The sequence below is a fragment of the Lentzea sp. genome (assembly GCF_035525475.1).
Classification (GTDB): Bacteria; Actinomycetota; Actinomycetes; order Mycobacteriales; family Pseudonocardiaceae; genus Lentzea.
Genome location: NZ_DATLEC010000038.1, coordinates 1 through 47674, shown reverse-complemented (window position 1 = coordinate 47674; position 47674 = coordinate 1). Strand labels below are relative to the sequence as shown.

51 protein-coding genes are annotated in these 47674 nt (G+C 70.2%); 29 read left to right on the top strand and 22 right to left on the bottom strand.

Going from position 1 to position 47674, the window contains the following annotated elements:
• On the top strand, positions 1-1946 hold a 1946-nt coding region (locus VM306_RS06055; RefSeq protein ID WP_325511762.1), incomplete at its 5' end, for an AbfB domain-containing protein.
• 10 nt (positions 1947-1956) lie between these two features.
• The gene (locus VM306_RS06050; RefSeq protein WP_325511760.1) at positions 1957-3030 is read left to right on the top strand and encodes a S1 family peptidase; all 1074 of its coding nucleotides are present in this window, start codon (positions 1957-1959) and stop codon (positions 3028-3030) included.
• A gap of 54 nt (positions 3031-3084) precedes the next feature.
• Here VM306_RS06050 and VM306_RS06045 read toward each other — a convergent pair whose 3' ends face one another.
• Both VM306_RS06045 and VM306_RS06040 read right to left on the bottom strand, forming a co-directional pair.
• Positions 3085-4116 (bottom strand): NAD(P)/FAD-dependent oxidoreductase, encoded by a 1032-nt coding sequence (locus VM306_RS06045; protein WP_325511758.1) that lies wholly within the window; start codon positions 4114-4116, stop codon positions 3085-3087.
• A 51-nt stretch (positions 4117-4167) separates the two neighbouring features.
• Positions 4168-4809 (bottom strand): class I SAM-dependent methyltransferase, encoded by a 642-nt coding sequence (locus VM306_RS06040; protein WP_325511756.1) that lies wholly within the window; start codon positions 4807-4809, stop codon positions 4168-4170.
• Positions 4810-4886: 77 nt separating this feature from the next.
• Here VM306_RS06040 and VM306_RS06035 point away from each other — a divergent pair, with 77 nt between their 5' ends.
• Entirely contained in the window at positions 4887-5252 is a 366-nt protein-coding gene (locus VM306_RS06035) for an SPW repeat domain-containing protein (RefSeq protein ID WP_325511754.1), read from the top strand.
• Between the two features lie 41 nt (positions 5253-5293).
• Here the strand turns inward: VM306_RS06035 and VM306_RS06030 are convergent, their stop codons facing one another.
• Positions 5294-5713: a hypothetical protein gene (locus VM306_RS06030; protein ID WP_325511752.1), complete on the bottom strand. Its 420-nt coding sequence runs from the start codon at positions 5711-5713 to the stop codon at positions 5294-5296.
• 56 nt (positions 5714-5769) lie between these two features.
• Positions 5770-6159: a RidA family protein gene (locus VM306_RS06025; protein WP_325511750.1), complete on the bottom strand. Its 390-nt coding sequence runs from the start codon at positions 6157-6159 to the stop codon at positions 5770-5772.
• Positions 6160-6251: 92 nt separating this feature from the next.
• Between VM306_RS06025 and VM306_RS06020 the strand changes: the two genes are divergently transcribed.
• On the top strand, positions 6252-6614 hold the full coding sequence (locus VM306_RS06020; protein ID WP_325511748.1) for a helix-turn-helix domain-containing protein: 363 nt from the start codon (positions 6252-6254) through the stop codon (positions 6612-6614).
• A gap of 75 nt (positions 6615-6689) precedes the next feature.
• Here VM306_RS06020 and VM306_RS06015 read toward each other — a convergent pair whose 3' ends face one another.
• From VM306_RS06015 to VM306_RS05990, 6 genes are all read right to left on the bottom strand, one after another.
• Entirely contained in the window at positions 6690-7682 is a 993-nt protein-coding gene (locus tag VM306_RS06015) for a DUF4328 domain-containing protein (protein ID WP_325511746.1), read from the bottom strand.
• A gap of 96 nt (positions 7683-7778) precedes the next feature.
• Positions 7779-9014, bottom strand: coding sequence for a hypothetical protein (locus tag VM306_RS06010; protein WP_325511744.1), 1236 nt, complete (start codon positions 9012-9014; stop codon positions 7779-7781).
• Between the two features lie 98 nt (positions 9015-9112).
• The gene (locus tag VM306_RS06005; protein ID WP_325511743.1) at positions 9113-10021 is read right to left on the bottom strand and encodes an LLM class flavin-dependent oxidoreductase; all 909 of its coding nucleotides are present in this window, start codon (positions 10019-10021) and stop codon (positions 9113-9115) included.
• 72 nt (positions 10022-10093) lie between these two features.
• The gene (locus VM306_RS06000; protein ID WP_325511742.1) at positions 10094-10507 is read right to left on the bottom strand and encodes a hypothetical protein; all 414 of its coding nucleotides are present in this window, start codon (positions 10505-10507) and stop codon (positions 10094-10096) included.
• Between the two features lie 45 nt (positions 10508-10552).
• Positions 10553-10711 carry a muconolactone Delta-isomerase family protein gene (locus tag VM306_RS05995; protein ID WP_325511741.1) on the bottom strand — a complete coding sequence of 53 codons (159 nt, stop codon included), beginning with the start codon at positions 10709-10711 and terminating at the stop codon, positions 10553-10555.
• A 102-nt stretch (positions 10712-10813) separates the two neighbouring features.
• Positions 10814-11317: a DinB family protein gene (locus VM306_RS05990; RefSeq protein WP_325511739.1), complete on the bottom strand. Its 504-nt coding sequence runs from the start codon at positions 11315-11317 to the stop codon at positions 10814-10816.
• Positions 11318-11416: 99 nt separating this feature from the next.
• Here VM306_RS05990 and VM306_RS05985 point away from each other — a divergent pair, with 99 nt between their 5' ends.
• From VM306_RS05985 to VM306_RS05975, 3 genes are all read left to right on the top strand, one after another.
• Positions 11417-12280 (top strand): RNA polymerase sigma-70 factor, encoded by an 864-nt coding sequence (locus VM306_RS05985; protein WP_325511738.1) that lies wholly within the window; start codon positions 11417-11419, stop codon positions 12278-12280.
• A 78-nt stretch (positions 12281-12358) separates the two neighbouring features.
• Positions 12359-13105, top strand: a complete 747-nt coding sequence (locus tag VM306_RS05980) for an SDR family oxidoreductase (protein WP_325511736.1) — start codon at positions 12359-12361, stop codon at positions 13103-13105.
• A gap of 112 nt (positions 13106-13217) precedes the next feature.
• The gene (locus tag VM306_RS05975) at positions 13218-14237 is read left to right on the top strand and encodes a hypothetical protein (protein WP_325511734.1); all 1020 of its coding nucleotides are present in this window, start codon (positions 13218-13220) and stop codon (positions 14235-14237) included.
• Here the strand turns inward: VM306_RS05975 and VM306_RS05970 are convergent.
• Positions 14234-16903, bottom strand: coding sequence for a helix-turn-helix transcriptional regulator (locus VM306_RS05970; protein ID WP_325511732.1), 2670 nt, complete (start codon positions 16901-16903; stop codon positions 14234-14236). The genes VM306_RS05975 and VM306_RS05970 overlap by 4 nt on opposite strands.
• Before the next feature lie 104 nt (positions 16904-17007).
• Between VM306_RS05970 and VM306_RS05965 the strand changes: the two genes are divergently transcribed.
• From VM306_RS05965 to VM306_RS05940, 6 genes are all read left to right on the top strand, one after another.
• Positions 17008-17454: a VOC family protein gene (locus VM306_RS05965; RefSeq protein ID WP_325511730.1), complete on the top strand. Its 447-nt coding sequence runs from the start codon at positions 17008-17010 to the stop codon at positions 17452-17454.
• Complete coding sequence (locus VM306_RS05960; protein WP_325511728.1) at positions 17454-18794, top strand: NAD(P)/FAD-dependent oxidoreductase; 1341 nt, start codon at positions 17454-17456, stop codon at positions 18792-18794. Before VM306_RS05965 ends, VM306_RS05960 begins: the two co-directional genes overlap by 1 nt.
• On the top strand, positions 18791-19387 hold the full coding sequence (locus VM306_RS05955) for a VOC family protein (protein WP_325511726.1): 597 nt from the start codon (positions 18791-18793) through the stop codon (positions 19385-19387). Before VM306_RS05960 ends, VM306_RS05955 begins: the two co-directional genes overlap by 4 nt.
• A gap of 144 nt (positions 19388-19531) precedes the next feature.
• Positions 19532-20500 carry an NAD(P)-dependent alcohol dehydrogenase gene (locus tag VM306_RS05950; protein ID WP_325511724.1) on the top strand — a complete coding sequence of 323 codons (969 nt, stop codon included), beginning with the start codon at positions 19532-19534 and terminating at the stop codon, positions 20498-20500.
• Positions 20501-20548: 48 nt separating this feature from the next.
• The gene (locus VM306_RS05945) at positions 20549-22000 is read left to right on the top strand and encodes a carboxylesterase/lipase family protein (protein ID WP_325511722.1); all 1452 of its coding nucleotides are present in this window, start codon (positions 20549-20551) and stop codon (positions 21998-22000) included.
• Positions 22001-22042: 42 nt separating this feature from the next.
• Positions 22043-22456 carry a tetratricopeptide repeat protein gene (locus VM306_RS05940; RefSeq protein WP_325511720.1) on the top strand — a complete coding sequence of 138 codons (414 nt, stop codon included), beginning with the start codon at positions 22043-22045 and terminating at the stop codon, positions 22454-22456.
• A 32-nt stretch (positions 22457-22488) separates the two neighbouring features.
• On the opposite strand, the gene VM306_RS05935 is transcribed toward VM306_RS05940, so the two are convergent.
• Complete coding sequence (locus tag VM306_RS05935) at positions 22489-24102, bottom strand: SDR family oxidoreductase (protein WP_325511718.1); 1614 nt, start codon at positions 24100-24102, stop codon at positions 22489-22491.
• 166 nt (positions 24103-24268) lie between these two features.
• On the opposite strand from VM306_RS05935, the gene VM306_RS05930 reads away from it, so the two are divergent.
• Positions 24269-24880, top strand: a complete 612-nt coding sequence (locus VM306_RS05930) for a TetR/AcrR family transcriptional regulator (RefSeq protein ID WP_325511715.1) — start codon at positions 24269-24271, stop codon at positions 24878-24880.
• Between the two features lie 10 nt (positions 24881-24890).
• On the opposite strand, the gene VM306_RS05925 is transcribed toward VM306_RS05930, so the two are convergent.
• The 5 genes from VM306_RS05925 to VM306_RS05905 all read right to left on the bottom strand — a co-directional run bounded on the left by VM306_RS05925 (position 24891) and on the right by VM306_RS05905 (position 30260).
• Positions 24891-25841 (bottom strand): class I SAM-dependent methyltransferase, encoded by a 951-nt coding sequence (locus VM306_RS05925; RefSeq protein WP_325511713.1) that lies wholly within the window; start codon positions 25839-25841, stop codon positions 24891-24893.
• 157 nt (positions 25842-25998) lie between these two features.
• On the bottom strand, positions 25999-26838 hold the full coding sequence (locus VM306_RS05920; protein ID WP_325511711.1) for an SGNH/GDSL hydrolase family protein: 840 nt from the start codon (positions 26836-26838) through the stop codon (positions 25999-26001).
• 62 nt (positions 26839-26900) lie between these two features.
• Positions 26901-29102, bottom strand: coding sequence for a heavy metal translocating P-type ATPase (locus VM306_RS05915; RefSeq protein ID WP_325511709.1), 2202 nt, complete (start codon positions 29100-29102; stop codon positions 26901-26903).
• The gene (locus VM306_RS05910) at positions 29092-29961 is read right to left on the bottom strand and encodes a hypothetical protein (RefSeq protein WP_325511707.1); all 870 of its coding nucleotides are present in this window, start codon (positions 29959-29961) and stop codon (positions 29092-29094) included. Before VM306_RS05910 ends, VM306_RS05915 begins: the two co-directional genes overlap by 11 nt.
• Before the next feature lie 17 nt (positions 29962-29978).
• On the bottom strand, positions 29979-30260 hold the full coding sequence (locus tag VM306_RS05905) for a metal-sensitive transcriptional regulator (protein ID WP_325511705.1): 282 nt from the start codon (positions 30258-30260) through the stop codon (positions 29979-29981).
• Between the two features lie 396 nt (positions 30261-30656).
• On the opposite strand from VM306_RS05905, the gene VM306_RS05900 reads away from it, so the two are divergent.
• Positions 30657-32591, top strand: coding sequence for a potassium transporter Kup (locus VM306_RS05900; protein ID WP_325511703.1), 1935 nt, complete (start codon positions 30657-30659; stop codon positions 32589-32591).
• A gap of 346 nt (positions 32592-32937) precedes the next feature.
• Here VM306_RS05900 and VM306_RS05895 read toward each other — a convergent pair whose 3' ends face one another.
• The gene (locus VM306_RS05895; RefSeq protein WP_325511701.1) at positions 32938-33348 is read right to left on the bottom strand and encodes a ribonuclease domain-containing protein; all 411 of its coding nucleotides are present in this window, start codon (positions 33346-33348) and stop codon (positions 32938-32940) included.
• Between the two features lie 241 nt (positions 33349-33589).
• On the opposite strand from VM306_RS05895, the gene VM306_RS05890 reads away from it, so the two are divergent.
• Positions 33590-34402, top strand: a complete 813-nt coding sequence (locus tag VM306_RS05890; protein WP_325511699.1) for a cellulose binding domain-containing protein — start codon at positions 33590-33592, stop codon at positions 34400-34402.
• Here VM306_RS05890 and VM306_RS05885 read toward each other — a convergent pair.
• The 3 genes from VM306_RS05885 to glgA form a co-directional block, all read right to left on the bottom strand.
• Positions 34399-35211, bottom strand: coding sequence for an alpha/beta hydrolase (locus tag VM306_RS05885; protein ID WP_325511697.1), 813 nt, complete (start codon positions 35209-35211; stop codon positions 34399-34401). The genes VM306_RS05890 and VM306_RS05885 overlap by 4 nt on opposite strands.
• Before the next feature lie 226 nt (positions 35212-35437).
• Positions 35438-36682 carry a CehA/McbA family metallohydrolase gene (locus VM306_RS05880; RefSeq protein ID WP_325511695.1) on the bottom strand — a complete coding sequence of 415 codons (1245 nt, stop codon included), beginning with the start codon at positions 36680-36682 and terminating at the stop codon, positions 35438-35440.
• Positions 36679-37848: a glycogen synthase gene (gene glgA / locus VM306_RS05875; protein ID WP_325511693.1), complete on the bottom strand. Its 1170-nt coding sequence runs from the start codon at positions 37846-37848 to the stop codon at positions 36679-36681. The genes VM306_RS05880 and glgA overlap by 4 nt, the downstream gene beginning before the upstream one ends.
• Before the next feature lie 187 nt (positions 37849-38035).
• On the opposite strand from glgA, the gene VM306_RS05870 reads away from it, so the two are divergent.
• The 5 genes from VM306_RS05870 (at position 38036) to VM306_RS05850 (ending at position 42957) form a co-directional block, all read left to right on the top strand.
• On the top strand, positions 38036-38926 hold the full coding sequence (locus VM306_RS05870) for a Gfo/Idh/MocA family protein (protein ID WP_325511691.1): 891 nt from the start codon (positions 38036-38038) through the stop codon (positions 38924-38926).
• A 67-nt stretch (positions 38927-38993) separates the two neighbouring features.
• Complete coding sequence (locus VM306_RS05865; protein ID WP_325511689.1) at positions 38994-40019, top strand: SDR family oxidoreductase; 1026 nt, start codon at positions 38994-38996, stop codon at positions 40017-40019.
• Between the two features lie 28 nt (positions 40020-40047).
• A complete protein-coding gene (locus VM306_RS05860) occupies positions 40048-40500 on the top strand; it encodes a cupin domain-containing protein (protein ID WP_325511687.1) in 453 nt (150 codons plus the stop codon).
• Positions 40497-41738, top strand: coding sequence for a class I SAM-dependent methyltransferase (locus VM306_RS05855; RefSeq protein ID WP_325511685.1), 1242 nt, complete (start codon positions 40497-40499; stop codon positions 41736-41738). Before VM306_RS05860 ends, VM306_RS05855 begins: the two co-directional genes overlap by 4 nt.
• Positions 41739-41769: 31 nt before the next feature.
• Positions 41770-42957 (top strand): MFS transporter, encoded by a 1188-nt coding sequence (locus tag VM306_RS05850; RefSeq protein WP_325511683.1) that lies wholly within the window; start codon positions 41770-41772, stop codon positions 42955-42957.
• 138 nt (positions 42958-43095) lie between these two features.
• Here the strand turns inward: VM306_RS05850 and VM306_RS05845 are convergent, their stop codons facing one another.
• Positions 43096-43668, bottom strand: a complete 573-nt coding sequence (locus VM306_RS05845) for a TetR/AcrR family transcriptional regulator (protein WP_325511681.1) — start codon at positions 43666-43668, stop codon at positions 43096-43098.
• Positions 43669-43776: 108 nt separating this feature from the next.
• Between VM306_RS05845 and pcaH the strand changes: the two genes are divergently transcribed.
• The 8 genes from pcaH to VM306_RS05805 form a co-directional block, all read left to right on the top strand.
• The gene (pcaH, locus tag VM306_RS05840) at positions 43777-44514 is read left to right on the top strand and encodes a protocatechuate 3,4-dioxygenase subunit beta (protein WP_414672332.1); all 738 of its coding nucleotides are present in this window, start codon (positions 43777-43779) and stop codon (positions 44512-44514) included.
• A complete protein-coding gene (gene pcaG / locus VM306_RS05835; protein ID WP_325511679.1) occupies positions 44507-45001 on the top strand; it encodes a protocatechuate 3,4-dioxygenase subunit alpha in 495 nt (164 codons plus the stop codon). The genes pcaH and pcaG overlap by 8 nt, the downstream gene beginning before the upstream one ends.
• Positions 45002-45003: 2 nt before the next feature.
• Complete coding sequence (locus VM306_RS05830; protein ID WP_325511677.1) at positions 45004-46209, top strand: lyase family protein; 1206 nt, start codon at positions 45004-45006, stop codon at positions 46207-46209.
• Complete coding sequence (locus VM306_RS05825; protein ID WP_325511675.1) at positions 46199-46948, top strand: alpha/beta hydrolase; 750 nt, start codon at positions 46199-46201, stop codon at positions 46946-46948. The genes VM306_RS05830 and VM306_RS05825 overlap by 11 nt, the downstream gene beginning before the upstream one ends.
• Entirely contained in the window at positions 46945-47286 is a 342-nt protein-coding gene (gene pcaC / locus VM306_RS05820; protein WP_325511765.1) for a 4-carboxymuconolactone decarboxylase, read from the top strand. Before VM306_RS05825 ends, pcaC begins: the two co-directional genes overlap by 4 nt.
• A complete protein-coding gene (locus VM306_RS05815; protein ID WP_325511673.1) occupies positions 47283-47429 on the top strand; it encodes a CoA-transferase in 147 nt (48 codons plus the stop codon). The genes pcaC and VM306_RS05815 overlap by 4 nt, the downstream gene beginning before the upstream one ends.
• The gene (locus VM306_RS05810; RefSeq protein WP_325511671.1) at positions 47426-47587 is read left to right on the top strand and encodes a hypothetical protein; all 162 of its coding nucleotides are present in this window, start codon (positions 47426-47428) and stop codon (positions 47585-47587) included. The genes VM306_RS05815 and VM306_RS05810 overlap by 4 nt, the downstream gene beginning before the upstream one ends.
• Positions 47584-47674: FAD-dependent monooxygenase (locus VM306_RS05805; protein WP_325511763.1), on the top strand; the 91-nt coding region annotated here is incomplete at its 3' end. The genes VM306_RS05810 and VM306_RS05805, both read left to right, overlap by 4 nt.

Here is a 47674-nt window from a genome sequence, read left to right as displayed (position 1 = left end):
CCGGCACCGTCGGCGCCTCGCTGCGGGTGCCGGTCCCCAACGCCCGGCTCTGGACCCCCGACGACCCCTTCCTGTACGACCTGCGCGTCACGCTGGGCAGCGGTGACACCGTCGGCGGCTACTTCGGCATGCGCTCGCTCGGCAAGGCGATGCTCGGCGGCGTGCTGCGGCCGACGCTGAACGGCAAGTTCGTCTTCCAGCTGGGCACGCTCGACCAGGGCTACTGGCCGGACGGCATCTACACCGCGCCGACCGACACCGCGCTGGCCTTCGACCTGGAACAGCAGAAGGCCCTCGGCTTCAACATGGTCCGCAAGCACATCAAGGTCGAGAACGACCGCTGGTTCTACTGGGCGGACCGCCTCGGCCTGATGGTCTGGCAGGACATGCCGGCGCTGGCCAGCGGCCGGGAGCCGTCGCAGGCCGGGCGGACCCGGTTCGAGAAGGAACTCAAGGAGATGATCGACGAGCACAAGGGCATCACGTCGATCGTGCAGTGGGTGCCGTTCAACGAGGGCTGGGGCGAGTACGACGCCGGCCGGATCGTCAACCTGGTCCGGTCGATCGACAACACCCGCCTGATCAACCACAACTCCGGTTCCAACTGCTGCGTCTCGGATCCCGATCCCGGCAACGGCGACGTGATCGACGACCACCACTACCAGATCACGACGGCGACCCGCACACCCGACGCCAGCAGGGTCGCGATGCTCGGCGAGTTCGGCGGTCTGGGCCGCCGGGTCGTCGGCCACGAGTACCAGCCGGGCGCCGGATTCGCCTATGGCGCCCTGTACCCCGACGAGACGTCGTTGACCAAGAGGTACGAGGAGGTGGCGAAGCAGGTCGCGCGGATGATCCACACGCGCGGGTTGTCGGCGTCGGTCTACACCGAGCCGTACGACGTGGAGAACGAGGTCAACGGCTTCTACACCTACGACCGGCGCATCCTGAAGATGACCGAGTCGCGGGTGCGGGACGTCAACCTCAAGGTGCTCGCCATCGCGCGCGGCACGGCGGTGGGACCGGACGACGTGGTGTCGTTGCGCGTCACCACTTCCGGCTACACCGACCGCTACCTGCGGCACGCCGCCGGAACGGCCCGCACCGACGTGATCAACGACGACCTGGGCCGGTTGGACGCCACGTTCCTGGTGCGTCCCGGACTCGCCGACGCGGCCTGCCTGTCGTTCGAGTCGCGCAACTTCGCGGGCCAGTTCCTGCGGCACAGCAACTCCGTCATCCGCAAGGACGTGAACGACGGCAGCGCCCTGTTCCGCGCCGACGCCACGTTCTGCCCGCGGGAAGGCAGCGGCGGTACCGCGCTGGAGTCCTACAACGTGCGCGGTTCGTTCGTGCGGCACTACAACTCGAACGTCTACTTGGCACGGTCCGGCGGCACGAACCCCTGGGACACCGCGAACTCCTTCGCGGCGGACACGACGTGGGCGATCAGCGTCGCGTTGTGGCGCAGCGGCGCCGAGCTGCCGCTGGACCAGGCCCGGTCGTTCCGGGTGACCTCACCGGGCTTCTCGGACCGCTACCTGCGGCACCGCGACTCGCTGGCGCGCACGGACGTCGTGACGGCGTCGAGCGACAGCTTGACGAAGTCGGACGCCACGTTCGTCGTCCGGCGCGGGCTCGCCGACCCGACCTGCTACTCGCTCGAGTCCCGCAACCTCCCGAACCAGTACCTGCGGCACGCGGACTTCCGCGTCCGGCTCGGCACGAACGACAACACGGACCTCTTCCGGCGCGACGCGACGTTCTGCGCGCAACAGGGCAGCGGCGGCGTCCGGCTGGAGTCGTTCAACGAGCTCGGCACCAGCATCCGCCACTACTCGGAGGAGGTCTGGGTCGCCTCGAACGGCGGCGCGCACGTGTACGACAACCCTGCCTCGTACAACCAGGACGTGAGCTGGGCCGTCAGCTCACCTTGGGCACCGTAGGAGAGAAATCATGCTGCTACGCATAGTTTCCGTGTCCGCGATCGTGCTGAGCACGATCACAGTCCCCGCGGCGGCGGCTTCCACCGAAGTCGTCGAAGCCATGAGCCGCGACTTCGGGATCACCGCCGCGCAGGCGCTGACCAGGATCGCGCAGGAGAAGGTGGCGCTGAAGGTCGCGCCGGCCGCCGAGCAGGCCGCCGCCGAGGCGTTCGGCGGCAGCTGGTTCGCCGACGGCAAGCTCCAGGTCGCGGTGACCGACCCGGCGAAGGCCGACGCCGTGGAGGCCGCCGGAGCCCGGCCGGTGCTGCGGACGAAGACCCTCGCGTCCCTGAACGCGGTCAAGAACAACATCGACAGGCTGTCGAAGGCCGGGTCGCTGTCGAAGGACGTCGCCGGGTGGCGGGTCGACGTCCAGCGCGGCGCAGTCGTGGTCGACGCCCTGCCGGGAGCCGACCTCTCGGCGCTACCGAAGGACGTCGTCGTCAACACGGCAGGTGTCGAGCGACCGCAACCGTTCGCGGCCGGCACCGTCGGCGGCGACCCGTTCTACACGGGCAACGTCCGCTGCTCCATCGGCTTCTCGGTGCACGGCGGCTACGTCACCGCCGGGCACTGCAACGTCGGCGCGTGGAACGTCAACGGCTGGGACGGGTCGTGGCAGGGCGAGTTCGTCGGCTCTTCCTTCCCCACCAACGACTACGGCTGGGTGCGCACCGGCGGCGGCTGGTGGAACGTTCCGGTCGTGCTCGGCTGGGGCACGGTGAGCGACGCCCTGGTGCGCGGTTCGTGGGAGGCGCCGGTCGGTACCTCGGTGTGCCGCTCCGGTTCGACCACGCACTGGCACTGCGGTGTGGTGCAGGGCCGCAACGAGACCGTGAACTACCAGCAGGGCGCGGTCTACGAGATGGTCGGCACCAGCGTGTGCGCGGAGCCGGGCGACTCGGGTGGCTCTTTCATCACCGGTGACCAGGCGCAGGGCGTGACGTCCGGCGGCTACGGCAACTGCTCCAGCGGCGGCCGCACCTGGTTCCAGCCCATCAACGAGATCCTGCGCGTCTACGGGCTGACGCTCCTGACGGCCTGATCGGCAGAGGTCCGCCGGGGACGCGCACCTGTTCCCGGCGGACCTGCTCGTCGCCTAGCTGAACAGGATCCGCTTCGCCACGGCCTTTCCCGGCGCCGTGCGCAGTCCGGAGAACGCGAGCTCCGCCAGACCGGGCCCGCGCACGAGCGACAGCCCGCGCCGCAGTTGCGAGCGGAGGAGGTACCGGCGCCGCATCGCCGCGCCGTCGTAGTGCTCCAGCACGTACCTGTTGCCGCTGCGCAGGTAGTCGAACGTCACCGACGCCGCGAGCTCGGACATCCGCATGCACGGGTCGAGCCCGCCCGCCGTCAGCGGCGAGACCGCGCCCGCCGCGTCGCCGACGAGCAGGCCCTGCGGCGACACGATCCGGCGCAGCAGGCCACCGACCGGGATCGGGCCGCCGCGGCGCTTCACCGGTCCGGTGGGCGCGGGAGTCGGGAAGCTGTCGCGGAACCGTTGCAGCAGCTGGGGAAGTGGCGCGGTGAAGCGGTCGGCGCGGCCCGCCAGGCCCACGTGCGCGTGCTCGCCGTCGTCGATGACCCAGGCGATGTAGCCGGGGGCGAGGCGCGGGTCGACGATGCAGTGGAACGTCGGCGTGGAGCCGGTCCTGACCGGGTAGACCTCCTCGATGCCGGTGATCAGCTGCCGGTTCACGTCGAGGCCGAGCGTCTTGGCGACGGTGGAACGTGCGCCGTCCGCGCCGATCGTGAACCGCGCCTTCGTCGACTTGGCGGGGTAGCCGGCGTTCAGGGTGACCCTGGCGCCGGCGCGTTCGGCGTCCTCGACGGCCCGCGTGTAGATGCCGGCCATGTCGCCCACCCGGAACTCGTCGCGCGTGCTGACGAGTTCCACGGGGTCCTCGTGCGACGGCGGGTAGAGCAGCACGCGGCGGACCGCCGGGCCGAGGTGCGGCAGGTCGTAGTCGGTCAGGGTGCGCCTGACGAAGATGCCGGTCGTGCGGATGCCGGTCTCGAGGCTCGTCCTGCGTTCGCACACGGCCACGTCGAGGCCTGCTTCAGCGAGCAGGCGCGCGGTGGTGAGGCCGGCCAGCCCGGCTCCGACGACGAGCACGTCCACGGTGTCCATGCCCGACGGTAAAACCGTTCCGCGGGGAGGAAGTCGTTTCCCGCCGCACCTTCACGGGATCTGCACGGTATCTCCACGACCCTTGCGCACCAGCAGGTGCACGTGGTGGAACGGCCGCTCGCCCTCGTGGGGCTCGCGGCGCATTCTGGCGACCTCGGTGAAACCAGCCTGGCGCAACAGCGTCATGAGGGCGTCGGGCGACCAGCGGTAGGCGAGCGCGACCTTGTGGTCGAACGGCTCCGGCTCGGGATCGTCGCCGGCGAAGAAGCCGAGCACGACGTGTCCGCCGGGCATCAGGACGCGCCCGAACTCGGCGAAGATCACCGGCAGGTCCCGCGGCGGGGTGTGGATGAGGGAGTAGGACGAGAGGATCCCGCCCAGCGACGCGTCGGGGATGTCGAGCGCCGTCATCGTGCCCTCGTCGAACCGCAGGTCCGGGTGCGCCCGGCGGGCCAGGGCGATCATCTCGGGGGACAGGTCGACGCCGAAGACGTCCAGGCCCAGCGAACGCAGGTGAGCGGTCACGTGGCCGGGACCGCAGCCCAGGTCGGCGACGGGTCCCTCCACCAGCTCGGCGAACGCGGCCAGCACCGCGCGTTCCATCGGCAGGGTCTCGAGGACGTCGCTGAAGAGCTCGGCGTAAAGCCCCGCCACGGCGTCGTAGGCGGCCTTGGTGTCGGACTGTTCGATCATGCCAGAGACCCTAGAACCTGTACCGGGACGTGAATCAGGTGTTCCCTTTGGCCCGGCTGGAGGTGAAAATTGCTCGCGTGCGGGACCTTCACGGACGAACTGTCGAGAGCCGGGCCGGCGTCGCCGCCTTCCTGGCCGGCGTGTGGTTGATCGCCGCGCCACCGATCCTGCACTTCAGCGCCTCGTCGCACGCGTTCCGGCCGTACTGGGTGTCCATGGGCCTGGCCGTCGTCATCATGCTCCTCGGCATGGTGCGGGCGATGGCGCCGCTCGACGTGCCGTTGCTGAGGCAGATCACGATCGGCCTGGCGCTGTGGCTCGTGGTCGCGGCGCTGCTCCAAGGGGACGGCGGCAGTTCCATCGTCTGGCTCAACCAGCTCGTGGTGAGCGCTGCCATCGCATTGTCCGCCGGACTCGCGTTGGTCATCAGCATGCGCAAGTGAGCGCGTGCGCCCGGCAGGGTTCTGCCGGGCGCAATGCGGGATCAGCAGCGTTCGCCCGTCTTGGCGAACAGGAAGTAGCTGCTTCCGTCGACCTCGCCGTGCGCGCGCGTGCACTGGTCGAGCGTGTCCGCGGCACCGGACCACAGCTCACGCTGTCCCCGTGCACCGGTCTTGTAGCCGTGCGACAGGTTCGGGGGCGTCTGGATGTGCGTGCGGAGCGTGAAGTCCCTGCCGTGGCTGGAGATCCACGAGTCCCACACGTAGATGTAGGAGTAGTTCTTGCCGCAGCCCGCGTACTGCTTGACCGACGCGACGGTCGTGCTGTTGTTCTTCACGTACGCCGTCGACCCGATCTGGGTGGCGCCGGGGCAGGCGGGGTTCGTCTCGGCGTGGGCGGTGCCGGTGCCCAGCAGGCTCGCCGCCGCGGCTGCGACGGCACCCGCGGCCAGGATCTTGCGCATGGTGCTCCTCTCGTGTTTCAGAGGAGCCTGCGCCGCACCGGTTAGGCGCCGGTAAATCAGTCGAGCACGGCCACCGCCTCGATCTCGACCTGGTGCTCCGGCACGTCCAGCGCGGCGACGCCGATCAACGAGGCCGGCGGCTTCGCGAACTCGCCGACCCTGGCCCTGGCGTTGTCCAGACCCTTGAGCAGCTCCGGCATCTTGTCCGGCGTCCAGTCCACGACGAAGACCCTGATCTTGACCAGGTCATTGAACGACGCCCCGGCGGCCTTGAGCGCGGTGTGCACGTTCACATACGCGTTCTCGACCTGGGTGGCGAGGTCCGGCGCGCCGCTCCAGTCGACCTGGCCGGCGAGGTAGACGGTCTTCGACCCGGTGGCCACGGCCACGTGGTGGTAGACGTCGAGCTCCGGGAGGCCCTCGGCGTTGATGAGGGTGACGGCCATGAGTTTGTCCTCTCTTGCGGTTACTCAGTCACCGTAGGAGAGTGAAGCCCGACCTGGAAGAACGCACTTTTTCGTGAGTGGGGAACCCAAAGGTGAGCAAGCAGCTCAGCGGTGATTTGGCGCGTGCGGACTCGTTGGCGCGCGAGATCTTCTCGGACATAGCGAACAAGTGGGCGCTGCTGATCGTCGAGACCATCGGCGACTCCACCAAGCGCTTCACCGAGCTGAAGACCGAGGTCGACGGCATCAGCCACAAGATGCTGACCCAGAACCTGCGCCTGCTGGAGCGCAACGGCCTGGTGGACCGCGTCGTGCACCCGACGGTGCCGCCGCGCGTCGACTACACGCTGACCGAGCCGGGGCAGGCGCTGCGGGCCACCGTGGACGCGATGTGCAACTGGACCACGCGGTACCTGACGGAGATCGAGGCGGCGCGGAGCCGCTTCGACGGGTAGGGGGCGTGACCGGCGAGCAGGGCGGCGCGGCTGCTCGTGACCCGCCGCGCCGCCGGTCCGAAGAGGACGGACGAGTCAGGCCACCGGTGGCGGAGCGCTCTGGAACTCCGAGATCCTCCGCACCAGCTGGGCGGTGAGAACGGCGGCGATGATCCCGGCGAGCGCGGAGATGGTCGAGAGGACGGCGGCGTTGAGGAACGAGTCCGTCGTCCACGACCCGTCTGCGTTGTAGCCGCGCAGGTAGCTGTTGCCGAAGATCCACATCACGAGGAACGGGGCCCACCACCGGGTGGTCAGCCGGTCCTGCGCCCGTTGCCGCAAAGGCACGTCCTGCTGTCGCGGGTCGCTGGCGCGCCAGACGTCGTCGACGACCTGTTTCGGGTACCAGAGGTTCACGACCGGGACGAACCAGCCCAGCCAGACCCACAGGCGGCTGCGGCGGTGCTCGGTCGCGGGAGTCACGAGCTCGGCGTTGATGCGCGCGTTGTACAGCCAGCTGATGAACACGACGCCCGCCAGGAGCGTCAGCAGCGACGATCCCGCGCTCGCCGCGACGGTGAACTTGTCGGCGGCGCTCACACCGGCCGCCGTGCCCGCGCCGGCGCGGTAGTCGCGGACGGTGGTGTAGGTGAGCCAGTCGGCCGCGGTGGCGGCGACGTTGCCGACGGCGGCGAGCCCGACGAGTGCGGTCGCGGCTCTGCCGAGACCACCGACGGGTCTGAAGTGCTCCATGCTTTCCCCCAAGACGTGAGCCTGTGACAACAAGACGCTGCCGGGGGCCGGGATGTTGAGCGGCCCGCCGCGTCGTGGCGGGCCGCCCGGAACCACGTCAGCCCTGCGGTTCGCACAGGCTGAACGGCGTGCCTGGTCGTCCGCGCAGTGCGCGATGCGGCCGACGTCGGGCACGGACTGGACGTCGTCACCCTCGCCGCCGAACTCCACGACCTTGCGCACGGACGCGTCGATGTCCGTGGTGTGGAAGTAGATCCGCGGCTGGGTGAGCTGCGCGTCCCTGACGGCGATCGCGCCGGCCGCGCCGTTGGTGACGAAGTGGTAGTCCTCGCCCATCTGGCTGGTCTCCCAGCCGAGGACGCCCGCGTAGGACGCCCCCGCCTTCTCGGTGTCCCCGGCGGCGAACTCGAACCAGTTGGCCGGCCCTGGACATCACGTCCGGGCCGGGTGCCAGGCTCCTGTGTCGGCGATCCAGGCGCCGGTGGGTGCCAGCGTGGCCCGGTCGAGGACGCGGTAGCTGGTGGTCTCCCTGTCCCACTGGGCGAACAACGGGAACAGGTCGGCCGCCGCGTGCTGCCGGTAGACGATCACAACCTCGTTGACCAGCGCCTTGGCGTCGCCGCTGAGGATCGTGCTGTGCTCCAGCGCGTCGGTGCGGCGCTTGGCCAGCATGGTCTCGTCGAGAGGGACGATGGTGCCGCCGGGAAGCAGGACCCGGCCGTTGACGCCGTAGCGGGCGCGCAGTTCGGCCTTCGGGTCCGTGTTGTCGTCAACGAAGACCGCGCCCATGTCACTGCTTTGCGCCAAGCGCAGGCGGGTGAACTTGCTGCGGTACTCGCGCAGCTTGTCGGTGTCGGGCTCTTCGAGGGAGGAGATGGCCGCGAAGACCTGGGAGTCGGACTCGGTGGGCGCGGGCATGAACACGACCACGGCCTCGTCGTAGGGCTTGAGCTGCTTGAAGACAGGGCGGGCCGAGGTCAGCAGGGTGCCGCTGAGGTCGTGCAGGCCCAACTCGTCCTTGCGGTTGGCGCCGGCCGGGCCGGGGAAGAAGTTGGCCGGGGTGGTGCGGGCGAGAATGCCGCCCAGACCGCGGTCGAGGTAGATCTCCCGCTCCTTCGCGGGGTCCTTGCGGTCGTGCCGGTTCACGATGTCGAACTTCCCACCGCGGCCCTTGGCGTTGACCTGACGAGCGGTCATCCGGTTGCCGGTGAACACCTTCTCCCAGTTCTCCGCTGCTTCCCGCTGCTTGACCCCGTTCCACCACGCGCCGATCTGGGACGCACGCGCTGCCCACGTCGTCCCGGAGCCGCCGAGGGAGTGCAGCCCCGCCTGCAGCAGCCGCTGCTCGGTCGCGGCCTGCGCCTGCCTGCGCTGTTCGGCCAGCCGGGCCTGCTCGAGCTGCCACTGCTTGTCGGTGCGCCGCTTGAAGTCGGTTTCGACCTTGTCGTAGTCGGCCTTGGGCAGCCGCTGCGGGTTTGCGTGGCTCAACATGGCCAAGACTTGGCGGAAGTCCTCTTCCGGCAGCTCGTCGGTGTATTCGCGGTAGACGGGGTTGATCCGGTTCTCCACCGTGTCGAAGGCGACTCCTCCGGCTTCGAGCAACTTGAGCAGCGTGGGAGCGGCGTCCTCGCCCACAGCCAGGACCCACTTGCGCCGTTCGATCTTCATGAACCGTCTCCTGCCCGTCGGACAAACCATGGACAAGATCTCCTCGGCTTGATCGACCGTTACCGTCGGCGTCGGCGGGCCGCGGTCCACCCGAGATGTCACAGCCCCGCTGTACCGGCGGGCGTCAACGACTCGCCGATCGACGCGACCAGTTCGTAGCTGCGGCGGCGGTCCGCGTGGTGGTGGAGGGGCGAGGTGATCATCAGCTCCGGCGCCGCGGTCTCGTCGAGCACCGCCTGGAGCTTGCGCGCGATGGTCTCCGGCCCGCCCACCAGCACGCGGCCGTCGTCGTCGTGCGCGGTCGCGTCCTCCGGGCTGGGCAGGAGGATCCGCCTGCCCTCCGCGCGGCTGCGCACCTTCGTCCTGATCGGCCCGGCCAGCCACTCGGCCCGGTCGTCGTCGTCCGCCGCGATCACCGAGACGCTGACCAGATCGGCCCGAGCGGTCTCGGCGGGGTTGAGGTGGCGCGCGAACGCGAAGGGGATTCCGAGCTCGGCCGCGAGCAGGGACGTGCCGGGGGAGGAGCCGAGCAGCCACAGCTCCGGCGCGGTGCCGCCCTGCACCGGTACGGCGGGGGTGTCGCCTGGGTTCAGCAGGCCTTGCAGCTCCTCGAGCTGCTCGCGGTACGGCCGGTCCGTCCGGCGCAGCCTCGACACCACGGACGCGGGGCCGCCCGGCGCTCGCCCGACGCCGAGGTCGATCCGGCCGGGGTGCAGGGCGGACAGGGTGCCGAACTGCTCGGCCACCACGAGCGGCGGGTGGTTCGGCAGCAGCACGCCACCCGAGCCGACCCTGATGCGGCCGGTGATCGCCGCCAGGTGTGCGACGAGCACGGCCGGCGCGGAGCTGGCGACGCCGCGCATTCCGTGGTGCTCCGGCACCCAGTAGCGGTGGAACCCCAGCTCCTCCGCCAGCTCCACGAGGTCGGCGGTGTTGCGCAGCGCCTCCCGCGGCGTCGAACCCTGGACGACCGGAGACGTGTCGAGCACCGACAGGCGAATCCCCATGCCCTGCAAGCTAGGGCATGCCTCCGGAACTCTCGACCGCGACTCTCATCGAACGGACCCACGGGTCACGTCCTAGCAGCGTTCGTCGGTCTGTCCCCAGTAGACGTTGCCATCGCCCCACACCTCGCCGTAGGCGCGGGTGCACTCGCTGAGGGTGTTGGTGCCCTTGGACCAGACGTCCTGCTTGTTGCTGCCGTTGACGTTGCTGCTGTAGTCGCGGTCGCCGTTGACGACCATCGCGGCGCTGGAGTGAAAGGTGCCCGGCTTGGCGGCGTAGGAGTCCCACACGTAGGTGTAGGCCCAGTTCTTGCCGCAGCCCTTGAACTGCTTGACCGAGGCGATGATCTCGCCGTTCTTCTTGACGTACCCGGTGGACCCGATCTGCACGGTGCCGGAGCACGAGGGCGCGGACTCCGCCTGGGCCGTACCGGTCGAGGCGAGCGCGGCCAGCGCCACCGCGGGAAGGACCAACATGACTTTGCGCATGCCCCACCGTGACTTCCGGTGGTTAGGCGGCGGTAAATCGCCGCCTCACGGCTGCGCCGCCACGTCGGACGGGTGGGTCGACAGCGGAGTCACCTCGACCCGCGTGAACTCCCACAGCGGCAACGACGACAGGAACGCGTGCAGCTCGTCGTTGGAGGGCACGTCGAAGACGGTGATGGTGCTGTGCGTCCCGACGACGGTCACCTCCTGGTGCGGGGCCGCCGTCGTGGTGCGGCGCTGTGACTGGGAATACTCGCCACGCCGCGTTCGAAGCGAAGTTCGCACCAACGGTCCATTGTGGACTGATCAAGCGCCCGTGACGCCGTCGATGCCCTCGCGCAGGAAGTCGGCGTGACCGTTGTGCCGCGCGTACTCGTGGCACAGGTGGTGCATGACCAGCCGCAGCGACACGTCGGCGTCCCAGCGCGGCTGGTGGGCCGTCACGTCGAGAGACTCGGCCTCGCGCTCGATCCGCCGCGAGTGCTCGACCTCGGCCTGCCACGCCGCGAACGCCTCCGACCTGCTCGACCCCGAGGCGTCGTAGGCCACCTGGTAGTCGCCGGCGTCGGACCACACCAGCGGGAGGTCCTCGCCGTTGATCACCTTGCGGAACCAGGTGCGCTCCACCTCCGCCATGTGCCGGACCAGGCCGAGCAGCGTGAGCGTGGACGGCGGCATCGAGCGGCGGCGCAGGTCGTCGTCGGACAGGCCTTCGCACTTCATCGCGAGGGTGGCGCGGTGGTAGTCGAGGAACGCGCGGAGGGTCTCGCGCTCGCCGCCGGTCAGGGGTGGTTCGGGTCGGGTCGTCACGCCGCCAGTCTGGACGCCGAGTTGATCTCGTGCACCTGGAATTCGCCCATGAGCGGTGCCACACCGACGGGGTGTGCTGATCGGCGCTACCGTGGCGTCATGACCTCTCTCGACCAGGCCGAGTCGGTGTTCGCGGCGGCCAGGCCGAGGCTGTTCGGCATCGCCTACCGCATGACCGGCAGCGTGGCCGACGCCGAGGACCTGGTGCAGGAGGTCTGGCTGCGCTGGCAGCTCGCGGACCGCGACGCCGTGCGCAACCCCGAGGCGTACCTGGCGACGGCCATCACCCGGCTCGCGATCAACGAGTCGCAGACCGCCCGCGCGCGGCGCGAGACCTACGTCGGGCCGTGGCTGCCCGAGCCCGTGGACACCGCGGCGGACCCGCAGGTCGGGGCCGAGCGGGGCGCGGTGCTGGAGCTCGCGGTGCTGTTGCTGCTGGAGAAGCTGACGCCGACGGAACGGGCCGCGTACGTGCTGCGCGAGGCGTTCGACTACCCGTACAAGGAGATCGCCGAGATCGTCCAGACCTCCGAGGGCGCGACGCGGCAGCTGGTCAGCAGGGCGCGCAAGCACCTCGCGGACGAGCGACGCGTCCCCGTCGAACGCGCTGACCAGCGCAAACTGCTGGAGGCGTTCGTGGCGGCCGCGCAGGCGGGCGACCTGGCGGGACTCAAGGAGCTGTTCGCGCAGGACGTCGTGAGCTACTCCGACAGCAACGGCGCGGTGCGGGCGGCGGGCAGGCCGCTCTTCGGCGCGGCGACGCTGGCGAAGATCTTCGCGGCCTGGGCGCCGGGCTTCTGGGCGGGCGCGGAGGCGTCGTACGTCGAGGCGAACGGCCAGTGGGCGGTCCGGTTGCGCAAGGACGCCGGCACCTATGCCGTGATCACCGTGACGGCGTCCGACGACGGCATCGACCAGGTGATGTGGCTGGTCAACCCCGAGAAGCTCACCGCGTTCCAGTAGGCCTGTCACACCCTGCGGGGCTGTCCTGTCTTAGCTCGTGAACACCCGCGACGGGCGGGTTCACGAGAGGGACGGACCATGAGGATCGTTGTCATCGGCGGCACCGGCTTGATCGGCAGCCAGGTCGTGAAGCGGCTCGGCGAGCACGGCCACGACGCCGTGCCCGCGTCACCGAACAGCGGTGTCAACACGGTGACCGGCGAAGGCGTGAAGGAAGTCCTGCAGGGCGCCGACGTGCTCGTCGACGTGTCCAACTCGCCGTCGTTCGCCGACGACGACGTGATGAGCTTCTTCACCACCGCCACCACCAACCTGACCCAGGCCGCCGCGGAGGCCGGCGTCGGCCACTACGTCGCGCTGTCGATCGTCGGCACCGACGAGCTGCCCGAGTCCGGCTACCTGCGCGCGAAGGTGGCGCAGGAGAAGCTCCTCAGGGAGTCCGGCCTCACGTACTCGATCATCCGCGCCACCCAGTTCTTCGAGTTCGCGGGCGCCATCGCGAACTCGGCGACCGTCGACGGGACCGTGCGCCTCCCGCACGGCGGCGTGCAGCCGATCGCCGCCTCGGACGTCGCCGCGGTGGTCGCCCGCACCGCCGCCACGTCACCGGTCGGGGGCGTGCTGGAGATCGGAGGGCCGGAGGAGCTCACGATGGACGGGTGGATCCGGACCGTTCTCCGCCACCGCGAGGACGAGCGCGAGGTCGTCGGCGACCCGGAGGCCCAGTACTTCGGGACGTTGCTGACGGGCAAGCAGCTCGTGCCGAACGAGGGCGCGCAGCTGCAGCCGACGAGCCTGGAGCAGTGGCTGGCCGCGGGAAACTGATCCACGGGGGCGGGATGCGACCGGAGTTCCGCCCGACCCTTCCCCGCGCAGCTCCGACGGTCCGCGGTTAATCTTGCCGCGCTTGACTCGAAGGAACTCCTGGGGGATGCAGATGAGTCGAAAGCTGGGCTTTGCCCTGTCCGCGGCGCTGGTGGCGACCGTAGTCGTCACGACGCCGGCACACGCGTCCGTGACGATCACCGATCTTGGTGGTCTGCCGGGTAGCGCCTTCCACTCCGCGGCCTCGATCAACGACGCGGGAGTGGCGGTGGGCCGGTCCCGTTCCACCAGCCTGCCCGAACGCGCGGTCAGGTACGGCGGCTCCGCCGCGGAACTGGTGGGACCCGCCGGGGCGAGCACCAGCGTGACGTCGGTCAACAGCAGTGGCGCCGCCTCGGGCACCACGTTCGACCCCTTCGTCAGCGGCCGGGCGATCAGGTTCGACCCGGACGGCTCCCACCGGGTGCTGGACTCGTACCCCGGCTACGAGTTCGCCTCCGGGCAGGCGATCGACGACAGCGGCACCGTCTACGGCATCGTGCTGAACTCGAGCAGCTCACAGCTGCCGGTGAAGTGGGACCTGAACGGTGCGCTCACCCTCCTGGCCCTGCCCGACGGCATGACCTGGGCCGTGGTGACGGGCGCCTCGAACGGGTACGCGGTCGGCTACGTCACCGCCACCGGGCGCCACGTCCAGGCGATGCGCTGGAACCCCGCCGGCACCGTCACCCGGCTCGCGGGCCTGGCGAACCGCGCGGAGAGCTACGCGAGGGCGGTGAACCGGCACGGCGAGGTGGTCGGGGAGGCCTACACCGAGAACAACTTCGCGGTGGTCGGCGTGCGGTGGGACATCACCGGATCGGTGATCACCACCTATGGGGGCAACACCCATCCGCGCGGCATCAACGACCACGGCGTGGCGGTCGGCTTCACCACCGTCACCACCGCGGACAACGTCCCGATGCGCTGGAGTCCGAACGGTGACGCGTTCGAGCTCGGCCGTCCTGGCGGAGCCCGCAAGGCGGAGGCAGTGGACATCAACAACGAAGGCGTGATCGTGGGACACACCGGCGACGTCAGGGCACCGCTGACCGCGGTGAAGTGGACGGAGAGCCAGTTCGTCCTCGGCTAGAACTTCGCGTCGCGCAACTGCCGGCGCGAGGTCACGCCGACCTTCCCGAACACCTTGCGCAGGTGCCATTCCACCGTGCGCGGGCTGATGAACAGGCGCGTGCCGATCTCCGGGTTCGAGTAGCCCTCCCGCGCCAGCCGGGCGATCTGGTACTCCTGCGCCGTCAGTTCGTCGGTCGGTTCGGCGGTGCGCTTGCGGGCCGTCTCGCCGGTCGCCTGCAGCTCCCGCTGCGCGCGATCGGCGAAGGCCGCCATCCCGCACGACAGCAGCATGTCGTGTGCCGTGCGGAGGTGATCGCGGGCCTCGACCCGCCTGCCCTCGCGGCGCAGCCACTCGCCGTGCAGGAGGTGGGCGCGGGCCAGTTCGGGTTTCAGCGACGTCCGTTCGAAGCAGGCGATCGACTCGCGGAAGCCTTCCGGGTCGCCGTTCAACGCGCGCAGGCGGGCCTTGAGGCCGGACGACCAGTCGGTGTCGACCCACTCCGAGGAACGCTCCACCGCCTCCGCGACCAGAGCGGTCTCACCCGTGCGGGAGGCCGCCTCCGCCAGTTCCGGCGTGATCAGGCAGCTGTAGACCAGGGAATCGGACCTGAACACGCGCAACGCGGCCTCACGGGCCAGGTCGTGGCGGCCCTGTCCGTTGTGGAGGATCGCGGCGGTCCAGTCGCAGATCACGGCCAACCGCCCCTGGCCGGCCGCCAAGGCCGCGGACCGCGCCGCGGAGAAGACGTCCTCGCCCCGGTACGCGGCCCGCAGCAGCACCGCGTAGCCGACGGGCGGGGCACCGGTGACCTCGGAGATCCGCTCGTCCTCCTCGATCAGCGCCTGCGCGGCGGCCGGCTCGCCGGCGAGGAGCTCGTTGTCGGCCAGGAAGTTCAGGGCGAACTGCAGCTGCACCAGCGCGCCGGCGTCGCGGGACAGGCGGACCTGCTGCCGGGCGAAGTCGCGGCGCGTGCCGAAGTCCCACATCTCGCTCGCCACGATGCCGCCCGCGCGGTTGCCGAAGAGCCACGGCAGGCGGCTGACGTCCTCCGCCGCCACCTTCAGGGCGAGCACCTCGTCCAACGCGTGGCGCATGAGCGGGACGGCGGCCCCGTAGCCCGAGGTGATGCGGGTGGTCAGCGCCTCCAGGACCAGGTCCAGCGCGCACGGCGGGGTGCGGGGCGGGGGAGCGGTGCGGGCGGCGTCGGCCAGGGGCTCACCGGCCCAGATCGCGGCGGACAGGGCTTCCAGGTGCGTCTCGCGGGCCAGGTCGGCGTCGAACGGGGCCAGCCTGCGGGCCGCGCTGAAGAGCAGCGGTGCGGCGTCGGCGACCCGGCGCTGGTCGAAGGCGATGTGCCCGCGCAGGTGCTCGACCTCGGCGCTGCGGCGTTCGTCCGGCGGGCCCGCCTCGACGGCGTTCAGGAGCCGCAGCGACGCCTCCAACGCACCCGCGTCGCGCTTCGCCCGTGCGGCGGCCAGTTCGCGTGACGCACGGCGGCCGGGTGACGGGGTCAGCACCGCGGCCTGTTCGAGGAACGCTGCGGCGGCCAGCAGTCCGCCACGGGCCTGCGCGCGGGACGCCGTGTTCTCCAGCGCGGCCGCGACCTCCTCGTCCGGTGCGGCTGTGCCCTGGGCGCGGTGCCAGGCGCGGCGGTCCGGGTCGATGTCCACGTCCGTCACGTCGGCCAGCGCCTGGTGCACGCGCAGACGGTCCACAGTGGACGCCGAGCGGTAGGCGGCGGACCGCACCAGCGGGTGCCGGAACCGCACGCGGGCGCCGAACTCGATCAGGCCCGTCTCCAGGGCGGCGGCCGCGGGGTCGGCGCCCAGCCCGAGCAGCCCCGCCGCCTGCCACAGCAGGGTCGCGTCACCGAGCGGTTCGGCGGCGGCGGTGAGCATCAGCAGGCGCGTGTCGGCGGGCAGCGCCGCGATCTGGCGCACGAAGCCGGTCTCGATGCGGCTGGTCAGCGGCTCGGCGTCGAGCCCGTCCGCCAGTTCGGCGGCGGTCCACGCGCGGGGCAGCTCCAGCAGCGCGAGCGGGTTGCCGCGGGCCTCGGCGACGATCCTGTCGCGCACCCGGCCGTCGACCGGTCCCTTGATCACGGACTGGAGCAACGCGCGGGCGTCGGCGTCGTCCAGGCCGCGCACGAACAGCTCGGGCAGCCCGTCGAGGTGGTCGTTGCCCTCGCGCAGCACGAAGAGCAGCGCGATCCGTTCCGCGAGCAGCCTGCGGGCGACGAACCCGAGCACCGCGGACGACATCGGGTCGAGCCACTGCGCGTCGTCGACCAGGCACACCAGCGGCTGTTCGTCGGCGACCTCGGCGAGCAGCGTCAGCACCGCCAGGCCCACCATGAACCGCGTCGGCCGGGGTCCGGACGTCATGCCGAACGCCGTGCCGAGCGCCTCCCTCTGGGGCGCGGGCAACCGGTCCAGCCGGTCGAGGAACGGCACGCACAGCTGGTGCAGCCCCGCGTAGGGGAACGCGCTCTCGGACTCCACGCCCGCGGCCCGCGCGACCCGGAACCCGGACGCCCGCGACGACACGTGGTCGAGCAGCGCGGTCTTGCCGATCCCGGCCTCACCGCGCAGCACCAGCACCTGACCGGCGCCCGACCGCGCCCGCGTGAGCAACCGGTCCAGCGTCTCGCCCTCGGTGCGCCTGCCCAGGAGATCGTCCGACACGGGTCCGAGCGTACGGGCCAGGGGGTGACCAGGGTGTTCCACGGGTTCGAAGGGACCCCCGGCGGGAGCAGTCTCGTGTCATCGGCAAGAGGAGAGGAACGAAGATGGACTACAAGCTCGAGGTGGCCGTCATCCCGGTGAGCGACGTCGACCGGGCCGTGCACTTCTACAAGGCGCTCGGCTGGCGGTTCGACGCCGAGTTCGCCGACGACGAGGGCTACCGCCTCGTGCAGCTCACCCCGCCCGGATCGCCCGCGTCGATCATCTTCGGCACCGGCGTGACGACCGCGGCGCCCGGCAGCACCGAGGGCCTGCACCTGGTCGTCGACGACATCGTGGCCGCCCGCGAGGACCTGGTCGGCCGTGGCGTGCAGGTCAGCGAGATCTTCCACGACAAGACCGGCGTCTTCCACCACGCGGGGACCGAGGCGCGGGTGGACGGGCCGGCGCCCGACCGTTCCAGCTACGGCTCGTTCGCGTCGTTCAGCGACCCGGACGGCAACGGCTGGGTGCTGCAGGAAGTCACGACGCGCCTTCCGGGACGTGTGTGATGGCGCAGTACGACGTCATCGTCATCGGCGGCGGTTCGCCCGGCGAGCACTTCGCCGCGGCCGTCGCCGAGGGCGGCCTGCGCGTGGCGCTGGTCGAACGCGAGTTGCTCGGCGGGGAGTGCACCTTCTGGGCGTGCATCCCGTCCAAGACGCTGCTGCGCGCCGGTGAGGCCGTGGCCGCGGCCCGCGAAGTCCCCGGTGCGCGTGAGGCGGTGACCGGTGGGGTCGACGCCGGGGCCGTGCTCGGGTGGCGTGACTTCATGGTCTCGTCCTACGACGACGCGGGTGCCGAGAAATGGGCCCGTGACGCCGGAATCGACGTGCTGCGCGGCGACGGCAGGATCGCCGGCCCCGGAACCGTGGCTGTCGGCGACCAGACCTACACGGCCGACCACGTCGTGATCGCCACCGGCTCCGAGGCGTTCATCCCGCCGATCCCCGGGCTGCGCGACCTGGACTTGTGGACGAACCGCGAGGCCACGGGCGTCAAGGAGATCCCGAGGCGGCTGCTGGTCCTCGGCGGCGGACCGACCGGCGTCGAGATGGCCCAGGCGTTCACGCGCCTCGGCTCCTCGGTCGCGCTGGTCGACGGTGCCGACCGGGTGCTGCCCCGCGAACCCGAGGCGGTCGGCCGCGCGCTCGGTGAGGCGCTGACCGCGGGCGGCGTCGAGCTGCACCTAGGCGCGCACGCCACCGCCGCGTCGTTCGAGAACGGTGAGTACGTGCTCGACCTCCCGGACGGCACCCGGCTGCGTGGCGACAAGCTCCTCGTCGCCACCGGCAGGCGCCCGCGCGTCGACGGCATCGGGCTCGAAACCGTTGGTGTCGAACCGAATCCGCGCGGGCTCGTGACCGACGAGCGGATGAACGTGACCGACGGCGTCTGGGCGGTCGGCGACGTCACGGGCCAGTGGAACCTGACCCACGTCGGCAAGTACCAGGGCCGCGTCGCCGCCGCGAACATCCTCGGCACTCCTGCCGAGGTCGACTACAGCGCCGTCCCGCGGGTCGTGTTCACCGACCCGCAGGTCGCCGCAGTCGGTGCAGCGGAAGGGAAGTACACCGCGACCGTCCACCTGTCCGGTGTCGCACGCACGGCGACCTACACCCGCGAGTACGACACGCGACCCGGCTTCCTGACCCTCGTGTCCGACGGCGAGGTGCTCACCGGCGCCCACGCCATCGGCCCCGAGGCGGGCGAGTGGTTGCAGCAGGCCACCGTCGCGATCCGCGCGAAGGTCCCGCTGCCCGTGCTGCTCGACGTCATCCAGCCGTTCCCCACCTTCTCCGAGGCCTTCCTCACCGGCCTCCGCGACCTCGCAAAGGAAGTAGCGAAGTGAAGAAGCTCGACCAGATCGACATGAAGCTCGAGGTCACCGTCATCCCCGTGACCGACGTGGAGCGCGCCACGGAGTTCTACACCCGCCTCGGCTGGCGCCAGGACGTCACCCCGTCCTCGGTCGCGCAGTTCACCCCGCACGGCTCGAACGCGTCCGTCCACTTCGGACCAGACGTGACCACCGCCGAACCCGGTTCGGCCCGGCACTTCCTCGTCGTCTCGGACGTCGTGGAGACGCACGAGGCGTTGCTGGCGGCCGGGATCGAGGTCGGCCCGCTCTTCCACGGCGGCCCCGACGGCCCCGTCGAGGGCCCCGACCCCGAACGCCGCAGCTACGTGACCCGCGCCGAGCTCACCGACCCGGACGGCAACACGTGGGTGCTGCAGGAGGTCACGACCCGCCTGCCCGGCCGGGTCGACGCCGACGACACGTCCTACGCGTCGATCTCCGACCTGGCGGCGGCGTTGCGCAGGGCCGCGTCGGCCCACGGCGAGCACGAGAAGCGCAACGGCGGCGAGTTCGACGAGAACTGGCCCGACTGGTACGCCGAGTACCTGGTCAAGGAGCAGACGGGCGAGCAGCTGCCGCAGTAGGTCGCCGGAAGACAGAGCACTGCGCGGAACGCCGAACACCGTGGCGTTCCGCGCTCTTCGCGTTTCAGAGGACCCTAGGGAACGTCCCTGATGTGCCGGGGCGTTGGCACGGCCTAACTTCCTCCCCAAGCGAAGGAGGCCTCGATGAAGGCGATCGTCCAGGACAGATACGGCTCCGCGGACGTGTTGGAGCTCAGGGAGGTCGACCGGCCCGTGCCCGCGACGGACGAGGTGCTGGTCCGGGTGCGGGCGTCATCGGTGAACGCCGCCGACTGGCACATCATGCGCGGCGACCCGTACTTCGCGCGCCTGGTCCTGGGGTGGAAGGGGCCGAAGAAGCGGATCAGGGGGATGGACTTCGCGGGCGTCATCGAGGCCGTCGGGCCCGGTGTCAGCGGGGTGCTGCGGGTGGGGGACGAGGTGTTCGGCGAGGTCGAGGGGTCCTTCGCCGAGTACGTGTGCGTGCCCGTGCACCTGGTGCAGCACAAGCCGTCGAACCTGACGTTCGAGCAGACGGCGACGCTGCCGCTGGCGGGCAACACGGCGTGGATGGGGCTGCGGGACCTGCAGGCGGGGCAGAAGGTGCTGATCAACGGCGCGTCCGGCGGTGTCGGGTTGATGGCGGTGCAGATCGCCAAGGCGCGCAGGGCTTTCGTGACCGCGGTCTGCAGCACGCGCAACGTCGAGCAGGTGCGCGCGGTGGGCGCGGACGTGGTGATCGACTACAGGACTGATGACTTCGCCCGCGGCGGGGAACGCTACGACGTCGTCTTCGACCTGGTGGGCAACCGGACGATGAGCGAGCTGCGCGGCGTGCTCACCCCGGACGGCGTGCTGGTGCTGTCCGGCGGCGGCAGCTTCACGGGCGGGGTGCTGTTCGGCCCGTACCGGTTGATCATCCAGGGCAAGCTGATCGGGTCGTTCACGCGGCAGCGGCTCGTGGTGCTGGAGGCCAAGCCCAGCAAAGACAACCTGGCCGCGCTGCGGGACCTCGCCGAGTCGGGTCAGCTCGTGCCGGTGATCGAGCGCACCTACCCGCTCACCGACGTGCCGGACGCGATCCGGCACGTCGAGTCCCAGCACGCGCGGGCGAAGGTCGTCGTCACGGCCTGAGCGGAAAATGCCTGGCGTTCTCGACACCGGGAGGACGAGCATCCGCGCATGGTCGAAGCGCGGCTCGGTGCCGGAACGGTTCGCGGTGGGGTGGAATCGGGTGTGGCGGTCTTCCGCGGCATCCCGTTCGCCGCGCCTCCTGTCGGCGAGCTGCGGTTCGCCGCGCCCCGGCCGGTGCCCTCGTGGGACGGCGTCCGGGAGGCCACGGCGTTCGGCCCACCGCCACCGCAGCCCGCGGTGTTCGGCATGGACGGGATCGGCGTCGCGGGCGACGACTGGCTGACCGTGAACGTCTGGTCGCCCGACCTCGCCGGCGACCTGCCGGTCATGGTGTGGATCCAGGGCGGCGCCTACACGATCGGCATGTCCGGGCTGCCCGAGTACGACGGCACGCGGCTCGCGCTGGACGATGCCGTCGTGGTCACGTTCAACTACCGCGTGGGCCTGGAGGGCTTCGCGCTGATCGAGGGCGCTCCCGCCAACCGCGGCCTGCTCGACCAGGTCGCTGCGCTGGAGTGGGTCCGCGACGAGATCCGCGCGTTCGGCGGCGATCCCGGCCGGGTGACCGTCTTCGGGCAGTCGGCGGGTGGTGGTTCGGTGGCCGCGTTGCTGGCCATGCCGCGTGCCGCCGGGTTGTTCCACCGGGCGATCGCGAGCAGCGTGCCCGGGGCGTTCTTCACGCCGGAGCTGGCCTCCGACATCGCCTCGGTGTGTGCCGCGGAACTCGGGCTGCGCCCCACGGTGGCCGATTTGTCCACAGTGGACCCTTCGTTGCTGCCGGCGGTCGGTGACGAGGTCATGGCCAGGATCGGGCAGTTCACCGGCCGGTGGGGACAGGCGGCGCACAAGCAGATCCCGTTCGCGCCGGTCGTCGACGGTGACGTCCTGCCGGCGGCGCCGTGGGAGGCGCTGGCGTCGGGGGCGGCGCGCGACGTCGGCCTGATAGCCGGGCACACGCGCTCAGAGCAACGGCTGCTCACCGTGATCGAGGGCATGCTCGGCACCGTGACCTCCGCGCAGGCCGCGCAGGCGGCGGAGGTGCTCGCGCCAGGCGTGGAGTACCCGGACATGGGGCCGGACGAGCTGTTCGAGGTCGTCTGCTCGGACTGGCTGTTCCGGATGCCGTCGCTGCACCTGGCCGAAGCGCACGTCGCCGGTGGTGGTCGCGCGTTCGTCTACGAGGTGACCTGGGAACCACCCGGACCGTTCGGGGCCTGCCACGGGATCGACGTGCCGCTGGTGTTCGGGAATCCGGGCCTCGGGCAGTCGTCGGTGGTGCTCGGCGAGATCACGGCGGAGACGGAGGAGCTGGCCGTGCAGATGCGGACGGCGTGGTCGTCGTTCGCCGTCTCCGGCGACCCCGGCTGGCCCGCCTACACGTCCGCGGAACGCCTGACGCGGATCTTCGACGTCCCGCCGGCCGTCGTGCCGTACCCGGAGGAGACGTCGCGGCGCCTGTGGAGCGGCCATCGGTTCGAGCCGCTGCCGTTGCTGGAATAACTCCTGCTTCTGGACGTTGTACGCGTCCGGAAGGGAGGTTCGATGGACAACTTCAACGCCTACCAGCCGAACGGTGAGGTGGCGGCGGACCGCTGGCTGACCGTGCGGCACCTGTTCGACGCGGACTACGTGGAGACCGCGGCCGACAAGTGGGAACGGGCGAAGGCGCTGTTCGACACCAGGGACTACGCCAAGGCCGCGCTGTTGCTGGCCGAGGTCGTGGAGGAGGTGCCGTTCCAGGCGGACCTCCACCTGCTGCTGGCCCGTGCCTACTACCACTCGGCGCAGCTCGGCAAGGCCGAGGCGCGGCTCCGCGTGGTCGTGGACCGCGACCCCGTCGACCACTACGCGCACCTGCTGCTCGGCCGGACCCTGGAGCGTCAGGGAAGGGCTGAGGAAGCCGCGCCGTGGTTGAGGCTCGCGGCCGCGTTCGGCGGAGAGCTGACCGAAGTCTGATGGTGCTGCGGCGGGGTTGTCCGCCGCGGCGCTCAGCTCGGGTCGAACTTGGCGAAGGCGCGCAGCAGGCCCGGCGCGACCCGATCGGCCAGCCATGCCGCCTTCGCCTCCACCGTCACCGGGACCACCGGCCGGTTGTCGCGCACCGCGCGCACGATCTCGGCCGCCACGCCCTCTGGCCCGAAGCCGCGCCGCGCGTAGACCCGCGTGGCGCGGTCCTGCTTGCGGCGTTCCTCCTCGGCGCTGACGCCGGAGAACGTCGCGGTCGCCGTGATGTTCGTGTGCACCAGGCCGGGGCAGATCGCCGTGACGCCGATCGCGTGCGGCGCCAGTTCGGCCCGCAGGCACTCCGACAGCATGAACACCGCCGCCTTGCTGCTGGCGTACGCGGAGAGGATCCTCGACGGCAGGTAGGCCGCCACCGAGGACAGGTTCACGATGTGACCGCCCTCGCCGCGTTCCACCATCAGCTCGCCGAACGCCCGGCAGCCGTGCACGACGCCCCACAGGTTGACGTCGAGCACCCGTTTCCACTGGTCAGCGGACGTCGACAGGAACGACCCGGAGTGCGCGATGCCGGCGTTGTTGACGACCACATCGGGAACGCCGTGCTCGTCCGCGACCTGCCGGGCCCACGAGCGCATCGCGTCCTCGGACCGCACGTCGACCTCGTAGGCGTGACCACCGACCAGAGCCGCGGTCTTCTCCACCGCGGCGAAGTCCACATCGGACACCACCACCCGCGCGCCCGTCCTGGCGAACGCCACGGCTGTCGCCCTGCCGATTCCGCTGCCGCCACCGGTGATCACGACGAGCCGGCGCGGGGGAGCGGAGTCCGCGATGAACTCCCTGATCATGCGGGCGAGCGGTTCGGGGTGGCTGAGCGGTGCCCAGTGGCCCGCGGCGATCCGGCGGCGGCTCAGCGACGGCACCCAGCGTTCGAGGTCGAGCGGTTCGGTGCGGATGTAGCGGTCGCGGGTCGGCTGGATCACCTGGACCGGCATGGGCGCGATGCGCTGCCGCGGCGCGCCCATGACCTGGCGGATGTTCGCCCGGTACAACGAGATCCCGTTCACCGCGTCCGAGGCGATGGTCGGAGCGGGCGTCGTGCGGACGCCCTCCAGCCGCCGCAGCACGTCGCCCCAGCGCCGAGCCAGGTACAGGCGCCAGAACAGGGGCGCCACCAGGGGCAGGTGGAACACGCCGATGTACCAGGACCGGAAGAACTGCTTGATGCGAGCGATCGACAAACCTCGTCGCGACCAGTGCCCCATGTGGTCGAGGCACGGTCCGGAGATCGAGGTGAACGTCGCGATCCGCGCGCCGGGCGTGGTCACCGCCTCCCACGACTGGATCGAGCCCCAGTCGTGGCCGACGAGGTGGACGGGCGCGTCGGGGCTGACCTCGTCGATCACCGCGAACAGGTCCCGCGCCAGGTGCTCGAGCCGGTAACCGTCCTCAGTGGACGGTGCGGTCGACTCGCCGGCGCCGCGCACGTCGTAGGTGACGACGCGGAAGTCCTTCTCCAGCAGGGCGGCCACGCGGTCCCACACCGCGTGCGTGTCCGGATACCCGTGCACCAGCACCACGACGGGCCCGGACGTGCCGCGCACCTGCACGGCGAGGTCGACTTCCCCGGAACGCACCTTCACGGATCCTCCAAGATCAGCCGGTCACCGCTGGGCCTGTCCACGCGGGTCCGCACGCCGGCCGCGCACGCCGAGGGATACCCCCGCCGCGGCGAAGTTCCACCGCGAAATGCTACGCCCGCGTAGCTTTGTGAAAGCTACGCCACCGTAGCAATATGGGCCGGTGAGCACAACGCGCCGGAAGTACGCCCGCCGCCTGCCTCCCGAGCAGCGCCGCGAGCAGCTGCTGGACGCCGCCCTGGCCCTCATCCCGGCAGGCTTCGACACGGTGACGATGGAGTCGGTCGCCAGACAAGCCCAGGTCACGAAGCCCGTGCTCTACGACCTCTTCGCGAACCGCGCCTCGTTGATCAGCGCCCTCCTCGAAAGGGAGGCGGCTCGCGCGACGGAACAGGTCATCGCGGCGTTGCCCACCGGCTTCGCCACGCGGTCACCGGACGACGCCTTCGCCGACGCCGTCCGCGTCTTCGTCAACGCCGTCGTCGAGGCGCCCGAGCGGTGGCGCCTCGTGCTCCTCCCGCCCGAGGGCACGCCCCGCGAGTTCCGCGCCCAGGTCGAACTGGTGCGCGCGGGAGTCCTGGCCCAGATCGAGGACCTGGCCGCCCTGGGCCTGGAGGAGCTGGGCGGCCTGGACGACCTCGACTCCGAGCTGCTCGGCCACGCGATGCTCGCCCTGGCGGAGATGTCCGGCCGGCTGGTGCTGACCGAGCCCGGCAAGTTCACGCCGGACCGGCTGGTGGCCTTCGTGTCCCGGATCGCGCACGGCCTGCGCTGAACCCCCGCGCTCAGTGCACCCGCACGTGCGTGAGCAGCGCGAGGCCGGTCGGGTCGTGGCCCACCGACACGTCACAGCCCGGCAGCAGCGCGCGCACGGCCTGCTCGTCGCGCTCGATCACCTGCCACTCCATCAGGAACTCCATCGGCCAGCGGAACTCGTTTCCGGGTGCCGTGCCGGCGAAGTAGAACGTGCTGCCGGGATGAACGAGCCTGGTCATCACGGCTTCGGTGAACCGCACGGCCGCGCGGTCGTTGAGGTAGCCGTACAGGCCGTTGGCGAGCACGAGGTCGTACGGGCCGAGCTCCGCGAGCTGGGGGATCGCGCGGAAGATGTTGCCCGGAACCGTGGTCGTGGAGTTGTTGAGCAGCCCGAGCCGCTTCTGCGCCAGCTCCAGCGCGTCCGGGTCGACGTCGGTGAGCACGAACCTGTCGCCCGGCCGCACGATGCCCGGCGGGATGGTGCGCAGGTCGGGGGCCGCGCCGGCGTCGATCACCAGGATCGACCGCGGGCCGGACCGCGGCGCGGTGAGGCAGTCGCCGATCATCCGCGCCTGGTGCATCACCCGGTTGCGCAGCTGCTGGGCGAGCGCCGAGCCCTGCAGCTGGGCCTCGACGTGCCAGCCGAGCGTGCCCGGCGCCCCGCCGTTGGCCTGTGCGAGGACGTGCTCGACCAGCCGGAAGTCGCTGGGGTAGCCGCGGGCCCACTCGTTCTCGTCGCGCATGAACGGCGACCGCGCGCAGGCCGACTTCGCGGGCTGGACGATCGCGGCGACGTCCTCCTCGGGCACGCCCGCGAGGACGCTGGAGCCGATCTGCGTGCCGAGGGCGCGGAAACGGCCGCCGACGAGCATGTTGGCGGAGGGATCGGCGAGGTTGAACTCCTTCTCACTGCGCAGGAAGCCCTCCACGGCATCGTGGAGCCGGTGCAGGGCATCGGTGCTGTGCGGGAGCACGGTCATCGTCACTTCCTCGCTGCGGCAACGGTTCCAGAACCTGTCAGCTGCGGCGGCCGCAAGACAGGGTCTTTCGGGTTATACGGGCACAACCCTGCCATGGTTCGCGGGTCACCCTCACACCTGTGCTCATCAGAACAACGATCTTCGTCAGCGGCCCTGGTCAGCGGCTCGCCGCGGTGACGGCGTCCGCGATGGCCCGGTGGCCCGCGGGCGTCGGGTGCACGTCGGTGCGGTCGCAGAAGTACGTCAACGCGCAGACCTTGGCGACCGGGCCGGGGATCTGGCCGTACTTCGGGTCCTGGGTGAGTTCGGTCAGGTCGCCGTAGCCGCCGGTCGCGTTCGTGACGTCGGCGAACTTCGCGCCGAACCTGTCGTACTGGGCGGCGATGCGGGTGTTGAAGTCCTGGAACATCGTGACCGACAGCCGGGCGAGGTTCTTGCCGCCGGGGATCGACGGGTTCACCCAGGCGCCGAGGAACACGTCCGGGTAGGTCAAACCGACGATCTTCACGTCCGGCGCGGCCTCCCGCAGCTCGGCGAGCGCCCCGGCGACGTTGGTCTGGATGCCGGCGACGGTCCTGGTCGCGCAGTCCACCGGGTCCTGGGCGATCGCGCACGGCGTCAGGTCGTTGCCGCCGATCACGATCGTGACCAGGCCGACCTTCCGGCCCTTCAGCGTCTCGACCGCGGCGTCGAGCTGGGTCTTGCCGCCGGCGTCCGCGCCGCAGGCGGGCCTGGTGGCGAGGTCGGCGGACGTGGCGCCGTCGCAGGCCAGGTTGACGAGCTCCAGGCCGGACGTCTCGGCGACGATCTGGGCGAAGCTCGTGCCCTTGCCGCCCGGCGCGAAACCGGTCGCGTAGGAGTCGCCGATCGAGAGGTGGACCCGCTTCTCCTCGACCGGTGGGGCGCTGCTCGACGGTGGCGCGGCAGCGGGCGGCGGGGTCGAGGTGCACGCCGACAGCGCTGTCAGCAACGCCACGACCAGGGCGAACCTCGGCACAACCACTCCTTCTCATCGGGAACCGCTGTACCGAGGCTACGAAACCGGCCGTGAGGGTCGTGTCAGCGGAAGCCCCGCAGGCGCAGGCTGTTGCTCACGACGAACACCGACGAGAACGCCATCGCGGCGCCCGCGATCATCGGGTTGAGCAGGCCGAGCGCGGCGAGCGGCAGTGCGGCGACGTTGTAGGCGAACGCCCAGAACAGGTTGCCCTTGATCGTGGTGAGCGTGCGCCGCGACAGCCGGATCGCGTCCACCGCGGCCCGCAGGTCACCGCGCACCAGCGTGAGGTCGCTCGCCTCGATCGCGACGTCCGTGCCGGTGCCCATGGCGAGCCCCAGGTCGGCCTGGGCGAGCGCGGCGGCGTCGTTCACGCCGTCGCCGACCATCGCCACCACGCGTCCCTCGTCCTGCAGGCGCTTGACGACGTCGACCTTGTCGGCGGGCAGTACCTCGGCGACGACCTCGTCGATGCCGACCTCGGCCGCCACGGCCTTCGCCGCGGCCTCGTTGTCGCCGGTCAGCAGCACCGGGCGCAGGCCGAGCGCCCGCAGGCCCTCGATCGCTTCCTTCGACGTGGGCTTGACCGTGTCCGCGACGACGAGCACGGCGCGGGCCTTGCCGTCCCACGCGACCAGGACCGCCGTGCGTCCCTGCTGTTCGGCCGCTTCCTTGGCCTTGCCCAGGGTGTCGCCGAGCGTGATGCTCCAGTCGGCGAGCAGGCGTTCACGGCCGACGAGCACCGCGTGACCGTCGACCACGCCCTGCACGCCGAGTCCCTCGACGTTCTGGAAGTCCTCGACCTCGGGCACCTCGCCGGCGGCCTCGACGACGGCTCGCGCGATCGGGTGCTCGGAAGCGTTCTCCAGTGCCCCGGCGAGCCTGAGGACCTCGGCTTCGTCCTCGCCGGTGTGAACGCTCACCAGGCTCATCCGGCCGGTCGTGACGGTGCCCGTCTTGTCGAGCACCACCGTGTCGACGCTGCGGGTGGACTCCAGCACCTCCGGCCCCTTGATCAGGATGCCGAGCTGGGCGCCCCGCCCCGTGCCGACCAGCAACGCGGTCGGCGTGGCCAGGCCCAGCGCGCACGGGCAGGCGATGATCAGCACCGCCACCGCGGCCGTGAACGCCGCACCGGCGCCCCCGCCCGTGCCGAGCCAGAAGCCCAGCGTGCCGACGGCGAGAGCGATCACGACCGGCACGAACACCGCGGAGATCCGGTCGGCGAGGCGCTGGACCTCGGCCTTGCCGTTCTGCGCCTGCTCGACGAGCTTCGCCATCTGCGCGAGCTGCGTGTCCGACCCGATCCGGGTGGCCCGCACGACGAGCCGCCCACCCGCGTTGACCGTGGCACCGACGACCGCGTCACCGGGCCGCACCTCCACCGGCACGGACTCGCCCGTGAGCATGCTCGCGTCGACCGCCGAGCTGCCTTCCTCGACGACGCCGTCGGTCGCGATCTTCTCGCCGGGCCGCACGACGAACCGGTCGCCCGTGCGCAGGTCACCGGTCGGGACGCGGACCTCGCGCCCGTCCCTGAGCACCGCCACGTCCTTCGAACCGAGCTCCAGCAGCGCCGTCAGCGCCGCTCCCGCACGCCGCTTGGACCGCGCCTCGAAGTAGCGCCCGGCCAGGATGAACGTCGTGACGCCCGCCGCGACCTCGAGGTAGATGTTGCCGGTCCCGGCCATCCGCTCGATTGTGAACGTGAACCCGTGCGTCATGCCCGGCGTGCCCGCGGTGCCCAGGAACAACGCGTAGAGCGACCACAGGAACGCCGCGCCGACACCGATGGAGATCAGCGTGTCCATGGTGGCGGCGCCGTGCCGGAGGTTGGTCCACGCGGCCTTGTGGAACGGCCACGCGGCGTAGGTGACGACCGGTCCGGCGAGGGCCAGCGACAACCACTGCCAGTAGGTGAACTGCAGCGCCGGGACCATCGCCAGGACGATCACCGGCACGGCCAGCACCACCGACGTGACCAGCCGCTGCCGCAGCGTCCTCGTCGGGTCCGGTGCCCCGGTCGTGTGCTCCGTCGTGTGCTCGGGTGCGGCGGGGAGCTCGGCGGTGTAGCCGGTGTCCTCGACGACCTTCACCAGGTCGGCGGGCGTGAGGTCGCCCGCGTAGCTGATGCGCGCCTTCTCGGTCGCGTAGTTGACCGAGGCCTCGACGCCGTCCAGCCTGTTGAGCTTGCGCTCGATCCGCGCGGCGCAGGAAGCGCAGGTCATGCCGCCGATCGAGATCTCGATGGTGTCAGTGGCCATGACCGTCCTCCTCGTGCGTCTCCGTCGCGGTGCCCGCGGTTGTGAGCGTGAACTCGGCCGTGCGGACGACGTTCTCGTGCTGGAAGTCGAGGAACAGCCGGTACTGACCGGCCGTCGGCGCCTCGACCGCGAACTTCACCTCCGCGCCCTCCTCCGGGTGCACGTGCAGGTAGGCCAGGTCGGCCGCCCGCAGCGCCACGAGGTGCCCTTTCGCTCCCAGGTAGTCCTGCAGGTCGGTCACCGGCCTGCCGTCCTCGGCGATCGTGACGGTCACGGCCGACGCCTTCCCGGTGTTCAGCTCACCGTGGAGGGTTACCTCGTAGCCGTCGACGGTGAACGTGCGGCTGGTCTCGTGCTTCCGCGGCTGGTAGTCACCGGCGACGTGGACGTCCGCGCCGAGCGTGGTCTTCGGCCCGTCCTCCGGCCTGAAGTCGGCGAACACCCGGTAGCCGCCGGCGGTGCCGAGGCTCAGCGGCACCGACCACGTGCCGTCCGGCGCCATCTCGGGGTGCACGTGCCGGAAGTGCGACCCGTCGCGGCGGACGACGATCAGGTGCAGGCGCTTCTCGTGCTCCACCGCGAACTCCGTGACGGGCCGGCCGTCCGGTCCGGCGATGTCGAAGCTCAGTGAGCTGTTCTCCTTCAGCCGCAACGTGTAGCCGTTCTCCGACACGGACAGTCCCGGTGGGACCTTCGGCGGCTCGGACTCGTGCCCGCCGTGCGCATCAGTGCTGTGGGTCTCGTTCGCCGGAGGTGGTCCTGTCGCCGCGCCCGCGGCCCACGTGCCGCCGAAGATCGCGGCCAGCGCCACGCCGTAGAGCGCGACCTTGTACCCGGTGCCCCAGCCGGTCTTGCCCATGATCTTGTCCCCTCAGGTCAGGAGCGGACCAGGCGCGCGATGGCGTCACTCGCTTCCGCGATCTTCGCGTCAGCGGTGGTGCCGCCCTCGGTGATGGCCTGGCTCACGCAGTGCTTGAGGTGCTCGTCGAGCAACCCCAGTGAGACCGCCTGCAACGCCCTGGTGGCCGCGGAGATCTGGGTGAGCACGTCGATGCAGTACTCGTCGTTCTCGATCATCCGCTGCAAGCCGCGGACCTGGCCCTCGATTCGACGCAGGCGGCGCAGGTGGGCGGGTTTGGTGTCGGCGTAGCCGTGCATGTCTCGCTCCTCGTCCGGCCCTTCCGCGCGGCCGGGCTTGCCGGGGGAGCGGTGGGCTCTGCTGCTCTTTATACCCTAGGGGGGTATGGGTATGTCAAAGAGCGGTCGGTTTCGCTGTGCGTTGCGGTTCCAGCGGAGGGGTCCCCTTTGCCCGGCGGGTCGCGTTCCAGCGTGGTTGCTCCAGGCGTTGCCGACGCCGGGTTGTTCATCGCCGCTTCGCGTCGATAACGATTGGGGTACGCCGCTACCCAGCGGTTCACAGGGCTTTCCGGCTCGCTTCGCATCGCGGTTGAAGGGGCCCGGTGTTGTCGTTCCTGATCGATGTTGTGTCAGGAATGCGTAAAGATCACTCACCTGTGCTCAGCGGATGGCACGTCCTGCGGTTATCTTGCGGGCGTGTCCGATCAGCAGGTTTCCGAGGCTCCGTCGCGGCAGAAGCTGGCGCACGACACCGTTCGGCTGGCCGTTGTCGTGGGGGCGCTCGGTATCGTGTTCGGTGACATCGGCACGAGTCCCATCTACACGATCCAGACGGTGTTCAACCCCGCTGACCCGCATCCGGTGCCTGTGAGCGTGAACAACGTCTACGGGGTCGTGTCACTGATCTTCTGGTCGGTGATGATCGTCGTGACGGTGACGTACGTGTTGCTGGCGATGCGCGTTCACAACGACGGTGAGGGCGGGATCATGGCCCTGATCACGTTGTTGCGGAGGTGGAAGGCCAAGCAGGGGCGGAAGGCGGCGGCGACGCTGGCGGCGTTGGGGATCTTCGGCGCCGCGCTGTTCTTCGGTGACAGCATGATCACACCCGCGATCTCGGTGTTGTCGGCCGTCGAGGGGTTGAAGGTCGTCGAGCCGGAGCTCGAGAGGTTCGTCGTGCCGATCACCGCGGTGATCATCGTCGGGCTGTTCCTGGTGCAGCGGCGGGGAAGTGCCGCGGTCGGGCGGTTCTTCGGGCCGGTGATGATCCTGTGGTTCAGCGTTATCGGCGCGGCCGGGATCCGGGGGATCGCCGGGCATCCGGAGATCCTGAAGGCGTTGTCGCCCACGTATGCGCTCGGGTTCTTGTTCGGGCATTTCGACGTGGCGTTCTTCGCGTTGGCCGCTGTCGTGCTGGCGGTGACCGGCGCCGAGGCGCTCTATGCGGACATGGGCCACTTCGGGCGGCCGGCGATCGCGCGCGGGTGGCTGGTCCTGGTGCTGCCGGCGTGCGTGTTGAGCTACATGGGGCAGGGGGCGCTGATTCTCGAGGACCAGGCGAACGTCAGCGGACCCTTCTTCCTGCTCGTGCCGGAGTGGGCACGGTGGCCGATGGTGGTGCTGGCGACGGCGGCCACCGTGATCGCGTCGCAGGCGGTGATCACCGGCGCCTACTCGGTGGCGTCGCAGGCCGCGCAGCTCGGGTACCTGCCGCGGTTGCGGATCGCTCACACGTCGGAGTCGACGATCGGGCAGATCTACGTGCCGTGGATCAACTGGGTGCTGATGGTGTCGGTGCTGACGCTGGTGTTCGCGTTCCGCACGTCGGCGGCGCTCGCGTTCGCGTTCGGCATGGCCGTCACCGGCACGATCACGATCACCACGTCGCTGTTCCTGTTCCTGGCGCGCTGGAAGTTCGGTGCGCCGGCGTGGGCGATCGGGCTCGGCTGCGTCGTGCTGCTGGGCGTGGACCTGCTGTTCCTGGCGGCGAACCTGACCAAACTGCTGCACGGCGCGTGGCTGCCGCTGCTGATCGGCCTGACCGCGTTCACGGTGATGACGACCTGGCAACGCGGCCGCGCGATCGTCACGGCCGCCCGCCGGGAGGCCGAGGGTTCGTTGCAGGCGTTCATCGAGGAACTGCACTCGCGAAAGCCGACCCGAGTGCCGGGCTGCGCGGTGTTCCTCAACCGCGGCAAGGAAACCGCGCCACTGGCCATGCGCGCGAACGTCGAACACAACCACGTGCTGCACGAGCGCGTGGTGATCGTCTCGATCGAGACCGAACCAGTCCCGCGCGTGCCACCGGACCGCCGCGTCGAGGTCGACGACCTCGGCTACACCGACGACGGCATCATCTACGTGAACGCGCGCTTCGGGTACATGGAGACGCCGGACGTCCCGGCGGCACTGGCGCTGATCGACCCCGCGCGCTCCGAGGGAGCGCTGGACCTGAGCCAGGCGCGGTACTTCCTGTCGAAGATCGAATTGCAGCGAGGCAAGTCGCGGACGATGGCGGGCTGGCGAAAGCGCCTGTTCGTGGCCACGTCGTACATCACGGCCGACGCCGCCGAGCACTTCGGCCTGCCACGGGAGCGAACGGTGATCATGGGCGCCCACATCGAGGTCTAGCTCCTGTCCGGCGACTTTCGAGCGTGGCAGTCGCGGCCGAGGACAAGCGCGTGCGCCGGGAGCCGTAACTCGAACGAGTGAATCCTGTCCTGATCCACGCCCAGCGCCGTCTGGTGGATGTCCGGAAAACATGATCACCCTCCCGCAAGCGGAAGGAGGCGGGCGGGCGGCGGCACGGTCGACGTCACCGAGCACATCGGGTTGCCCCGAGAGCGAACAACGAACACGGACGCCCCAGAACGACGTTGGGCAGGGGCATGACGAACCCGCTCACATGTCCTGGCCACGCTGCACACCTGGTGGGCGCCGCGGTCGCGGATCGACCGCAGCGCCAGGTGAAGCGCTTTTAGAGGCGGTAGAAGTTCACGTAGTGGTCCGGGGAGAAGTAGACCGAGCCGCTCGTGCGGTCCACGACGATCCGGTACGCGTCCCGGGAAGCGTTGCAGGCACGCGGGTAGACGTCGAACTCCTGGTAGCTGTGCCCGGACGGCAGCTGGCCCTCGCGGTTCTGGAAGGTGCCACCGGCGTAGTTGCACTGCCCGTTCGGCCAGCTGTACCAGCCGCGCGAACCGGGGTAGCCCTTCGAGGACCAGGTCGAGTTGGCGGAACGCGCGGCGGAACAGCGCGTCTGCGTGCAGGAGCTGTAGACGGCGGCGTCGGCCGAGGGCGCGACGGCCGTGGTCACGCCGAGGACGGACGCGACGACGGCGAGGGCGGCGAGCAGGCGACGTGTCCAGTGCGGTTGCAGGGTGTGCACTCGAGACCTCCATCGACAGGGGCAGGAACCCCGTGATCATTTCGGTTGATCACCACGAGCCGGTGAACGGCGGGCAACCTCCCGTGCAACGGTCGTGGCCACTTCACACTCCCAGGACGGAACCGGGAGCGGTCCTGGTTCAGCCACCCCGGCTGTTCACCGATCACAGACTCCGAAAGCCCGAGTTGATCAACTCCGAACAGCCGATTGCGGACACTGCCACCACCGATAGAGTTGATCTATGGCAGCACGGAAGCACATCTTGGTGCTGTTGACCCTGCTCACCGCCGCCTGCACGGCCGAGCACGACGGCAGAGCCCTCCCCGCACCGCGAACCTCCTCCCCGGCGACGGAGGGAAAAGCGCCGTCCACAAAGGTGAGTGCCGTTGTGGACGGCCGCACCGTCGACCTGGCGGACGGCACGCGTGCCCGCATCTCGCTCCTCGCCGAACCGACCTCCTGCGGTGCCGCCGCGGCACGCGAGTTCGCCACGAAGACGTTGCTGGGCAAGGACGTCTCCGTCACCAGCGTGAGCCCCGGCGAGGTCTCACTGGCGCTGCCGGACGGCACCGACTACGCGCTGGCCGCGGTCCGAGCCGGCATGCTGCGCACCGCGGGCGTCGAGGGCGGCCCGTTGACCGAGGCGGAAACCAAGGCCTCACAGGCGAAACTCGGCCTGTGGGGGCAGAGCTGCTCCGACTCGGCCGCGCCGTCCACCGTGCCGCCGCCACCCCCGCCCTGCGTCGTCGTCTACCGGATCACCAGCCAGTGGCCGGGCTCGTTCCAGGCCGATGTGACCGTGCGCAACGTCAGCGCCGTCCTGATCGACGGCTGGACCTTGCGCTGGCGCTTCGCCGACGGCCAGACCGTGTCGCAGATGTGGAACGCGACGGTGTCCCAGTCGGGCGCGGAGGTGAGCGTCACCAACGCCGGGTACACCGCCCTGATCGTCGCCGACGGGTCGGTGTCGATCGGGTTCAACGGCGCGGTGTCCGGTCCGAACTCGGTGCCGGAGTCGTTCACCCTGAACGACGCGCCCTGCACGACCGGTTAGTTGGCCTGCCACCACTCGGTGACGATCCGCGCGTACTCGTCCGGGTTCTCCTCCCACACGAAGTGACCGGCGTCGACCACGGCGAGCCTGCTGTCCGGCAGCCGTTCGTGCAGGTGCTCGGCGTTCGACACCGGCACCACCGCGTCACGCTCGCCGTTGATCACCTGGACCGGCGTGGTGATGCCGGGCAGCAGCGCGTCGAGCTCCGCCAGTTCGGCCGGGTACGCGCGGACGTACGCCATCTGCTCGACGAACCGCTGGCCCTGGTAGGCGGCGAGGTAGTCCTGGCGCACGACGTCGGGCAGCTCGTACCCCTCGATGGCGTCCATGGCGACGTTCACGACGTCCTTGGGGCCGAGCGCGCGGTACGGCGCCAGGTCCTCGTCGTGCACCCAGTCGTGCAGCGGCGACCCGAGGTCCGTCGGTGACTTCGCACCGCCACTGCCGATGACGATGCTGCGGAACCGGCCGGGAGCGGCCGCCGCGGCGAACAGCGCGGCGCTGGTGCCGATGTCCGGGCCGACGACGTGCGGTTCGACCAGGCCGAACTCGTCGGCGAGGCGCACGACGAAGTCGCCCATCCTCCTCGGAGACAGCAGGTCCTCGCGCAGCTCGGAGTGCCCGAAGCCGGGCAGGTCGACGGCGATCAGGCTCGCGTGCTCGGCGAGGCGTGACCACGTCGGGTCGTAGGCGTAGATGCTCTCCGGCCACGGGCTGAGGAGCAGTGCCCGGGGCTTGGTGTTCACGCTCTCCGCGTAGCGGATCGACAGGCCGTCGACGGTGCGGAAGCGGGGCTGAATGGCGCTCATGACTCCAATATGACCGGTCGTCTTAGATGCGTCAAGGTGCGAGGACTCCTGACACGACGATCTTGAAATGGAGTCGGTCATCGGTGTGTTGATCACTGTGCGAGAGCTCGACGCCGCGGACGCTCTGGACGCTGGGATATCCGCGACATCCACGAGCCTCCTCGGCCTGGCCTGCGCCATCATCTGCCGGCGCCGGCTCCGCAACCTCTCGTCGAGTCAGGAGTTCTCAGAGGACACGACCGGGCACCAGGAAGAACGGGCTCAGGTAGGCGACCGTGTGACCTGCCGACCGGTAGTCGGCGAACGAGGCCGCCCGGCGGTCGGCCGGGCGAGCAGGGTCGCTTATCCGCACCACCACCCAGTCGCCGGCCTCGCGTTCCAGCCAGACCTTCAACGACACCAGCCCGTCCTGGGACACGGTGAAGTCCAGCTCGCCGACGACCGTCGGGAGTGGTCGCCCGGTGCGGAGGACCTGCAGTCGCAGTGGGTGTCCGATCCAGTCGGCACCGCCGTCGAAGTGGACCACGATGCGCACCTCCGCCCGGTCGACGGCCAGGGGGGTGCCCATCGCCTGCCCGTTGGCCGCGCCGTCGACCAGCAGACCACGTTCCCGGGTCGCGAACATCCGCCTTCGCAGCATGGCTTCACGCACCGCCGGCCGAGACCGGCCCCTGGTCCACAGCCCGGTCCGCCCGAGGCCTTCAGGAAAGCCCCAGTCCGTGCTGTGCTCGTCGGTGACGCCCACCAGGCCGACCCGCCAGCCCGCATCCAGGCATTCCACCAGTGGGGACGGCATGCCGGTGTCCACTCCCTCGAACAGGTAGTCCTCGTCACGGTTGAACATCTCGAAGGCGACCACGCGTCCGGCCAGTTCGTGGTCGTAGCGGAAGAACCCGAACCGGCCCGCCTCCCGGCCGGGGTGGTTGAACCCGATCAGCCCGTCCCGCCCGCCGCCCTTCTCCCGCCGGTCCGGGTCGGCGCGGAGCCAGTCGTAGAACTCGGCGATGGCGGCTGGATCGTCCGGCGGACCGGGGTCGCCGATCGCGAGGTGGCCGGGGACCCCGTCTGCGCTCAGCGGCAGCGGTTCCGTCCAGGTGCCGGAACCCCAGACGTTCATGTGTCCGAGGGACGGACTCGACCATTCGAAGCCGCGGATCGCCACGAACTCGCCGGGCGCGTCGGCCGCGTCGGCGATGCTGCCCAGCTTGCGCCAGCTCGCGTCATCGATCGTCTTCTCCGGGGCGGAGATCCCGTACGCGTGGTCGGTCACGGCCGCGACGTCGAGCCCGGCCTTGCGCATGGTCGAGTACGCGTCCTCGGCGCTCCCGGCCCCGTCGGAGAACAGGGTGTGGTTGTGCAGATCGGCGTGGAGCAGGCGCTCCGGGACGCCGGGGAACAGCCGGGACCGGTCGCGCTCCACCGGGCCGGTCTGCTTGCCGATCAGCAGCGCCGGGGTTTGGTCGCCGCTCACCGCCCGTCCCCGTTCAGGACGCCGCGGTAGACGTCGACCGTCCGCCTGGCCACATCGGTCCACGAGAACAACTCCTCGACCCGCTTGCGACCGGCCCGCCCCAGCTCTGCGGCCCAGGCGGGATCGTCGAGTACGGCGTTCACGGAATCGGCCAGCGCGCCCGCGTAGTTCTTCTGGGGGTACGGGACCAGCACTCCCGTCTCGCCGGGCACGACCACTTCCGGTATCCCGCCGACCTCCGCCGCGACGACCGCTGTCCCGCAAGCCATCGCCTCCAGGTTCACGATGCCCATCGGTTCGTACACCGACGGGCAAACGAACACCGTCGCTGCCGCGTACAGCTGGCGCAGGACCGTGGCGTCGTGCAGGTCAGGGATCCACAGCACACGGTCGAACATGGTGCGCAACTCGTCGATCGCGGCAGCCACCTCGTCGCTGAGGCCAGGTGTGTCCGGCGCGCCCGCGCACAGCACGAGCTGCGCGTCCCGGTTGAACCGGCGAGCGGCCGAGAGCAGCGGGAGGATCCCCTTCTGGCGGGACACCCTGCCCACGAACAGCACCAGCGGTCGGTCCTGGTGGATCCCGTACCGCACGAGCGCTTCCCGCTCCTCGGTCGGGTGGAACTGCTCGGTGTCGATCCCGTTGCGGACGACGAAGACGCGCTCGGGGTCGAGGTGGGGATTGCACTCGAGGACGTCGCCGCGCATCCACTCGCTCACCGCGATGACCGCGTCCGCGCCGCGGTAGGCGGTGTCCTCCATCCAGGACGACACCCCGTAACCGCTGTCGAGTTGCTCGGCCTTCCACGGCCTGCGCGCCTCGAGCGAGTGCGCCGTGATCACGTGGGGCACGTTGTACATGATCTTCGTGAGGTGCCCGGCCAGGTTCGTGTACCAGGTGTGGGAGTGCACCAGGTCGACACCGCCGAGTCGAGCGGCCATGTGCGCGTTCACCGACAGCGCCCGCAGGGCCATGTTGGCGTCGGCGACCGCGGCGGGCCATTGGTGGCGGTGGACGTGTGCGGGGTCGTCGGTGACCAGATCCCCATACCCGTGCACGTCGACATCGATCAGGTCGCGGAGTCGCGGCACCAGGTTGCCCACGTGCGCGCCTCCTCCGCCGTATACCTCGGGCGGATACTCACGCGTCAGAAGTCCGATTCGCACAACTCCACGATATGTATGCCAACGGTGGGGATGGCGCTAAAACGAGTTCGTCACCCAGATAGCGGTATGGCCTCTGTTTTGCCTGCGGCTAGCGTGCATTGGCATACGGAATAAAGTCTCGCTGGGGGCCTCTCGTGCGTACCGAGAGGCGGTGTGACGATATTCCATCCGGGGGGAAGTGAAGTGTGTGAAGGTAGCGCTTGTCGGCCTCGGCCGGTGGGGGCGCCGCTATCCAGAAATACTTATTCGACTTGGCGCGGAACTAGTTGTCTGCCACACCCGGCAGATCGGCGACAATGTTGATTGGTTGGCGGCCAGGCACCCAGGAGTTCGGCACTCGACCTCGCTCGCGGCTGCGCTCGACCGCGAGCTCGATGGAGTCGTCATCGCGACGCCCAGGCAGACGCACGGGGCGTTGGTGATCGAGTGTCTACGCCGTGACCTCCATGTTCTTGTGGAGAAGCCCGCAGCGACCAGCGTCGCCGATGCTCAGGTGGCCGAAGCCGAGGCATCAGCCCGAGGGCTGGTCCTGCGCACCGGTTACACGCACTGCCACGACACCGCATTGCGGGCGCTGGCGGACCTGGTGGCGGGCTGCGCTGCGCCGAGCTGGCGATTGGTCTGGCACAAATTCGCGCCGGGCACCGGGCCTTCCGACATCGTATGGGAGTACGTCCCGCACGTGATCAGCATTGCTCACCTCCTGGGGGGAGGTGTCGGGCCAGTGGCGTCGACCATCACACGCGAACCGTCGGAAACGGGTACTGTCGAGATTGCGATGGGGATGGGGACGGCTGAGGTGTCCACCCGGCCGGGAATTCCGAGATTGAAGCGGATCACGTTGTTCGACAGCGGCGGTGTCGTCGCTGAGTGGACCGACAGGCATTTGTTCGACAGGCGCAACAATGTGACATTCAAGGCGACCGAAGAACCGTTGGCGAACCAGGTCCGGAGTTTTTTCGACGAGATCGTGGCGCCGAACCCGCTGAAATCGGCCTCCATTCCGCCCGAGGTGGCCACCACCGAGTTGCTGGTGGCGCTCGCCTCGACGATCGAGCCGTCAGCGGCACTGAACTGAGGCAGCATCGCGTCGGGCCCGCCGAGGTCGTGGAGCGCGCGATTCATTCCGGCGAAAGGCAGAAGCTGTGAAAGTGCTCCTCGCGGGCAACCGCGGCTACCTGGGTAGCTCGCTGCAGGACCTCCTGCAGCAGGACGGCCACGAGGTCGTCGGGCTGGACATCGGGTTCTTCGACCCGGCACCCGTGCAGCCCAGGCAGGACATCCGGGACGTGGGGGAAGTGGACGTCGACCGCTGCGACGCCGTGGTGAACCTCGCGGCGATGTGCAACGACGCGTGCGGGGACCTTTCCGAGTCGGTCACCCACGAGATCAACAGCGCGGCGAACGCGCGGCTCGCCCGGATGGCCAGGGCACTGGGGGCGCGTGTCTACGTCTTCGCCTCCTCGTGCAGCGTCTACGGCACCGCCGCGGGCGCGGACATGCTGGACGAGAACGACCCGGTGGCTCCGGAGACGGCCTATGCGGTGAGCAAGGTCCAGGCGGAGCGAGAAACGCTACGTCTGCGGACGGAGTCGTTCGCCCCGGTCGCGTTGCGGTTCGCCACGCTCTTCGGTGACTCTCCCTCCTTCCGCAGCGACATCCTGGTGAACCGCATCGGGGGAACCGCGGCCCGATGGGGTGCGGTCCAGGTCAACGGGACCGGTGAGCTCTGGCGCCCGCTCCTGCACGTGCGCGACGCGGCGAGGGCGATCGCCTTCGTCCTGAACGCCGATCCCGCCGCGGTGTCCGGCGAGGTCTTCAACGTCGGCTTTCCCGATCAGAACCACCAGATCATCGACGTGGTGAACATGGCACGCGACCTGGTGCCCGAGCTGTCCGTGTCCCACGTCCCCGCTGTCGACGGCCGCAGCTACGTGGTGTGCTTCGACAAGTTCCTGAACAGTTTCGGCGGCTTCGCCCCGACCTGCTCGGTGGCTGACGGGATGCGCGAGGTTGTCGCGGCCTACCAGGGCAAGTTGCGGCTGCGGATGCGCGCGGCCCGGGACGGGTGGGCCGACACCGACCGGCGTGAGTTCCTCCTCGCCATGCGCGCGGGAGGGCAGCTGGACGACGAATTCCGGTGGAACGTCGACTCGCTCGTCGTTTCGTGATCCGCACCGCCGAACAGGAGGCGCCCCGATGTCCGAGCAAATCATCCTCCCCGATGCCGTGTACACCGACGACCGCGGCCGGATCATCTCGCTCCCGTCCTTCGCCGTGGCCGGTGCGACGGTGATCGAGTCGTTCGCGGGTGCCGTGCGCGGCAACCACTACCACCTCAACGAGAGCCACCTCATGTACGTCGTGTCCGGCCTGATGATCTACATCGAGGAAGGGCTGGACAAGCACCTCGCGGTGACCGAGGTGGGTCCCGGTCAGTCGGTGGTCAGCCCGCCCGGTGTGTCGCACTGCACGGTGTTCGCCGAGGACACCGTGTTCCTCGCCCTGTCCGACTGGGACCGCAAGGGCGACAACTACGAGAACGAGGTCGTCCGGGTGTCGCCGATGGAGGTCAGGCCGGAGGTGGCCGAACACCTGACCGGCATCGACCGGCTGATCCTCCCTCCGGCGCACCTGAGGAAGACGACATGACCGACGGCGAGCCTGGTTCCTGCCTGCTGTGCATGGCGCGATCGCTCGACGAGGTCATCACGCTGCGGCCCACTCCTCCTGCGAACGCCCTCGCCGCGACGGCCGATGAAGCCCAGGCGGCCGCCACCTACCCGCTCCGGCTGTCCCGGTGCCGGGAATGCGGACTGGTGCAGCTGGCTGACCGCATATCCCGCGATCTGCTGTTCCGCGACTACAAGTACGCCACCGGCGCGGCGCCCGGACTGGTCCGGCACTTCGGTGCGCTCGCCGCCTACCTCATCGCCAGACACGCGATCCCACCCGGCTCGGCGATCGTCGAAGTCGGGTCCAACGACGGCACCCTGCTGCGCGCCTTCGCTGACCAGGGGATGCGCGTGCTGGGCGTCGACCCGGCGGTGGAACTCGCCCGCCAGGCCACGGAGTCGGGGATTCCCACGTACCCGGAACACTTCGACGAGCGGGTCGCCGAGCGGGTCATGGCCGAGTTCGGGCCGGCCGACATCGTGCTGGCGAACAACGTCCTCGCGCACGTCAGCGATCTGAACAGCACCCTGCGCGGAGTGCGGGCGCTGCTGATGCCGACGTCACACGGCGTCTTCGAGGCCGCGCACCTGCTGCCCATGGTCACCGAGGGGATGTACGAGTTCATCTACCACGAGCACGTGGCCTACTTCTCGCTGCGCACCATGCGTTCCGCGGTGAACCGGCACGGCATGGAGGTCGTGGACGTCGAGGAGGTACCCACTCAGGGTGGTTCGATCCGGTGCTGGGTGAAACTCGCCGACGGGCTCACCCAGGCGGACATCAGCCCGAGGGTGACCGACCTCCTGCGCAGGGAGGACGATGCGGGGTTGACCGACGGCAGCCTCCTGCGCCGGTTCGCCGCCCGCGTCTCGCGGGTCAACACCATGCTGTGCGACGTCGTCGGCAGTCTGCACGCGAGCGGGAAGCGCATCTGCGGCTACGGCGCATCGGCCAGGGCGGTCACCCTCATGTCGCAAGCGGGGATCGGCCATGCCGTGAACTGGATCGCCGACGACAACCCCAAGAAGATCGGGCTGTACGTCCCCGGCTCCGGCATCCCGATCCGGCCGCCGAGCGAACTCACCCCCGACGAGTCTGACTACTGCGTGTTGTTCGCGTGGAACTTCAGCGCGGACATCACCGCCAAGACGGTGGACTTCACCGGTGGCGGGGGCATGTTCATCGTGCCGTTCCCCGAGCTGACCGTGCGCTGATGTGCACATCAGAGCCGAACGAGAGCTGACGATGTCACAAGTCGATGAAGTCGCGTTGACGGCGTTGCGACGAGCTCGGACGGCGCTCGCGATCGCGTTCGCGGTGAAGGGGGTGGCGTTCGCCGCGATGATCGCCAGGGTACCCGCCATCCGCGACACCCTCGGACTGTCGTCCGGACAGCTGGGCCTGCTGCTGCTTTGCTTCTCCGGTGGGGCGATCGCGGGGCTGCCCATCGCGGGACCGGTTGTGCACCGCGTCGGCGCGACGCCCGCGGTGGTGCTGGGCGGGGCGGCCGTGGGCGCCGGACTCGGCGTCCTCGGCGCAGGACTCGTCGTGGCGTCGGTGCCGCTCGCCGCGGCGGGACTGATCACGGTCGGCCTGGGCAACGGGCTGTGGGACGTCGCGATCAACGTCGAGGGCGTCGACATCGAGCGGCATTCCGGAACGCCGCTGCTACCCGGACTGCACGCGGTGTTCAGCATCGGCACGATCGCGGGCGCGGGGATCGGCGCGGCGTGCGCGGCTGCCGGGATTCCGTTGTTCTGGCAGCTGTTCGTGCTGGCGGTTGTGGTTCCGGCGGTTCTCACGGTGGTCAGCAGGCGGTTCCTCACCGCACGGCGGAGGATGCGGGAAGCAGCGGGGAAATCTGGCCTGCTGGTGGCCTGGCGCGAGCCGCGCACACTGATGATCGGTCTGCTGGTGCTCGGCTTCGCTTTCACCGAAGGGTCGGCGAACGACTGGATCGCGATCGCGTTCGTCGACGGCTACCGGGTCGGCGAGACCTTCGGCGCCGTCGCCTACGCGGTGTTCGTGACGGCTGTGACGATCGGCAGGTTGACCGGCGGATGGGCGCTGCGGCGGTACGGCCGGGCGTCGGTGTTGCGTGCGTCAGCGGCGGTCGCGCTACTCGGACTGCTGCTCGTGCTGTTCGGCGGCGCGACCGTCGTCGCCGTCATGGGGGCATTGCTGTGGGGGCTGGGCGCGGCCCTGGGCTTCCCGGTCGGGATCAGCGCGGCGGGCGACGGAGATCCTGCCAGGTCGGCAGCCAGGGTCTCGGTGGTGAGTTCGCTGGGCTACACCGCGTTCCTGGCCGGCCCACCCGTGCTCGGCTTGCTGGCGAGCGAGGTCGGCATCCTCAACGCGCTCCTGCTCGTCCCCGTCGCGTTGATGGTGGCGTTCGTCGCCGCGTCGGCCACCAAAGCGCCGCCTGAGCGGTAGATGACTGGAAGCCCTGTCCTGCTGGAGACCCGAGGCTGCCCCGTTGTCCCGAACGAAGTCCGCGGCACGCTGATTCCTCAGCAGGAGACCACGAGCTCATCGAGGGTCTGAGGACCGTCGGTCGTGGTGGAGCGGCAGTCAGCGCAGGACGGCCTCGAACGCGACCGTGAAGAACGCGGCGAACGACGACCCGTCCTTGGCGGCGCGTTCGCCGACGATCGCGCCCTCCCAGGCGTTGAGCAGGAACCGGGCGAGGGTCTCGGCGTCGGTGGCCGAGGTGACCGACCCGTCCTCCTGCGCCTCGCTGATCACGGCCGCGATCGCCGTGGCCCAGAGGTCGAAGGCGGTCCGGACGCCGTCGCGGATCGCGGGAATGTGGTCGGCCGCCTCGGTGCTGAAGTTGCCGAAGACGCAGCCGCGTTCGTAGCCGAGGTCGATGATGTCCTGCGCGAGCGCCTCGAAGTGGTCGCGCAGCCTGGTGAGCGGCGGCACCGACGCCTCGGCGAGCTTGTCGAGGTGCCTGGTCGCGCCGTAGCGGTCCATCACGACGAGGGCGAGGGCTTCCTTGCTCTCGAAGTGGTTGTAGAACGAGCCCTTGGGCACGCCGGCGCTGTCGGTGATCAGCTTGACGCCGCACGCGTTGTAGCCGTGGCGGTGGAACTGCTCGAACGCGGCGTCGACGATCTGCTCCCGCACACTGGCCCTCGGCATACCACCCAATATGAGCGGTCGTCTCAGGCGCGTCAAGTTCGGCAAGGTTTCCGTTCAGCGGAAAGCTTCGGTCGACGCTCGGTGGTCTCGTCCCTAACGTTCGATCGCGTGACGAGCAGCCAGCACGAGATCAGCGACGAGATCGCGAAGATCCAGGCGGACTCACCGGCAGGTGCGCCGCTGCTGGACTTCGCCCCGTACCGCAGCACGCGGCTGCGTCACCCCACGAAGGAGCTCCAGCTCGTCGATCCCGAGGGAGCCGAGCTGGTGGCGCCGGTCTTCGGCCACTCCGACGTGAACCCGATCGAGGCCGACCTGACCGTGCAACGCGGTGGCGCGCCGGTCGGCGAACGCATCCGCGTGCACGGCCGCGTCCTCGACGGCGACGGACGCCCGGTGCGCCGCCAGCTCGTCGAGATCTGGCAGGCCAACTCCGCGGGCCGCTACTCGCACCAGGGCGATCAGCACCCGGCGCCGCTCGACCCGAACTTCACCGGCGTCGGACGCTGCCTCACCGACGACGACGGCTGGTACACGTTCACATCGATCAAGCCGGGCCCCTACCCGTGGCGCAACCACCACAACGCCTGGCGGCCTGCGCACATCCACTTCTCGCTGTTCGGCACGGACTTCACCCAGCGCCTGATCACCCAGATGTACTTCCCCGGCGACCAGCTGCTGGCGTTGGACCCGATCGCCCAGTCGATCACCGATCCCGCTGCCCTGTCGCGGTTGGTCGCGTCCTACGACCACTCGCTGTCGGAACACGAGTGGCTGCTCGGCTATCGCTGGGACATCGTGTTGACCGGCAGCCACGCGACCTACATGGAGCCTTCCGATGACTGAGGCGACTCCCGGGCAGACCGTCGGCCCGTTCTTCCACCACGCACTGGCGTTCCCCGGCGACGCGGAACTGGTGCCGTTCGGCTCGGCCGGATCCGTGGTGCTGCACGGCTACGTGTTCGACGGCGCGGGCACCCCGGTGCCCGACGCGATGATCGAGATCCGCCAGGCCGACGCCTCCGGCGTGGTGCCCGAGGTGGAAGGGTCGCTGCGGCGGCGCGGTGCCGGGTTCACGGGCTGGGGCCGGTGCTGCACCGACGGCGCCGGGCACTACTGGTTCAGCACGATCGAGCCGGGCCTGCCGTTCTTCGCGGTGACGCTGTTCGCGCGCGGCCTGCTCGACCGGTTGTTCACGCGCGTCTACCTGCCAGGAGCCGCCGAGGCCGTCGACGGGCTGGTGGCGTCGCGCGAGGACGACGGCCGGCTGCGGTTCGACATCCACCTGCAGGGGCCGTCCGAGACGGTGTTCTTCGAGTACCCGCGGACGTGATCGTGCTGCCTGGTTCTCATCGCGCCGCCGGCCTCGTCGACGACGCGGCGTTGGTGCGCGCGCTGGTCGAGGTCGAGGTGGCGTGGGCCCGCGTGCTCGGCTCGTCGATCTCCGTGTCGGTGCCGGAACTGGATCCCGCCGAGGTGGAGGCCGCGGGCAACCCGGTGCTGCCGCTGGTGTCGGCGATCCGGTCGCAGGTGTCCGTTCCCGTCCACACCGGACTGACCAGTCAGGACGTGCTCGACACCGCTTTCATGCTGTTGGCGCGCAACGTGTTGACGCGCGTGTCGGCGGACTTGGAGCGACTGGCCGGTGCGTTGGCCGCGCTGGCTTCGGAGCACCGGTCGAGCGTGATGGCGGGACGGACGCTGACGCAGTTCGCCGTGCCGATCACGTTCGGGCTCAAGGCCGCGCGGTGGCTGACGGGGGTGCTCGACTGCCTGGACGCGCTGTCCGGTGTGTCGCTGCCGGTGCAGTGCGGGGGAGCGGCGGGGACGTTGTCGCGCGCGGCCTCGGTGGTGGACCCGCTGACCGCGGCCGCCTCGTTCGCCTCGCACCTGGGGCTGTCGTGGCCCGGGATGCCCTGGCACACGTACCGCGCGCCGGTGACGCGTCTCGGCGACGCGCTGGTGGGGGTGTGCGACGTGCTCGGGGTCGTCGCCGGTGACGTGCTGACGCTGGGGCGGCCCGAGATCGGTGAGGTGTCCGAGGGCGCGGTGGCCGGGCGGGGCGGGTCGTCGACGATGCCGCACAAGCGGAACCCCGTGCTGTCGGTGCTGGTGAACAGCGCCGCGTTGCAGGCCCCGCAGCTGGGGGCGCAGCTGCACCTGTGCGCCTCCCGGGCCGTGGACGAGCGGCCGGACGGGGCTTGGCACGCCGAGTGGCCGGCGCTGCGGTCGTTGCTGGAGCTGGCGGTGGTGGCGGCTTCGCAGGCGGCGGAGCTGGTGGAGGGACTCGAGGTGCACGCGGACGTGATGGCGCGGCGGGCGGCCGAGGCCGCCGGGGACCTGCTCGCCGAGCGGGGCGGTGGAACGGACCCCGCGGCCTACCTCGGCGCCACCCACGCGTTCATCGACCAGGCGCTTCTTCGGGATCGATCCCGACTGGATCGATCCCGACTGGATCGATCCCGACTGGGCCCCCTCCGGGGGGAGCACGAAGCCCCCACTCCCATCGTCCCAAAGGGGTCTGACGGAAATGGCGGCTGAGCTGAGCCTGACTCGCCTCGCGGGGTCGGAGTCATCCGAACGGCTGATCGTCGTCGGTCCTTCCCTCGGCACGTCAGTGGCGATGCTGTGGCGGGACTGCGTGCAGGCACTGGGCAGTGAGGTCATCGGCTGGGACCTGCCCGGCCACGGCGCCGGCCGGACCGCAGCCGGACCGTTCACGGTCCAGGACATCGCCGGCGAACTGGGAAACCGGGTCGCGGCACTCGCCGGTGGCAGGCCGGTCGCGTACGCCGGGGTGTCGTTCGGTGGCGCGGTCGGGTTCGAGCTGGCGAGCAGGCGCGACAGCCCGTTCGACGCGGTCGTGTGCATCGGCGCGGCACGCCGGATCGGGCTGCCCGGGATGTGGCACGAGCGGGCCGCCCTCGTGCGCAGGGCCGGAACTCCGGTGATGGTCGAAGGATCGGCGCAGCGGTGGTTCGCGCCGGGGTTCATCGTGCGGAAGCCGGAGACGGCCGGAGCGATGCTGAAGGCGTTGGCGGAGACCGACCGGGAGTCGTACGCACACGCTTGCGAGGCGTTGGCGGAGTTCGAGGCCGGTGCGGCCGTGAAACCGGTGAGGGTGCTGGTCGGCGAGCACGACGTCGTGGTGTCGCCGGACGGCGCCGACCGAGTCCTCGGCGGGTGCGGGCATCTGCCGCCCGTGGAGGACCCGGTGGCGGTGGCGGGCGTGATCGCCGAGGTGCTGGAGGAGATGCGGTGTCCTACGACGAAGGCATGAAGGTCCGGCGCGAGGTGCTCGGGGACGCGCACGTCGACCGGGCGGCCCCGGACGACTTCACGCGCGACTTCCAGGAGTTCATCACCAAGTACGCGTGGGGCGAGGTGTGGACCCGGCCCGGCCTCGACCGGCGGATGCGGAGCGCGATCACGCTCACGGCGCTGATCGCGCGCGGGCACTGGGACGAGCTCAAGCTGCACGTGGCGGCGGCGCTGCGCAACGGGTTGAGCGAGGACGAGATCGGCGAGGTGATCCTGCAGAGCGCGATCTACTGCGGGGTGCCGGCGGCGAACCACGCGTTCTCCGTGGCGAGACAGGTTCTCCGGGAGGGCTCGTGAACGTTCACAAGACCGCACAGGACGCCGCGGCGGCGACGACCACCGTCCTGCAGGTCGAAGAGTTCGAGAAAATCGACCCCGAACACGTTGTGACACCGGGCATCTACGTCGACAGTGTCGTCCACATCGGACGCCTGGCATGATCGACCGGCAGGCGCTGGCGAAGCTGGTGGCGTCTGACATCCCGGCCGGCTCGTTCACGATGATGCGCGGCGGTCACCTCGACGTGTGCGTGCTCGGCATCGAGCTCGCCGATCTCCCGGCACTGCTTCCCGTTCCGCTCGTGGAGGAGCCCTCATGACGCGCACCCAGGTCGGCATCGTCGGTGCCGGACCGGCGGGGTTGATGCTCTCGCACCTGTTGTCCCTCAACGGGATCGACAGCGTGG

Coding starts and splice junctions, on each gene's coding strand:
- VM306_RS06050 (WP_325511760.1), top strand. CDS start 1,957: ATGCTGCTACGCATAGTTTCCGTGTCCGCGATCGTGCTGAGCACGATC.
- VM306_RS06045 (WP_325511758.1), bottom strand. CDS start 4,116: ATGGACACCGTGGACGTGCTCGTCGTCGGAGCCGGGCTGGCCGGCCTC.
- VM306_RS06040 (WP_325511756.1), bottom strand. CDS start 4,809: ATGATCGAACAGTCCGACACCAAGGCCGCCTACGACGCCGTGGCGGGG.
- VM306_RS06030 (WP_325511752.1), bottom strand. CDS start 5,713: ATGCGCAAGATCCTGGCCGCGGGTGCCGTCGCAGCCGCGGCGGCGAGC.
- VM306_RS06025 (WP_325511750.1), bottom strand. CDS start 6,159: ATGGCCGTCACCCTCATCAACGCCGAGGGCCTCCCGGAGCTCGACGTC.
- VM306_RS06015 (WP_325511746.1), bottom strand. CDS start 7,682: ATGGGCGAGGACTACCACTTCGTCACCAACGGCGCGGCCGGCGCGATC.
- VM306_RS06010 (WP_325511744.1), bottom strand. CDS start 9,014: ATGAAGATCGAACGGCGCAAGTGGGTCCTGGCTGTGGGCGAGGACGCC.
- VM306_RS06005 (WP_325511743.1), bottom strand. CDS start 10,021: ATGGGGATTCGCCTGTCGGTGCTCGACACGTCTCCGGTCGTCCAGGGT.
- VM306_RS06000 (WP_325511742.1), bottom strand. CDS start 10,507: ATGCGCAAAGTCATGTTGGTCCTTCCCGCGGTGGCGCTGGCCGCGCTC.
- VM306_RS05985 (WP_325511738.1), top strand. CDS start 11,417: ATGACCTCTCTCGACCAGGCCGAGTCGGTGTTCGCGGCGGCCAGGCCG.
- VM306_RS05980 (WP_325511736.1), top strand. CDS start 12,359: ATGAGGATCGTTGTCATCGGCGGCACCGGCTTGATCGGCAGCCAGGTC.
- VM306_RS05975 (WP_325511734.1), top strand. CDS start 13,218: ATGAGTCGAAAGCTGGGCTTTGCCCTGTCCGCGGCGCTGGTGGCGACC.
- VM306_RS05965 (WP_325511730.1), top strand. CDS start 17,008: ATGGACTACAAGCTCGAGGTGGCCGTCATCCCGGTGAGCGACGTCGAC.
- VM306_RS05960 (WP_325511728.1), top strand. CDS start 17,454: ATGGCGCAGTACGACGTCATCGTCATCGGCGGCGGTTCGCCCGGCGAG.
- VM306_RS05950 (WP_325511724.1), top strand. CDS start 19,532: ATGAAGGCGATCGTCCAGGACAGATACGGCTCCGCGGACGTGTTGGAG.
- VM306_RS05945 (WP_325511722.1), top strand. CDS start 20,549: ATGGTCGAAGCGCGGCTCGGTGCCGGAACGGTTCGCGGTGGGGTGGAA.
- VM306_RS05940 (WP_325511720.1), top strand. CDS start 22,043: ATGGACAACTTCAACGCCTACCAGCCGAACGGTGAGGTGGCGGCGGAC.
- VM306_RS05925 (WP_325511713.1), bottom strand. CDS start 25,841: ATGACCGTGCTCCCGCACAGCACCGATGCCCTGCACCGGCTCCACGAT.
- VM306_RS05915 (WP_325511709.1), bottom strand. CDS start 29,102: ATGGCCACTGACACCATCGAGATCTCGATCGGCGGCATGACCTGCGCT.
- VM306_RS05910 (WP_325511707.1), bottom strand. CDS start 29,961: ATGGGCAAGACCGGCTGGGGCACCGGGTACAAGGTCGCGCTCTACGGC.
- VM306_RS05905 (WP_325511705.1), bottom strand. CDS start 30,260: ATGCACGGCTACGCCGACACCAAACCCGCCCACCTGCGCCGCCTGCGT.
- VM306_RS05890 (WP_325511699.1), top strand. CDS start 33,590: ATGGCAGCACGGAAGCACATCTTGGTGCTGTTGACCCTGCTCACCGCC.
- VM306_RS05885 (WP_325511697.1), bottom strand. CDS start 35,211: ATGAGCGCCATTCAGCCCCGCTTCCGCACCGTCGACGGCCTGTCGATC.
- VM306_RS05860 (WP_325511687.1), top strand. CDS start 40,048: ATGTCCGAGCAAATCATCCTCCCCGATGCCGTGTACACCGACGACCGC.
- VM306_RS05855 (WP_325511685.1), top strand. CDS start 40,497: ATGACCGACGGCGAGCCTGGTTCCTGCCTGCTGTGCATGGCGCGATCG.
- VM306_RS05850 (WP_325511683.1), top strand. CDS start 41,770: ATGTCACAAGTCGATGAAGTCGCGTTGACGGCGTTGCGACGAGCTCGG.
- VM306_RS05845 (WP_325511681.1), bottom strand. CDS start 43,668: ATGCCGAGGGCCAGTGTGCGGGAGCAGATCGTCGACGCCGCGTTCGAG.
- pcaG (WP_325511679.1), top strand. CDS start 44,507: ATGACTGAGGCGACTCCCGGGCAGACCGTCGGCCCGTTCTTCCACCAC.
- VM306_RS05825 (WP_325511675.1), top strand. CDS start 46,199: ATGGCGGCTGAGCTGAGCCTGACTCGCCTCGCGGGGTCGGAGTCATCC.
- pcaC (WP_325511765.1), top strand. CDS start 46,945: ATGAAGGTCCGGCGCGAGGTGCTCGGGGACGCGCACGTCGACCGGGCG.
- VM306_RS05810 (WP_325511671.1), top strand. CDS start 47,426: ATGATCGACCGGCAGGCGCTGGCGAAGCTGGTGGCGTCTGACATCCCG.